The sequence below is a fragment of the Labilibaculum manganireducens genome (genome assembly GCF_002843385.1).
Taxonomy (GTDB): domain Bacteria; phylum Bacteroidota; class Bacteroidia; order Bacteroidales; family Marinifilaceae; genus Labilibaculum; species Labilibaculum manganireducens.
In genome coordinates this window covers 1-57,671 of sequence record NZ_MVDE01000012.1, presented here as the reverse complement: position 1 = coordinate 57,671, position 57,671 = coordinate 1, and the positions used below count along the sequence as shown (strand labels likewise).

General features: G+C 36.3%; 41 protein-coding genes, 1 rRNA gene and 1 riboswitch. Of the genes, 19 read left to right on the top strand and 23 right to left on the bottom strand.

The window, feature by feature from the left end:
* Positions 1-156: 156 nt before the first annotated feature.
* Positions 157-1,545, bottom strand: a complete 1,389-nt coding sequence (gene glmM, locus BZG01_RS09670) for a phosphoglucosamine mutase (protein WP_101309635.1) — start codon at positions 1,543-1,545, stop codon at positions 157-159.
* Positions 1,546-1,763: 218 nt separating this feature from the next.
* Here glmM and BZG01_RS09665 point away from each other — a divergent pair, with 218 nt between their 5' ends.
* Positions 1,764-3,263 carry a pseudouridine synthase gene (locus BZG01_RS09665; RefSeq protein ID WP_101309694.1) on the top strand — a complete coding sequence of 500 codons (1,500 nt, stop codon included), beginning with the start codon at positions 1,764-1,766 and terminating at the stop codon, positions 3,261-3,263.
* Positions 3,264-3,345: 82 nt separating this feature from the next.
* Here the strand turns inward: BZG01_RS09665 and ribH are convergent, their stop codons facing one another.
* From ribH to ribD, 4 genes are all read right to left on the bottom strand, one after another.
* Positions 3,346-3,807, bottom strand: a complete 462-nt coding sequence (gene ribH, locus BZG01_RS09660; protein ID WP_101309634.1) for a 6,7-dimethyl-8-ribityllumazine synthase — start codon at positions 3,805-3,807, stop codon at positions 3,346-3,348.
* Positions 3,808-3,907: 100 nt separating this feature from the next.
* The gene (locus BZG01_RS09655) at positions 3,908-5,146 is read right to left on the bottom strand and encodes a bifunctional 3,4-dihydroxy-2-butanone-4-phosphate synthase/GTP cyclohydrolase II (RefSeq protein WP_101309633.1); all 1,239 of its coding nucleotides are present in this window, start codon (positions 5,144-5,146) and stop codon (positions 3,908-3,910) included.
* Positions 5,147-5,242: 96 nt separating this feature from the next.
* Positions 5,243-5,902: a riboflavin synthase gene (locus BZG01_RS09650; RefSeq protein WP_101309632.1), complete on the bottom strand. Its 660-nt coding sequence runs from the start codon at positions 5,900-5,902 to the stop codon at positions 5,243-5,245.
* 58 nt (positions 5,903-5,960) lie between these two features.
* The gene (gene ribD, locus BZG01_RS09645) at positions 5,961-7,133 is read right to left on the bottom strand and encodes a bifunctional diaminohydroxyphosphoribosylaminopyrimidine deaminase/5-amino-6-(5-phosphoribosylamino)uracil reductase RibD (RefSeq protein WP_218973069.1); all 1,173 of its coding nucleotides are present in this window, start codon (positions 7,131-7,133) and stop codon (positions 5,961-5,963) included.
* Between the two features lie 46 nt (positions 7,134-7,179).
* Positions 7,180-7,298: riboswitch (FMN riboswitch) on the bottom strand.
* A gap of 280 nt (positions 7,299-7,578) precedes the next feature.
* Between ribD and era the strand changes: the two genes are divergently transcribed.
* The 5 genes from era (at position 7,579) to BZG01_RS09620 (ending at position 12,929) form a co-directional block, all read left to right on the top strand.
* The gene (era, locus tag BZG01_RS09640) at positions 7,579-8,460 is read left to right on the top strand and encodes a GTPase Era (RefSeq protein ID WP_101309631.1); all 882 of its coding nucleotides are present in this window, start codon (positions 7,579-7,581) and stop codon (positions 8,458-8,460) included.
* 94 nt (positions 8,461-8,554) lie between these two features.
* A complete protein-coding gene (gene der, locus BZG01_RS09635) occupies positions 8,555-9,862 on the top strand; it encodes a ribosome biogenesis GTPase Der (protein WP_101309630.1) in 1,308 nt (435 codons plus the stop codon).
* A gap of 129 nt (positions 9,863-9,991) precedes the next feature.
* Positions 9,992-11,251 carry a tetratricopeptide repeat protein gene (locus tag BZG01_RS09630; RefSeq protein WP_101309629.1) on the top strand — a complete coding sequence of 420 codons (1,260 nt, stop codon included), beginning with the start codon at positions 9,992-9,994 and terminating at the stop codon, positions 11,249-11,251.
* Positions 11,252-11,597: 346 nt separating this feature from the next.
* On the top strand, positions 11,598-12,326 hold the full coding sequence (locus BZG01_RS09625) for a hemerythrin domain-containing protein (protein WP_101309628.1): 729 nt from the start codon (positions 11,598-11,600) through the stop codon (positions 12,324-12,326).
* 9 nt (positions 12,327-12,335) lie between these two features.
* On the top strand, positions 12,336-12,929 hold the full coding sequence (locus tag BZG01_RS09620; protein WP_101309627.1) for a response regulator transcription factor: 594 nt from the start codon (positions 12,336-12,338) through the stop codon (positions 12,927-12,929).
* On the opposite strand, the gene BZG01_RS09615 is transcribed toward BZG01_RS09620, so the two are convergent.
* The 3 genes from BZG01_RS09615 to rlmH all read right to left on the bottom strand — a co-directional run bounded on the left by BZG01_RS09615 (position 12,930) and on the right by rlmH (position 17,935).
* Entirely contained in the window at positions 12,930-13,706 is a 777-nt protein-coding gene (locus BZG01_RS09615; RefSeq protein ID WP_101309626.1) for an MBL fold metallo-hydrolase, read from the bottom strand.
* A gap of 1 nt (position 13,707) precedes the next feature.
* Positions 13,708-17,379, bottom strand: a complete 3,672-nt coding sequence (locus tag BZG01_RS09610; RefSeq protein WP_101309625.1) for an ATP-binding protein — start codon at positions 17,377-17,379, stop codon at positions 13,708-13,710.
* 82 nt (positions 17,380-17,461) lie between these two features.
* A complete protein-coding gene (gene rlmH, locus BZG01_RS09605) occupies positions 17,462-17,935 on the bottom strand; it encodes a 23S rRNA (pseudouridine(1915)-N(3))-methyltransferase RlmH (protein ID WP_101309624.1) in 474 nt (157 codons plus the stop codon).
* 273 nt (positions 17,936-18,208) lie between these two features.
* On the opposite strand from rlmH, the gene BZG01_RS09600 reads away from it, so the two are divergent.
* Positions 18,209-18,610, top strand: a complete 402-nt coding sequence (locus BZG01_RS09600) for a DUF4783 domain-containing protein (RefSeq protein WP_101309623.1) — start codon at positions 18,209-18,211, stop codon at positions 18,608-18,610.
* A gap of 288 nt (positions 18,611-18,898) precedes the next feature.
* Complete coding sequence (locus BZG01_RS09595) at positions 18,899-20,224, top strand: ammonium transporter (RefSeq protein ID WP_101309622.1); 1,326 nt, start codon at positions 18,899-18,901, stop codon at positions 20,222-20,224.
* 83 nt (positions 20,225-20,307) lie between these two features.
* On the opposite strand, the gene BZG01_RS09590 is transcribed toward BZG01_RS09595, so the two are convergent.
* The 5 genes from BZG01_RS09590 to BZG01_RS09570 all read right to left on the bottom strand — a co-directional run bounded on the left by BZG01_RS09590 (position 20,308) and on the right by BZG01_RS09570 (position 28,275).
* Positions 20,308-21,813 carry a glutamine synthetase family protein gene (locus BZG01_RS09590; RefSeq protein ID WP_101309621.1) on the bottom strand — a complete coding sequence of 502 codons (1,506 nt, stop codon included), beginning with the start codon at positions 21,811-21,813 and terminating at the stop codon, positions 20,308-20,310.
* Positions 21,814-22,339: 526 nt separating this feature from the next.
* The gene (locus BZG01_RS09585; protein WP_101309620.1) at positions 22,340-23,101 is read right to left on the bottom strand and encodes a DUF6515 family protein; all 762 of its coding nucleotides are present in this window, start codon (positions 23,099-23,101) and stop codon (positions 22,340-22,342) included.
* 255 nt (positions 23,102-23,356) lie between these two features.
* Positions 23,357-24,694 carry an NAD(P)/FAD-dependent oxidoreductase gene (locus BZG01_RS09580; protein ID WP_101309619.1) on the bottom strand — a complete coding sequence of 446 codons (1,338 nt, stop codon included), beginning with the start codon at positions 24,692-24,694 and terminating at the stop codon, positions 23,357-23,359.
* A gap of 243 nt (positions 24,695-24,937) precedes the next feature.
* Positions 24,938-25,330: an HU family DNA-binding protein gene (locus tag BZG01_RS09575; RefSeq protein ID WP_101309618.1), complete on the bottom strand. Its 393-nt coding sequence runs from the start codon at positions 25,328-25,330 to the stop codon at positions 24,938-24,940.
* Between the two features lie 323 nt (positions 25,331-25,653).
* Positions 25,654-28,275 carry a valine--tRNA ligase gene (locus tag BZG01_RS09570; RefSeq protein ID WP_101309617.1) on the bottom strand — a complete coding sequence of 874 codons (2,622 nt, stop codon included), beginning with the start codon at positions 28,273-28,275 and terminating at the stop codon, positions 25,654-25,656.
* A 304-nt stretch (positions 28,276-28,579) separates the two neighbouring features.
* Here BZG01_RS09570 and BZG01_RS09565 point away from each other — a divergent pair, with 304 nt between their 5' ends.
* Positions 28,580-29,779, top strand: coding sequence for a pyridoxal phosphate-dependent aminotransferase (locus tag BZG01_RS09565; protein ID WP_101309616.1), 1,200 nt, complete (start codon positions 28,580-28,582; stop codon positions 29,777-29,779).
* Between the two features lie 356 nt (positions 29,780-30,135).
* Here BZG01_RS09565 and BZG01_RS09560 read toward each other — a convergent pair whose 3' ends face one another.
* The 6 genes from BZG01_RS09560 to BZG01_RS09535 form a co-directional block, all read right to left on the bottom strand.
* Positions 30,136-31,692 carry a RagB/SusD family nutrient uptake outer membrane protein gene (locus tag BZG01_RS09560; protein WP_101309615.1) on the bottom strand — a complete coding sequence of 519 codons (1,557 nt, stop codon included), beginning with the start codon at positions 31,690-31,692 and terminating at the stop codon, positions 30,136-30,138.
* Between the two features lie 18 nt (positions 31,693-31,710).
* Positions 31,711-35,007, bottom strand: coding sequence for a TonB-dependent receptor (locus BZG01_RS09555; protein ID WP_101309614.1), 3,297 nt, complete (start codon positions 35,005-35,007; stop codon positions 31,711-31,713).
* Positions 35,008-35,112: 105 nt separating this feature from the next.
* Positions 35,113-36,312 carry a FecR family protein gene (locus BZG01_RS09550; protein WP_101309613.1) on the bottom strand — a complete coding sequence of 400 codons (1,200 nt, stop codon included), beginning with the start codon at positions 36,310-36,312 and terminating at the stop codon, positions 35,113-35,115.
* Between the two features lie 114 nt (positions 36,313-36,426).
* Positions 36,427-36,975: an RNA polymerase sigma factor gene (locus BZG01_RS09545; protein WP_101309612.1), complete on the bottom strand. Its 549-nt coding sequence runs from the start codon at positions 36,973-36,975 to the stop codon at positions 36,427-36,429.
* Between the two features lie 150 nt (positions 36,976-37,125).
* On the bottom strand, positions 37,126-37,707 hold the full coding sequence (locus tag BZG01_RS09540) for a thioredoxin family protein (protein ID WP_101309611.1): 582 nt from the start codon (positions 37,705-37,707) through the stop codon (positions 37,126-37,128).
* A 303-nt stretch (positions 37,708-38,010) separates the two neighbouring features.
* The gene (locus tag BZG01_RS09535) at positions 38,011-39,222 is read right to left on the bottom strand and encodes an exo-beta-N-acetylmuramidase NamZ family protein (RefSeq protein ID WP_101309610.1); all 1,212 of its coding nucleotides are present in this window, start codon (positions 39,220-39,222) and stop codon (positions 38,011-38,013) included.
* Between the two features lie 205 nt (positions 39,223-39,427).
* On the opposite strand from BZG01_RS09535, the gene BZG01_RS09530 reads away from it, so the two are divergent.
* The 3 genes from BZG01_RS09530 (at position 39,428) to BZG01_RS09520 (ending at position 42,215) form a co-directional block, all read left to right on the top strand.
* Positions 39,428-40,672: an ABC transporter permease gene (locus BZG01_RS09530; protein WP_101309609.1), complete on the top strand. Its 1,245-nt coding sequence runs from the start codon at positions 39,428-39,430 to the stop codon at positions 40,670-40,672.
* Between the two features lie 134 nt (positions 40,673-40,806).
* A complete protein-coding gene (locus BZG01_RS09525; RefSeq protein WP_101309608.1) occupies positions 40,807-41,616 on the top strand; it encodes a metallophosphoesterase family protein in 810 nt (269 codons plus the stop codon).
* Positions 41,616-42,215 carry a hypothetical protein gene (locus BZG01_RS09520; protein ID WP_101309607.1) on the top strand — a complete coding sequence of 200 codons (600 nt, stop codon included), beginning with the start codon at positions 41,616-41,618 and terminating at the stop codon, positions 42,213-42,215. The genes BZG01_RS09525 and BZG01_RS09520 overlap by 1 nt, the downstream gene beginning before the upstream one ends.
* Before the next feature lie 3 nt (positions 42,216-42,218).
* On the opposite strand, the gene BZG01_RS09515 is transcribed toward BZG01_RS09520, so the two are convergent.
* Positions 42,219-45,674, bottom strand: a complete 3,456-nt coding sequence (locus BZG01_RS09515; RefSeq protein ID WP_101309606.1) for a DUF5752 family protein — start codon at positions 45,672-45,674, stop codon at positions 42,219-42,221.
* Positions 45,675-45,993: 319 nt separating this feature from the next.
* Here BZG01_RS09515 and gdhA point away from each other — a divergent pair, with 319 nt between their 5' ends.
* The 7 genes from gdhA (at position 45,994) to BZG01_RS09480 (ending at position 53,924) form a co-directional block, all read left to right on the top strand.
* Positions 45,994-47,349 carry an NADP-specific glutamate dehydrogenase gene (gene gdhA, locus BZG01_RS09510; protein ID WP_218973068.1) on the top strand — a complete coding sequence of 452 codons (1,356 nt, stop codon included), beginning with the start codon at positions 45,994-45,996 and terminating at the stop codon, positions 47,347-47,349.
* Between the two features lie 142 nt (positions 47,350-47,491).
* A complete protein-coding gene (locus BZG01_RS09505; RefSeq protein ID WP_101309604.1) occupies positions 47,492-48,382 on the top strand; it encodes a CPBP family intramembrane glutamic endopeptidase in 891 nt (296 codons plus the stop codon).
* A gap of 6 nt (positions 48,383-48,388) precedes the next feature.
* Positions 48,389-49,189: a class D beta-lactamase gene (blaOXA, locus tag BZG01_RS09500; protein ID WP_101309603.1), complete on the top strand. Its 801-nt coding sequence runs from the start codon at positions 48,389-48,391 to the stop codon at positions 49,187-49,189.
* A 26-nt stretch (positions 49,190-49,215) separates the two neighbouring features.
* Positions 49,216-49,689 (top strand): DUF2059 domain-containing protein, encoded by a 474-nt coding sequence (locus BZG01_RS09495; protein WP_101309602.1) that lies wholly within the window; start codon positions 49,216-49,218, stop codon positions 49,687-49,689.
* A 102-nt stretch (positions 49,690-49,791) separates the two neighbouring features.
* Positions 49,792-51,765 (top strand): Glu-tRNA(Gln) amidotransferase subunit GatE, encoded by a 1,974-nt coding sequence (gene gatE / locus BZG01_RS09490; protein WP_101309601.1) that lies wholly within the window; start codon positions 49,792-49,794, stop codon positions 51,763-51,765.
* The gene (gatD, locus tag BZG01_RS09485) at positions 51,765-53,147 is read left to right on the top strand and encodes a Glu-tRNA(Gln) amidotransferase subunit GatD (protein ID WP_101309600.1); all 1,383 of its coding nucleotides are present in this window, start codon (positions 51,765-51,767) and stop codon (positions 53,145-53,147) included. Before gatE ends, gatD begins: the two co-directional genes overlap by 1 nt.
* A 117-nt stretch (positions 53,148-53,264) precedes the next feature.
* Positions 53,265-53,924, top strand: a complete 660-nt coding sequence (locus tag BZG01_RS09480; protein WP_101309599.1) for an NUDIX hydrolase — start codon at positions 53,265-53,267, stop codon at positions 53,922-53,924.
* On the opposite strand, the gene BZG01_RS09475 is transcribed toward BZG01_RS09480, so the two are convergent.
* The 3 genes from BZG01_RS09475 to rrf form a co-directional block, all read right to left on the bottom strand.
* Complete coding sequence (locus tag BZG01_RS09475) at positions 53,913-55,328, bottom strand: MltF family protein (RefSeq protein WP_101309598.1); 1,416 nt, start codon at positions 55,326-55,328, stop codon at positions 53,913-53,915. The two genes, BZG01_RS09480 and BZG01_RS09475, sit on opposite strands and share 12 nt — an antisense overlap.
* Positions 55,329-55,419: 91 nt before the next feature.
* Complete coding sequence (locus BZG01_RS09470; RefSeq protein WP_101309597.1) at positions 55,420-57,402, bottom strand: putative porin; 1,983 nt, start codon at positions 57,400-57,402, stop codon at positions 55,420-55,422.
* A gap of 183 nt (positions 57,403-57,585) precedes the next feature.
* Positions 57,586-57,671, bottom strand: a 5S ribosomal RNA gene (gene rrf / locus BZG01_RS09465); the annotation flags it as partial.

Here is a 57,671-nt window from a genome sequence, read left to right as displayed (position 1 = left end):
GAGGTAAAATTAAATCGGAATAAATCTGATTAAATCGTTCCAAAAAAGCTTTAATTTTTTAAGATCGAGCAAATGCAAACGATTACGGAAAATTTTCTTTTATCAACAAAAAAAGCGCAGGAAAAATTAATTCCTGCGCTTCTCAAAAATAAATTATTATTTAATTATTTCCTTAATCTCTGAAATGATTTTTTCTGCCAATTGATTTGCTGTATCCTCATTTTCGCTCTCCGAATAAATTCGGATAATCGGTTCCGTATTTGATTTTCGAAGATGAACCCATTCCGATGCAAAATCAATTTTAACACCATCAATGTCATTCACTTTCTCATCTCTGTATTTCTCCTTCATTGCAACTAAAACCGCATCAACATCGATTTCCGGTGTCAGCTGAATTTTATTCTTGGAAATGAAATAATTCGGATAACCTGCTCGGAGCTCCGAAGCTTTTTTCTTTGTTTTTGCCATGTGCGTTAAGATCAATGCAACCCCAACCAAAGCATCTCTTCCATAATGACTTTCAGGGTAAATAATACCTCCGTTACCCTCACCACCAATTATCGCATTGTTCTCTTTCATTTTGGTAACGACATTCACCTCACCAACAGCCGAAGCTTCGTATGTTCCTCCATGTTTTTCTGTAACATCGCGCAAAGCACGGGTTGATGAAAGATTTGAAACAGTATTTCCAGGTGTATTTGCCAATACGTAATCAGCGCATGCCACCAATGTATATTCTTCACCAAACATGCTTCCATCTTCATTCACAATAGCCAAACGATCAACGTCCGGATCAACTACAAATCCTAAATCGGCCTTACCTTCCTTCATTATCGAAGCAATTTCAGTTAAATGCTCTGGCAACGGCTCCGGATTGTGAGGAAATTGTCCGTTTGGTTCGCAATATAATTCTACAACATTTTCAACACCCAAGGCTTTCAATAATTGTGGAATTACAATACCTCCAACCGAATTTACTGCATCAACAGCAACCGTAAAATTTGCTTTTTTTATTGCATCAACATCAACCAACTTAAGTGCTAAAACATGATCAATATGCTTTTGGGTGTAATTATCTACATGAGAAAGCTGACCTAAATCATCTACATCTGCAAATAGAAAATCTTCATTATCAGCAATGGAAAGAACAATTTTTCCATCCTTATCGTTCAAAAACTCACCTTTTTCATCGAGTAGTTTTAATGCATTCCATTGTTTTGGATTGTGACTGGCAGTTAAAATAATACCTCCCTGAGCTTGTTCTTCGGTAACTGCAATTTCAGTGGTTGGTGTAGTTGCCAAGCCAATTTCCACAACATCAATTCCTAAGCCCAAAAGAGTGCCAACTACAAGCATATCGACCATTTCGCCGGAAATCCGGGCATCCCGTCCAACAACTACTTTTACCTTTTGCCCGTTGTTTCTTCGTAATACCCAAGTACCATATGCTGCTGAAAATTTCACAACATCAAGAGGACTTAATCCATCTCCAACCTTACCGCCAATCGTTCCTCTGATTCCGGAAATTGATTTAATTAATGCCATATTATTTATCAAGTTTTAATGTTTACTGATTCTTAAAAAAAGATTCTGAACAAACATTCAGCACCTAATTTGTATGACAAATTTATAATTTCGATCAAGAGTAAAAAAGCAAAACTGAAATTGATTTTCTTTATTTCACTTTTTTAACTGGTGTAATTAATATATTCTTTGATTATTAGTACCTTTGCAGGTTCAGAACAATGATCATTTACTCAAAAATGGAAGAAAAAAAATACGGGAAAGATAGAAGAGAGAAATCTTCTTTTAGATCAAAAACAGAAAACGACAAGAAATCTGGTGGTACAAATCCGCGATTCAAAAAGGATTCAGAATCACGCAACAATGAGGGGAGATCAGAATATCCCCGACAACGAAGAGACAATTCAGAAAAACCTTTTCAAAGAGAGAACACAAGATCACAATCATCAAGAAAATCTGATGGTGACAGTTCGGAAAGAGGTTCCGACAGAAGAAGATCCGGATCGGAAGAGCCAAATCGCAAATTTGGCAGGGATTCGGATTCAAGAAATCGAAATACTGGCAGCAGATCAGAAAGTTCTGACAGACGCAACAGTGATTCCTACAGAACTTCACGAGGTTCTGATTCAAGATCAGGATCATCAAGAAGATCTGACGACAACAGATCTGAAAAAGACTCTTACAGAGGAAAACCCCGATTTGGAGACTCAACCAGTAAATTTGGCCGGGATTCAGAATCACGAGATCACAACTATGGCGGCAGATCAGAAAATTCTGACAGAAGAAGACACAGATCTGAAGACTCAAACTTCAGACCGGGAAGAGATTCTGACCGCTCAAAAAGAGGAGGAGAAAGATCAGAATTCACAGAAAACAAAAAAAGATTTGCAGACGATTTTGATGAAGATCAAGATTCTACTGCAAAACCTTATGATCGTTTTAAAAACAAACCCGATAAAGAAACGCTTCAAAAAAAGCATTACAGCAAGAAAAAACAACTGGCTTTTGCTAAACTATCAGGTCCGGAAGATGGTATCCTTAGGCTTAACAAATACATTTCGAACACAGGAGCATGTTCAAGAAGAGCTGCAGACCTGCGAATTGAAGAAGGCAGAATAACCGTTAACGGCGAAATCGTTAAAGAGGTTGGCACCAAAGTAAACATTGATGATGTAGTTTGTATGGATGGTAAACAACTGGAGGCCGAAGCAAAAGTCTATTTGGTTTTAAACAAACCCAAAGATTTTGTGACTACTCTTGATGATCCTCTGGGAAGAAAAACGGTTATGGATTTAATTCGTCATGCATGTCCTGAAAGAGTTTATCCTGTAGGGAGACTGGATCGTATGACTACCGGGGTTTTAATTTTCACCAACGATGGCGATTTAACAAAACGTCTTACTCATCCGAGCTACAACAAAAAAAAGATTTACCATGTATTCCTTGACAGACCAATTTCTCAGGAAGAACTAGATCAGGTAATTGCCGGACTTGAATTAGAAGACGGAGAAATTAAGGCTGATGCCATTAGTTTTACCAGTGAAACTGATAAAACTCAGGTTGGAATAGAAATCCATTCGGGCCGAAACAGAATTGTTCGACGCATTTTTGAGCATCTGGGTTACGAAATCGAAAAATTGGACCGCGTACTTTTTGCAGGCATCACAAAGAAAAACATCCCAAGAGGGAAATGGAGATTCCTAAGCGAAAAAGAGGTAAACATGCTTAAAATATATTAATCGCAGGAAGTATCTACTCAGTAGACATTGTATAAAAAAATCCCGGCATCACTGCCGGGATTTTTTTTGATATATTGTATTCTTAAAATTGCTTCAGCAAATTAGCCATCTCAATGGCAGATACCGCGGCTTCGAATCCCTTGTTTCCAGCTTTAGTTCCGGCACGTTCAATAGCCTGCTCAATAGAATCGGTAGTTAAAACACCAAAAATAACAGGCACTTCCGAATCTAAGGAAACACTTGCAACTCCTTTAGTTACTTCGCTCGACACATACTCAAAATGAGGAGTTGAACCTTTAATTACCGCACCCAAACAAATAACCGCATCGTATTTGCCGCTTTTTGCCATCTTCTTGGCAATCAATGGAATTTCAAATGCTCCGGGAACCCAGGCGACATCTACATCATCGGTTGAAGCTCCATGACGGTTGATAGCATCCAAAGCACCTGCTAACAATTTACCTCCAATAAATTCGTTAAAACGACCGGCAACAATACCGAATTTTAAATCTTTCGCAATAAGCTTACCTTCAATAATATTCATTTTATTTGATTTTAGATGTGAGAAATGAGATTTCAGCTGTGAGATTACTCTTCTTCAAAAAGCAATTCTTGTTACCTCATTCACTCATTAACACATATACTTATTTTATCTTTTTATCATCGTTTTGCAAATTCCACTTTACATCCTGATGCAATAGATGACCCATTTTATTCATTTTGGTCTGCAGATAGAATTCATTCTTTTCATTGCAAGTCATTTCAATCTCTTCACGTGCAACAATCTTCAATCCATATCCTTTTAAACCAGCAACTTTCAGCGGATTATTGGTCATTAAAGTCAAATTCTTAACACCCAATTCAGCTAAAATAGCGGCACCAATACCATAATCACGTAAATCGGCCTTAAATCCTAATGCCAAATTTGCTTCAACAGTATCCATCCCCATATCCTGAAGCTGGTAAGCCTTTAATTTATTAATTAAACCAATTCCCCGGCCTTCCTGACGCATATATAACAACACACCTCTACCAGCCTCTTCGATTCTTCGCAAAGCTTCCTGCAGCTGATCGCCGCAGTCGCAACGCATAGAACCAAACGCATCACCGGTTAAACATTCAGAATGAACCCGAACCAACACAGGTTCAGAAGTATCAATATCTCCTTTTACCAAAGCGACATGATGCTCACCGGTAATTTTATTGACAAAACCATGAGCTCTAAATTCGCCATGTTTTGTTGGCATTGCTGTTTCAGTTACTTTTTCGATTACGCTCTCTGTTTGTCTGCGATACTCGATCAAATCAGCAATCGTAACCATTTTTAAATCATGCTTTTTGATGTATTCTCTGAGCTGAGGAACACGAGCCATAGTCCCATCCTCATTCATAATTTCACAAATCACACCTGCCGGATACAGTCCAGCCATTCTTGCCAGATCAACAGCTGCTTCGGTGTGTCCTGCACGAACCAAAACTCCATTTTTACGTGCTACCAAAGGGAAAATATGTCCCGGACGGGTAAAATCTTCCGCTTTGGCATTCTTATCAAACACTTTTTGTATTGTATGCGCACGTTCGTGAGCAGAAATGCCGGTTGAACAATCTGCAGCATCAATACTTACGGTAAAGGCCGTTTGCTTCGCATCAGTATTATGGTACACCATCATATCGATATTCAACTCATCCAAACGTTCCTTTATAATTGGCATACAAATCAATCCTCCAGCCTGTCGGGCCATAAAATTGATTGCCTCAGGAGTAACCATTTCCGCCGCCATCAACAAATCCCCCTCATTTTCACGATCTTCATCGTCAACCACCACAATCATCTTCCCTAATTTGATGTCTTCAATCGCTTCTTCAATTGTATGAAATTTCATAGTTTATTTATTTAGATATGAGATGTTAGATTCTAGATATGAGTTTAAAAACCTCTCGAAAATATTCACCTCTTATTTTTCTATTATTTTTTAATCTTATGCAAATCCATTCTCTTTGAGGAAATTCATCGAAATATCCGATTTCTCCACCTGAGCACTTTCCTCATCTCTATGAAACAAGAATTTCTCAATATACTTTGCAGTTATATCGCATTCCAGATTTACTTTTTCTCCCTTTTTCTTAGAAGTTAAAGTTGTATCTTCCTGTGTAAGCGGAATAATTGAAACTTTAAAAATTTTCTCATCCACATAAGCCACAGTCAAACTGATACCATCAATGGCAACAGAACCTTTCTCCACAATATATTTCAATATATTACCAGGTGCCGCAATGCTAACCCAAATGGCATTATCATCATGCTCCCTGCCTGCAACTTCGCCCAAACCATCAATATGTCCACTTACCATATGACCACCCATTCGGTCGCCAACGCGAAGAGCCCGCTCTAAATTCACGCGGCTTCCCGCTCCCAACAATCCGAAATTTGTTCGGCTCATTGTCTCCGGCATAACATCTGCCGAAAAACCAGTAGAATTAAAGCTAACCACTGTCAAACAAATTCCATTGGCTGCAATACTATCACCCAGCTTCACATCATCCATAATTTTACGGGCCGAAACGGTCAATCGAATTGACTTGCCTCCACTTTGAATGGACTTAATGCTTCCTATTTCTTCAATTAAACCTGTAAACATTTTTTCAATTATCAGTTATCGGTAAACAGCTATCAGATTACAAAGCATCCACTATCTGCTACACTTTTTTTATTTTTCCGGTCAGCATCAGATCATTTCCAAGCTGACCTATTTTAATATTCTCCAATTCGATGGCATCTTTCATAAATTTGATTCCTTCGCCGCCGACCGGTGATTTGGAATTTGCTCCGCCAATAATTTTTGGAGCAATAAAAGACACTACCTCATCAACAATTCCGGCCTCTAAAGCCGAAAAATTGAGTGTTGCTCCACCTTCCAAAAGAATCCCATCCATTCCTGTCTCTCCAAGTTTCATCATCAAATCAGTAAGGTCAACTCTTCCATTTCTGGATTTTGAAATAATAACGGAATTTCCTAAGTCTTCAATTTGTGCAATCTTTACGGAATCAGCTTTATCTGTTACAGCAACAATTGTTTTGGCCTGAACACCCGTATTCAATATTTTTGATTCCAAAGGAATCCGCGCAGTACTGTCCACCACTATCCTTACCGGATTTCGTCCTTCTCCTTTTTCCAATCTGGTCGTCAGCATCGGATCATCGGCAATCACCGTATCAACACCAATCATGATTCCTGCCAGTTCATTTCTTAACTGATGAACACGCGCCCGTGATTTTTCGTTGGAAACCCAACGGGAATCACCCGTTTCACTGGCAATTTTCCCATCCAGAGTCATGGCTGTTTTCATCACCACATAGGGAATTCTATTTTGAATAAATTTCAGAAAAACACGATTCATCTGACTTAATTCTTCGCACAAATAACCGTATTCAACCTCAATTCCATTATCCTCTAATAACTTCACTCCTTTTCCCGCCACCAATGGATTTGGATCCAACATCCCAATCACCACTTTAGCAATTTTATTTTTCACGATTGCTTCGGCGCAAGGCGGTGTTTTTCCATAATGAGAGCATGGTTCCAAAGTAACATACATTATTGCTCCTTCTACAGATTCTGTTGCAGACAGAAATGCATTTACCTCAGCATGCGGCCCGCCAAAATATTCATGATATCCTTCCCCGATAATTTTATCATCACGAACAATTACAGCACCAACCAAAGGATTAGGATTTACTCTTCCTATTCCCTTTTTAGCCAACTCGAAGGCTCTTTGCATGTATTGATACTCTTTACTCATTTGCATAAAAACAAAAAGCCCTGAACAGTTCATTAAACTATTCAGGGCATCCATTATAGGTATAGCCAAACGGAAATAATTTCCATTGACATGAAATCAATCAAATTGATCAATTGTTTTTCTTCTCCCATCCAGACTGTACTGTCGGTACTGGAATCACACCAGTTCAATCTCGTTAAAGATTCGCGGACTATCACCGCCGGTCGGGAATTTCACCCTGCCCTGAAGAAACAATAAAATATGTTAGAACAAGATTTCATCTCTTATTCTGCTACAAATATATAGTTTTAGAAAATAAAAACAAATCACACAAACAGTCTTTGCAACACACTGCAAAATCAAAACATTAAAACTTAAGCCACACCTGCACTTCGAATTAGGACTTTTAAACCATTATATATTGATATTTCTATAAAAATCTTTATTCCATCTTAATGAGTGGCAGACATTTTCGTAAATGGTATTAATTGTACTATCTTTGCAAAAATTTTTAAATCACTAAATTGGAGTACATATGCCTCATAAATCAGGTTTTGTAAATATTATTGGAAATCCCAACGTTGGGAAATCAACCTTAATGAATAATTTGGTTGGGGAACGCATCTCAATTATTACGTCGAAATCACAAACTACGCGTCACCGAATTAAAGGAATTGTTAATGGTGATGATTTTCAAATTGTATACTCTGATACACCAGGGGTTTTGCAACCAAACTACAAGCTTCAGGAGTCGATGATGAAATTTTCAACTTCGGCATTGGTTGATGCTGACGTTATTTTATATGTTACCGACGTTATTGAAACCATCGATAAAAACGAAGAATTCCTTAAAAAGGTACAAAATTCTGACATCCCGGTTCTTTTGCTGATCAACAAGATTGATTTATCTGATCAGGAAAAATTAAATAAACTGGTAGACAGATGGAAAGTAACACTTCCTAAAGCTGAAATATTCCCAATGTCGGCAACTGAGAATTTTAACGTTCCGAATTTGTTTAACCGCATTTTGGAATTATTGCCGGAAGGTCCTCCTTTTTTCGCGAAAGACGAACTAACAGATAAACCATCCCGTTTTTTTGTTAACGAGATTATTAGAGAAAAGATACTGACCAACTACGACAAAGAAATTCCATATTCGGTAGAAGTAGTTGTTGAAGAATTTAAAGATGAGCCTAAAATCATCAACATTATGGCAGTAATTAATGTTGAACGAACTTCTCAAAAAGGAATCATCATTGGACACCAGGGGAAAGCTCTGAAGAAAGTTGGAACTGAAGCCCGACTGGACATGGAAAAATTCTTTGGGAAAAAGGTGTTTTTAAAACTATACGTTAAAGTTGCAAAAGACTGGAGAAGCAAAGACTCTCATTTAAAAGATTTCGGATACAATCAATAAGTTCAAAACTGTATTGACAAATCGGAGAAATCTTTAGGATTTTAATCAAATGAATAAGAATTACACGCAGAGATTGCGTTAGAAAAATAAAATAATGAGCAATATAGTTGCAATCGTAGGAAGACCAAATGTTGGAAAATCTACACTTTTTAATCGATTATCAGGTACCAGAAAAGCAATCGTAAACGAAACTGCTGGTGTTACCCGTGATCGTAATTACGGTAAATCTGAATGGAATGGCATAGAATTCTCTATTATTGATACCGGAGGCTACGCTACGAATTCAGACGATATTTTTGAAGAGGAAATCCGCAAACAGGTAATGATTGCCATTGAGGAAGCCGATTCTATTCTATTTGTTTTAGATGTGCAGCACGGAATCACAGATTTAGATTCGGCTGTTGCAGGAATACTTCGACGAACCAAAAAGAAAGTTTATTTAGTTGCAAATAAAGCCGATAATTCGGATTTAATTTTTGCTGCTAATGAATTCTATTCTATTGGAATGGAAGGAGAAGTTTTCCCAATTTCAGCCGTTAATGGATCGGGAACCGGAGATTTACTGGATGCAGTCGTAAATGATTTTGAGATCAAACAAAACGATGATGATGAAGGTCTTCCAAGAATAGCATTTGTTGGTCGTCCTAACGTAGGAAAATCATCAACTGTGAACGCTTTGGTTGGAATCGACCGAAATATTGTGACTGATGTCGCAGGAACAACAAGAGATTCAATTCATACCCGGTTTCAAAAATTCGGTCATGATTTTATCATGGTAGATACTGCCGGGGTTCGTAAGAAACCAAAAGTGCACGAAGATCTTGAATTCTATTCGGTAATGCGATCAATCAGAACAATTGAAAGCGCTGATGTTTGTGTATTAATTTTAGATGCAACACGCGGTGTAGAAGCTCAGGATTTAAGTATTCTTGACATTATTCTCAACAATCGCAAAGGAGTTGTAATCATGATTAACAAATGGGATTTGGTGGATAAAGAAACCAATACCATGAAGGAATTCGAAGAAGAAATTAGAAACCGAATTGCACCTTTTAAAGATGTTCCAATTATTTTCACCTCTGCCATTACAAAACAACGATTAATTCAAGTTTTGGAATCGGCACTTGAGGTTTATGAGAATCGTATTCGTAAAATACCAACATCGGAACTAAACAATGTGATGCAAAAAGTAATTGCGGCTCTTAATCCTCCTGCTCTGAAAGGAAAGTTCATAAAAATAAAATATGTAACACAATTACCAACTCACGCACCAACATTTGCATTCTATTGCAATCTGCCTCAATACATTAAGGATCCTTACAAAAGATATCTTGAGAATCAGATCCGTAAAAACTGGTCGTTTACCGGGGTGCCGATTCAAATTTTTGTGAGAAAGAAATAAGTGTTGTACACAGCACAATCATTAGCCGATTCAGTTTTTCTGAGTCGGTTTTTTTTGTCATTAAAGGGAAAAATATTTTTGATAACTAAAATTTTAGTTATATTTAAATCCTAATCATAAACCCAAGACATGAAACAAATCATCCTCCTACTTCTGTTAAGTATAGCAATTAACATTCCTGCAAGTTTTTCTCAAAAAGCAACTAAGGCAGATCAACTCCTGTATTCGGAACAATACTCCAAAGCAATTCCAATGCTTGAGCAAATGATAAAAAAAGACAGCTTAAACAGTCTCTTGTATTTTCAACTTGGCAAAGCCTTTCAAAACCTTAACAAAGACAAGTTAGCTATCATCAATTATCAAAAAGCCAACTCATTAAACAATAATTCCAAAACAATACTCTTGAATTTAAGTTCCTGTCTGTACTCATTAGGAAATTATCCCGGAGCAGAGAAATATCTTTCCAATTTGCATTCCATCGATTCCTCTGATTATCAAGTCAACTTACTTCTGGCAAAAACCCTTTCCGGTCAAAATAAACTCAAAGAAAGCTTAAAAATCTATAAACAAATCATCCAAACAGATTCATTAAATCCTTTCATTTACAAACAAATAGGGAATTTAAAAGACCGAATGCAGAATTTCACAGGATCTTTGTCTTCTTATATGATTTCGTACGAACTCAACCCTGATGACTTATCTGTATTGGTTCATATTATCCAACAACTTTATGAAATGGCCGCTTACCAGCAAGCATTGGAATACTGTTCAAAGGGATTGGCAACCTATCCGGACAACACCATACTGCTAAAGAAAAAGGCTCAGGTTTTAATTGGATTGGAATGGTACGACAATGCCTTAACTATTTTAAAAGATCTTAAAGCATCCAACAACCTAACTGATGCCGAACACAGACAACTGGGAATTTGCTACATGCAGACCCGGCAATATGAAGATGCATTAACTGCTTTTGCAAGTTGTGGCCCAACCTTTGAAAAAGACCCAATGATTAATTTCCATACAGGAATTTGTTATGCCAGATTGAATCAACACGAGAAAGGGATTAAATTTTTGGAAGATGCTCTTTTTTATATCACTTCACCTATTGAAGCCTCAATGCATTTGTATTTGGCAAAATCGTACGGAGCAACCAGACAATTTGAAAAAGCGACAGCATCCTATCTGAATCTTATTGAAATAGATAACACGAACCCAGATATTCTTTACGAAATTGCAACAACCTACGAAGAGTATGGGGAAAATAAAGATAAAGCACTGGATTATTACACCAAATTCCTCCAGCAAACCTCCGACATAGACGATCCTAAATATGAATATGCAAAATCGCGAATACTTCATATCAAGGAAATCCTTCACTTCGGGAGATAATTCAATTAGTATTTGAATTGAAAATCGACGAAATCAAATAATCACTATCTGCGCAGGGACATTGATTGTTAAATATCTATCGGCATTATACCAACTCATCTTGATTTTAAAATGGTATAATATACCTATAAGTAGGTATTGTCCGCAAGTTCGGAGAAACTAATTTTGTACAGATAAAACATGCCGGCGACAACTGAAACCAAATGGTATTCAAAAAATCTTTTGCCATAAGATAATTTTTAGTGTTATTCCTCCATTTGGTTTCGTTTTTCGGCTGCATTCTTCATGCGTTTTTGCGGATATTCCACACTTTTTATTAATTTAGATTAATTAAAAAAAACAAGCTATGCGTATTAAAAAGGATATGAAGCTGGCTGATGTAATTCAATTGAATTATATGCTCATTCCAGTCATTCACCGTTTTGGAATCAATTTGGGATTTGGAGACAAAACCGTTGCTGATGTTTGCAGGGAAAACGAGGTCGACATAAACTTCTTTTTACAGCTTGTAAACGCGTATCACGATAAAGATTACTTCCCAAAAGAAGAGCTTCAAACTATTCCGGTTAAGAATATTGTCAACTATCTTAAAATGACTCATTCAAGTTATTTAAATGATAAATTATCCGAAATTGAACAGAAAATTATCTCTCTTCAATCAGAAGACACTGAAGATCAGAAATACATTCTGCTGATCAGAAACTTCTTTGAGGGATATAAATCTGAGCTGACAGAACACATCATGCATGAGGAAAATGTGGTTTTCCCATATGTTTTAGCTGTTGAAGAAATCATTAAGAATCAAAATTTTACTGAAAGAAACCGTGAAATTTTCGAATCATTTTCCATTGAAAAATACGAGGAAGGACATAATGATGTAGAAGAAAAACTGATGGATTTAAAAACCATCATGATCAAATATCTTACGCCTCCGGCAAACAGCACACTTTACCATACAATTATACAGGATCTGTTCAAATTAGAGGAAGACTTGAACTATCATTCCAGAATTGAGGATAAGGTACTGACTCCTAAAGTTATCTTAATGGAAAAATCGATCTGCAATCTTATTTAAATTCTAGCTATGGCAAGATCTACGATTCTTATTGCTGATAATTCGTGCATGATCCGAAAAGGACTCCGGTCAATTCTTCAAAATCTGGAGAACTCTGAGGTGATTCAGCTCATCGATAATAAGGAGGATGTATGTGGAATTGTACACAAAAGAAAACCAGATATTCTCATTATTAATCCAGACATGCTGCCAGGTGATTGTCTGGATGTAAAGAGGGAACTTTTCAATGAAAATAAACTCTCTCTGATCTTGTTATCGAACAGGAAAAACCTTAAAAATGACTTAAAGGCAGATGGTTATATCAATTATATGGATGGCCAAAATACCATTCTTGATATGATGCAGGAAATTCTAAATAAAAATAACAAAAGTTCATTTCCTAATAAAAATTCAGAAACAATTAGTTCCCGTGAGAAAAATATCTTAAAACATATTGCTCTTGGATTAACCAATAAAGAAATTGCCGATCAATTATTCATCAGCATTCATACCGTGGTTACTCACCGTAAAAACATCACACAAAAATTGGGTATTAAATCGGTATCAGGATTAACCGTATATGCCATTTTGCACAATCTTATTTCTATGGACGAGGTAAAATAGTTACAATTCTACCTCAACTCCGGCTTCTAAATTTATCGTTTTAAAATATTTTTTAAACTCATCCTGAACAAGAAAGCTTGTGCAATGTGTTGCTCCCAATATTTCCAATTTTTCTTCCTGAAAAAAGCCTGCAGTTTTCTGAAAAACTTCATCCAGTTTCTTTAAATGAAAACCTCCCAACACCGCATAAACCTTATCCTCTCCACAAACATCTTTTGCGTAAGTCACTGTATTGCAAATGCCGGCGTGCGCACATCCACTGATCACGATCAATCCTTTTTCACTCTTAATGGCAAGCGCAGAATCATCAGCAACAAAATCCGGCGATCCATCTTCCAGGAGGAAAGTTGTTGATTGAGATTCAAAATCATTTAATCTTGGAATTTCACCCAGATAAACCATTTTCTCACTGATCCAAACCGGTAATTTTGACTCCTTCAATTCAAATTGTGCAGCAATCTCATTTCTTGTCATTTTTAGGCCAACAGTAGTCTTGCTTTCCTTTCGGAATCGAAGAGAAAATGAGTCGGGATGCGTAATCAAACGTTTCCCCGACACAAACTGCAAACCATCACCATGATCCCAATGACCATGACTCAAAACCAGAGTATTGATTTCATCCAAATCAACACCCATTTTTCCCGCATTCTCTATAAAAAGAGAATTTGGGCCAACATCAAATAAAATTTTTTCATCGGCCTCAATCACAGCCGAAAAACCATGAACTGCCTCAAAACCATCTTTCGCAGTATTGTCTACCAGTATTTTTATAATCATCTTATATCTCTTTTCTTTTGGGAATCCGAACAATAAAACAAGATCCAATATGCCTCTCCGATTCAACCCAAATGCTTCCGTTGGCATTTTCAACAATATTTTTAACAATGGATAAACCCAATCCCATTCCACTCGATTTTGTGGTGAAATTAGGCGAAAATAACTTCTCTTTAATCTCCGGGTTAATTCCGGAACCATTATCAATTACACTTACCTGATAATCAGAATTTATATTCTCTAACTCTATTACAACCTGAGCCAAATTCCCTTCCGGGATAGATTGAATCGCATTGTTAATTAAATTCACAAAAACGCGGACAAACTGTTCTTTATCAACAAAAACACTTGCATTCTCAATGGAATTCAAATCGAGTTTCAAATCAAAATCATCGTTCTTAAACAAATCAACTGTATGTTCGAGAATTTCAACCAAATTTAAATTCTCATTTTTGGCTGCCGGCATCTTTGCAAAATTCGAAAATGCCGCAGCAATAGATGACAAAGCATTGATTTGCTCTATTAATGTTTTACTCACACGATTAAAATGCTCTTCCCAATTTGGTGTTTTGTCCTCGAAACGTTTCTGCAGAAACTGAATACTTAATTTCATAGGGGTTAATGGATTCTTAATTTCATGAGCAATTTGCTTTGCCATTTCCCGCCACGCAGATTCCCGCTCCGATTTTGCCAAACGGGAAGCACTCTCTTCAAGCTCAACAAGCATTTGATTATATTCCTTCACCAAACTACCTATTTCATCATTTTTAGTGTACTCAATTTGCTCACCATACGAACCAAAACGTGTTGCCTTCAGTCTGCTCTGAATTAAACGAAGTGGATAAGTTATTTTATTCGATATAATTACCGAAAGAAAAATGGCCAGCAGAATCATCAATACATGAAGATTTACCCCGGCAAGAATTAAATTAAACATTTCCTTTTCCAGCTCTTTGCTTTTTAGGAAATAAGGGAGATTAACAAATGCAATGGTTTCATTATTTTCATCAACCAGAGATTCGTAAGCCGACAAGTAAGACATTTTCCCAATTTGTTCTTTATGAATAAAATGAGTTCGCTCATTAAAAAAAAGTTGATCGTAAGCGGCAAAATTCATCCTCTTCCCCTGCAGTTTTTTCTCAAATATCTCGGGTCTGGATGTTGCAATCAATTTCCCTGATAAATTATACAAATGAATATCTGCAAAAATCAAATTTGACAATTGTCTCAATTGATCTGTTAACACCTCTGATTTTTGTGAACGATCACCCGATAAATCACGAATTACCTCACGTTTAACCAACAACAACTTCTCTTGCAGACTTCTGTTATTTGCTTCGTTGGCCTGATTAATGTTATAATATACAGTACCCCCACCCAACAAAAGGAAGAATAGCATCAGCAGACCAATAATTGAATATTGAATCCGGTATTTGAAACTTAGATTTATTCTGAATTTAGAAGAAACCTTCTCAAGCATCCAAATACTAAACCCAAAAACATAAAAAAGAACAAAAACATACGGAATGGTTATCCCTCTGTTATACCATGACACTGAAGGACAACTAACTACAACAGAATTATTACCAAACTTATATACCAAGTGGTCGTACCCATCAATCTGTTTCCAGAAAAAATCAGCAGAACTTTCACCAAACCCGGCATTACTCATGAAATAATTGAATTTGCCGGAAGATGCAATCAGCTTCCCGTTTTGATATTTCCCATACGAATATTCATGACTTACCGGGCGCAAATCAACTTTTTCATCCAACAACAAATCCGGATATCCTAAACCCTCATTGCCAAATTTAGAATCGAGACGCAGGTAAATTTTAACCTCATCAGAAGCAAACGATGGATTGGAAATTACACCTAAATATGAAACCATCCCATCAAACTCATTCAAATAGTAAAAATTACTATTTGGAATTGGTTCACCCGTTGTCACAATCATTTCTTCAAAAAACTCAAAACAATTTCTGATCTGATTATCAGGCTCAATATTTAAATCATCCATGTTGCTGCAAATAGTAACCTGAAGATGATATTGCTCCCAAAATCCGGTAAAGTATTTATTTTGAATATAGTCTTCTATTTCAGATTCATTTCTAAAAGGTCGTTTGCACAAATCTTTCAATATTGAATCCTGATCGAGTTTCTCTTGAATTTCCATCAAAAAAAATTCAGAAGCTGGATCATATTCTGTAGAAAGATTCATTGCCACCACTTGCCGATCCTGTTTTTCCTTTTGGCTGGAGAAAGAATTGATCCTATTGGTAACAAAGATTGAAACACCCAAAAGCAAAGCCACATATAAAGAATATCGGCCTCCCTTTTCTTTCTGATAATTTATGAGACCCAAGACCAAAACCATCAAAATTGGAAAGCCCATAGTTACAGCATCGGTTTTTACAGGATTGAAATAATAAAATACCAAACTTAAAACTATGGATACAGGAATAACTGCGAGTAAATAAGATTTTAAATTCCAATGATCGCGGGCAATTTGTCCCAATAGATTTGCAATTTGTCCCAGAGCATAAAATAAAAAAATCAAAATGGCAAAACCTATAAAAATACAAATTCCGTTGTCCTGAAATACAAACATCTGCAAGCTAAAGCTAGAGTCAAAAATTAAGCTTTCGAACAAATCCTCGATTGTAAAATACAGCAGATAAAACAGAATTAGATGCACAAAAATCCATCCGGCAACCTGATAAGAACTTTTAGGCTTGAAGAATTGATTGATTGCCAAAAACCGTGAATAGGTATAAACGAAAATAAATAAGAAAAACGAGTTGATTACAAAATCGCCTAAGGATGGAAAGAAGAATGAACTCGCAAACAAAACAGGCGAAAAGATCTCAAATTTTGAAAAAACAGCAGGAAATCCCCAAAGCAGCATAAAATATCGTAAAAGCACCAAACCTGCTCCCCAAACAAGAAAAGCTGAGAGACCTAATTTCAAATCGTTTAATTGCCGCAGTAAGATACTGAAGAATACTAAACCAGACAGAATCGCCAATAAATACAGTAAACCTACTCCTTTTTGTCCCCTTCTGGTTCCCATTCCGGCATTATCATCCAATAAAGAAAACAAGAATTTGCCATCAGGATTGCTAACTGAAGCTCCCACATTCGGATGTAAGGAAATATCAAAAGAATCGGGGATGAGAAAATCCGGCCCAAAATGATTTTTCAAAAATTTATTCTGATATGGATAAATCTTTTTTAAAAGTAAGAATCCATACAGATCAATTGAATCCACCTTCTGTTTTTGCATAAAATAGAATCCATCATCCAGCCGAACAACCAATGAATTCTCTTCTTCAAGAAAGTTTTTCTCAGGGATCAGAAATGAATTATCGCTCCAAAACAACAAACTATCTTGTTTATAGGCAACTATAACAAATCCATCTTTTTTTAGGTCCTTCTCAAACTCAGAAAAGTTATCGTATTTTTGAAGTACTCCATCCTTTTTTGTAATTGCAGTCTGCAGCTCGCCAAGATCATTTTTCAGCAGCTGTTCTTTTTTCTCCAGAACCTGCCTGGTATGATTGGCCACATTTGCAAGGCGGTCATTTTGCCTAAAATAATACTCTGTAGAAACTGCCAACAGAAAAAATACCAACGTGAAAACCGCAGGAATATATTTGAGAAGTCTATTTTTCAATTCGGATAGTTTTGAAATGTTTTATTGCAGATACAAAATTCATGCTAAACTCCTCACAAATTAGCATAATTAGTTCAAAGCATCAAACGTGATGATAAGGCTCTCCTTTAATAATTGTCATTGCCCGATACAATTGCTCGGTAAAAATCATCCGAATCATTTGGTGGGAAAAAGTCATTCTCGATAACGAAACCTTTCCTTGTGCGTTCCGATACACATCTTCAGAAAACCCATAAGGACCGCCTATTACAAAAACCAAATTTTTAATTCCACCGATCATCTTCTGTTCTATAAAATTAGAAAAAGCTACAGAAGAAAACTCTTTCCCTCCCTCATCGAGCAATATTAATGTATCTCCGGCTTTAATCTTCTCTAAAATTAATTCCCCCTCTTTTTGTTTCTGCTGATTTTCAGAAAGATTCTTCGTGTTTTTTATATCCGGAATTATTTTCATCTCGAAAGGAAGATAGTGCACCAATCTCTTTTGATATTCTTCCATCCCCGTTTTCACAAAATCCTTATCTGTCTTTCCAATAACTAAAAGAACAATTTTCATTTATTTATAATTTTCAATTATGACTCCCCTTATTTGTTGTTTTGGCAAAAATTTGTGCAAAAATAAAATCTTAATTTTCTTTCGTCGAAAATAGTACTTAAACTTTAAATAATTCCTGCAAAATGAAAGCATCTATATGACTGATTGAACACATCATAATAATCAATTCTTTTCTTATTTAGAAAAAGAAATTCAGATTTTTTTTAACTTGCAGTGTATTTTTCGCACAGTATTTGTGTAAAGGTATATGATATTAAGTTGAAAATTATTCATATGAGATCTATAAAATACATATTTACAGGAATATTCTTCCTTTTAGTTTGTTGTTCATCAGCAATTTCACAAAATCAGGATGATTTACCTCGAGAACTGATCAATGCTTTTAAACAAGGCAATAGTATAAGCTTATCGAATTTCTTTGGAGATCGAATTCAATTAACGATACAAGATAAGGAAGCTATTTACAGCAAATCACAAGCAAAACAAATCATGGCTAAATTCTTTAAGGAATTTCCTCCAACAGGATTCAATAAAAAACATGAAGGCGGGAAACCTGAAGCCCGATATGTGATTGGCAGTTTAACAACCAGCCAGGGAGACTTCCGGGTCAATTTTCTGCTAAAAAATGATACAGGAAAATTTGTTGTACATCAACTACGAATCGAAAAAAACTAATTAAGGCTCCAAATACATTGGAGCCTTTCTTTTTACAGGATGTCTCTTCCTAATTCCATCATAAATCCAAACCCTCCCAAATAAAAAACCATACACAAAAAGAACTTTCACCCTAAAAACAATAGGGCTGTCTCAAAAATATAATCATTTTAAATAACCACACCCCTAATTTCAATTAGGTTGTTTCTGAATTTTATTCTATTTTTACCACCCAAGCGTAATATTTGACGGACTACAATCCATAATCACACCAACCGGATTTTGTACATTTTATAAATCATTATTGTGATGAAAAACAGTAAAAAATGGCTTTATGCCTTATTGCTGCTTATTGTAGTGGCTATTGTCGGAGTATTTGTCCCTAGTGTTGAATTGGGAGTTGATGATCCAAATATTGTTTCGGGCGATGTAGCATGGATGCTGACCTCAACTGCCCTGGTTCTTCTTATGACTCCCGGACTTGCATTCTTTTACGGTGGTATGGTGGATCCCAGAAACATTATATCAACAATTCTTCAAAGTTTTGTTGCAATGGGAATTGTAAGTATGATATGGGTTGTTGTTGGATTCAGCCTGGCTTTTGGAGACAGCATTGGACCTGACGGCTTTGGATTGGTTGGAAACCCGCTGACTTTCCTAATGTTTAAAAATGTTGGAGGCTACACAAATCCTGAAATGTCGCCAACCATTCCATTTGCTCTTTTTGCACTTTTCCAGTTAAAATTTGCAATTATCACACCCGCTTTAATCACAGGATCTTTTGCAGGAAGGGTAAGATTTAGAGCATATATGATTTTCATAAGCCTTTTCACGATATTTATATATGCACCGCTTGCACACTGGACCTGGCATCCAAACGGGTTCCTTCGCAACATGGGAGTATTAGATTTTGCAGGAGGTACTGTTGTTCATATGTCTGCAGGATTCGCCGCACTTGCCGGAGCCATGTTTCTCGGAAAAAGAACAAAATCGAGATACAACGAGAAACGCTCCAACATTCCATTCGTGCTTCTTGGTGCAGGAATGCTTTGGTTCGGATGGTTTGGATTCAATGCCGGATCAGCTCTGGAAGCCTCATCGACAGCAGTATTAGCCTTACTAAATACAAATACAGCATCGGCGGCAGCCATGCTAACCTGGATTTTTCTTGATGGTGCCCGAGGACACAAACCATCAGGCTTAGGAGCCGCGATTGGTTTGGTGGTTGGACTTGTAGCCATTACTCCTGCCGCAGGATTTGTAACCGTCGGAGCATCCATTACTATTGGCGTAATAGCATCTATTGTAAGCAATTACGCAATCACCTTACAAGGCAAAACATCTCTGGATGATACCCTTGATGTATTTCCGGCACACGGAATGGGAGGAATTACAGGAATGATTTTAACCGCCGTATTTGCTCATGATGTTGGACTGATACATGGAGAAATCAGAACTTTTTTAATGCACATCATTGCATTGGTAATTGTTGGAATTTTTACTTTCGGAGGTTCCTACATCCTATATTGGATAACAAACAAATTTGTTTCACTTAGAGTTTCAGAATACTCCGAAGCCAAAGGTTTAGACATATCACAACACGATGAATCCTACTCATTTGCATACAAAGAATAAATGAAATCATACAAAAAAGTCCCGCAACTTTCGTTGCGGGACTACCCCCTATAAAAACCTATTAGTAAGTATTTTTCCCAAATTTACATACAGTGAATGTAATCATTTACAATCTCCATAATTCGAACTTCATTACCCAGAATCCGGTCATTCAACCCATAATCTTCATATAGTTTTAATTTTTTCACAACCGCATCAATTCTTCCTTTTGTAAAAATACCATTTCGCTCAAAAACCTCTCTTTGCTCCAGCAAGCAATCTGCACTCTCCCAACAACAAGTCGGCAATTGTTTCAAACCATCTAATTTTTCTTTATACTGCGGAGCAAAAATATCTACATCTGCATACAATTCATCAGCCTCCTGCAAGCCATCTTCCATTTCCAATCCATACTGGCCTGCAACAATCAAACCAGCCACCAACGAATAAATATCTGCAGAACCATCCGGCACTCTGAACTCAAAAGTTTGTTTACCTGAAAAATCTCTTGCATCAGCCGGCTCGAACGGATTCACACTCTTAATCATATCCGCAGCACCTACCCAACCAAGAGGAACCCTCACTAAAACAGAGCGGTTGCGATCTCCCCAACAAACGTAAGTCGGAGCCTCCTGATGCGGAACCAAACGCAAATAAGAAGTCGGAATCGTATTTCCAAAAGCTGTTAAAGCTCCTGAAAGTTTCAAAATACCAGCAATCATTTTCTTAGCCGTATCACTCAACTTTCCATTTTCAATACAAATATTTTTGCCGTCTTTTTCTACCAACATATGAATATGCAAACCACTGCCGGCTTTGCCAACAGTAATTTTTGGAGCCCAGCTCACCAATACATTCTCACGGGCAGCCAACATTCTTACAATCCATTTTGCAATCACCAACTGATCAACTGCATCTTCTGCCTCAACCGGTAAAAACTCAATTTCATGCTGCTCGTAACCATCATCACCCGCCGAGAAATTCCCAACCTCTGAGTGTCCGTATTTTATTTTCCCTCCGCATTGAGCAATTAAAACCATTGCTTCGCGTCTCAAACCTTCCCATTTAGTAAAAGGCCGGGAACTGTGATATCCTTTCTGATCAACATCAGCATATAATGTATGATTTGAACTTTTGATATAATATTCGAGCTCACCCATTGCCTTAAAAGTAAGGCCTGTTGTTTTTTTAAAGTTCTCATGTGCCTTTTTTAGAATGTACTCAGGAGCACTTTCCATTGGTTTTCCTTCAGCAGTATAAAACGAACAAAGAATATCCAGACACGGCACTTCAGAAAACGGATTCACAAATGCCGTTTTAAATCTTGGAATCACGTATAAATCACTTGAACCTGCTCCTATATAAGAGAACAAACTTGATCCATCAACGCGCTCGCCCGAAGATAGAATACTATCCAAATGGCTTTTCCCGGTAATAATAAAGTTCAATGTTTTCAATTTTCCATCCTCAGCAACGTAACGGAAATTAATCATCTTAATTCCATTCTCTCCTATATATCTTATCAGGTCCTCTTTTGTGAACTCGTTGCTTGGCTTTTGCAGGAATTGAACCAATTTATTTGGATCCATTAAATATTCATCCCTTGTCATAATACGCTTGTTTTAAATTGTGTTGTTGTTATCATTTGTTACTGAGGGATAAAATAGCCTAGTTTCCACTGAATATCCAAGCGGAATTCAGTTTTTAGAACACACAACATAAAAAGTAATAAATCCCAATAAAATCGAAACACACAGAAGATAAAACCCATTGATTGACCCAAGCGAAAACCTGTTTTACAACAGCTCCCCGAAATCGTTTTCGAGTACAAAAAATAAGATTTTTCACATACACCCCTAAAAAGTATATACACAAGCAGATTATCTTATATTTCTACCCTTCTTACTCCCTTTATTGATCAGGTATCAACTCAAAAGAAAAACAAGTCACAGCAAAACACCCCATTTTTAAGTGTGCGAGCCACAAAACGTCATTTTTTACAAGATAAGGGTGTAGTTTTGTAAATTTTAAGACCATTTTTATCTTTTTTACAAACTACACCCCCGTATTTTTAATTTTTAAAAAATAAGTCTATTTTAGTACTGTTCAGTAGTGCTCATGTAATTAGTCTTTCACTTAAAATCTCAAAGATAAATGTATTCCGGCAGGAGCACTCACCAATCTAAACCCATTTCTATACTTCACAAAACACATATCTCCATTTGTGTAATATTCATTTCCATGATGCAAAATCCTATGGCAGTTATCAGGAACATAAGAGAAATACAAAGAATTTGGCGCATCAACTACAACATATCCCACTTCAGGATAGAATCTGTAATAATCTCCATCCGAAAAGTAGTAATCTCCGTAACTATGTCGGATTACAACCGGTGCAACAGCAAATCTTAAAACTACATTTCCATAACGATCATGACGATAACAATTGTTTCCATGATTGTTGTAAAAGTTTCTGTAACGTTGATTGGGATGAACCATTTTTGGATAATTATAACTCCTGTAACGATCACCTGAGGAATGATAAGATTTAACATGCGATCCGCCATTGTGATTCCGATCCCAACGCTTATTGCTGTTTACATGCCCGTTTTTATATTGACCTGAATACCCATTTGCATGCCGCTCTTTGTGATATTTCGTACTCTTCTTATTCGGCGTATTATTCTTTTTCCGATCTGAGTAATCTGAATAACGACTCTTGTTGTATTTCTCATTTCGATCAGCATCTTTCAAACGAGTTGATTTATTTCGTTCTTCGTAACGAGTCTTCTCATTTTGCTGCGATCTGCGCTGAGCAGATACACTTGTAGTAGAAATTGCGATTGCTGAAACCAATACTATACTGGCAGTCAACTTATATAATACAGACTTTCTCATGGCATTTAGTTTTTAATGTGTAAGCCAAACAGCCCTTTCGTGCAGGATGAAATTTAAATACTCAATTTACACTCTTGTATGGCTTTCAATACTGTCATCCTATGGTAGGGACGAATCTTCTAAAAGTCAAGTACCGGTATACTTTGACTGAATAGAAGCAAAGCCTGTGCCAAAAATAAAAAAAGCACCAATCTTCAGTAAAATTGGTGCATTCAAGCTTCCCTAAATTATAGAAATAAAGAATCTCAATCAATACTAATTTAAATTTATTGGATCTTTAACCTGATGCCTTTTTGAAGCCCGATCAGTAAAACTTCGTTTATCCGGTCGAATTAAAACCCGCAGCGATTGATCCGAAGTCCAATAATTCCAAACCCAGTTAATTAAAATGAAAAATCGGTTCTTTACACCCACAATTGCCATTAAATGCACAAACAACCAAAGGATCCACGCCAAAAAACCCTGTGTTTTAATTCCAGGCAAATCAGCAACAGCCAAATTCTTTCCGATTGTTGCCAATGATCCCCTATCCTTATAATGAAAGGGCTTCATCCTTTTTCCCTGTTGAATATTTATGAGGTTTTTACCCAAAACACCAGCCTGCTGCAAACCAACCTGTGCAACCTGCGGGTGACCATTCTGATATTCCCCCTCTTTTTGCAAAGCCAAATCGCCCAAAGCATACACATTGTTTAAACCACTTACCTTATTATACATGTCAACACGAAGCCTTCCTCCACGACTTGCGGCAATCTCCGAAATTCCTTTAATAGGATTTGCAACAACTCCTGCAGCCCAAACCAAAGCGTATGAGAAAAACTCCTCTCCATCCGCCAAACTAATTTTAAGTCCGTCGTAATCGGCAACCCGAGCCTCAGTTTTCACAATTACCCCTAATTTCTCCAAGTAAGTTTTCGCTTTCGCTGATGCTTTCTCCGACATGCCGCTCAACAATCGATCTGACGCTTCGAACAAATACACATTCATTAAAGAAAAATCAAGCTCCAGGTAATCCTTTGGCAGGATTTCATTTTTCATTTCGGCCAAAGCACCCGCCAATTCAACACCGGTTGGGCCACCACCCACTAATACTATATTCATGTAATTGGCTGCCTTCTTCGGATCCGATTCGTTCAACGCCTTTTCGTAGTTACGAAGAATTGAATTGCGCAGAAAAATTGCCTCGGACACCGATTTCATGGGAATACCAAACTCCTCGATGTTCTTGTTTCCGAAATAATTGGTATCCACACCGGTCGCCAATACCAAATGATCGTATTTCAACGACCCCAGACTTGTATATATCTCCTGCACATTTGGATTCACCTCCAACAATTCAGCCATTCGAAAATGCACATTTTTCCGCTTCTGAAAAATCTTCCGCAAAGGAAAAGCAATGGAACTTGGCTCCAAACCAGAGGTTGCCACCTGATAAAACAATGGCTGAAACTGATGAAAATTGTTTTTATCAATTAAAACCACCTGATACTTTGTTTTTACCAGTTGCCGGGCAAGCTTTAAGCCTGCAAATCCCCCACCAATAATTACGACTCTTGTTTTCCCGTTTTCGGGGATGTGTTTTATGGTATCCATTTTTGCCTTTTATATCCGTAAGTTATTCAACAACTGCCTTACATCCTTCTTTTCAGATTTAAGACTCTTTTATCTCTTACAAATTAAAGAATTATTTCTCCAATATTCTAATCAGTCCCAATCTTCAACCGTTTGCAACGGAAAATTTATTTTACGAACAAAATAAGACCCATTTTCATGGATCAAAAAACCAGCAAAAAGTTCTTAGCTTCTTACTTCAGGCAAAAAAGAAAATGATCTCTTTCACTTCTTCGGAATTTTTCGGTAATCGACTCTTGCAATATCTTGCTTCACTCGTTTACCAGGACGAAAAGCAATTGTACTTTTCTTAATACGATGTCGTGTTACCAGTTCTTCCGAATCTACCCCTTCGGCCGAAATATGAAGAGAAAATGTACCCAAATCTCCCAATTCAACACTACTGTTATCTTTCAGTAACTGAGGAATAATTTGAGTGAATGCCTCTAAAATTCCAACCACATCCGACCTGTTAAAAGAGGACATGTCCGAAATACGTTCTGCTATATCCCTTAAGTTTTCCTTCCGTCGGTTAGCTACCCGGGGATAATACATTTCAGCTTTACCATTTTTACTCAATGGTGTTTTTATTTTCACTGCTTTATAGAAGACTGCCATATGCCGATGATTTGAATTGTTCCTTACTATAAGTTGACTCCTTTCTAAGGATAAGTTCTAACTTATACCTACAAGGTAATCATTTTTGATGTACATGAAAAATAATTTTGATGTACATGAAAATATAGTTTGATGTACATTAAACTTATATTTTATCAGCAATAGAAAATCAATTAAACAGGTACAAGATGTCGAATGTTCCCTATGAAATGATCAAGCTAATAGGCACACAACAAAAAATGCCGTTCCAAATGAATGAAACAGCACTTTTACTATTTAATCTGCGACAATCCTAGAAAATCATGATTATCTGCGTCTATTTATTATTTCATACTGGCAATGCGGTCTTCTAAAACTTTGATTTTAGCTTCGGCATCAGCCATTTTCTTTTTCTCGATTTCGATGACTTTTGCAGGTGCATTGTTTACAAAACGCTCGTTGCTCATTTTCTTTTGAACCGAAATCAGGAAGCCTTTGGTATATTTCAACTCTTCTTCCATTTTCTTCAATTCTTCCTCAACATCAACCAAGTCGCCAAGTGGAATAAAATATTCAACAGCATTTACAATGAACGACATTGCGCCAGTCATTTCTCCGTTTGCAACAGTAATATCGCTAAGGTTACACATTTTAGACACCACACAATCGAAAGAAGTATCGTAATTATCCTCTTTTGCTTTGTAGTTCATCTCTAAAACTTCCTTAAAAGCGATATTTTTTTGCTTACGGATGTTACGAACAGCAACAATCACTTCTTTTACCTGCTCAAACTTAGCTAACAAATTAGCGTCATATGAATCCGGCTTATGCATCACTGAAACCATAATGCTGTCCTCATCGGTACGATCGGCAAGTAACTGCCATATTTCCTCTGTTAAGAAAGGCATGAATGGGTGCAGTAACTGCATCAACTTCTCGAAAAGAGCTACGGTTGAATCGAAAGTTTTACGATCGATTGGCTGCTGATAGGCAGGCTTCACCATTTCCAAATACCATGATGAAAATTCATCGCGGAATAAGGTGTAAACAGTCATTAAGGCTTCGCTGATACGATATTGCCTGAACTGCTCATCCAAAGCTTCCATGGTGTTGTTTAAACGCGCATGGAAAACCTCAGTTGCCAATCGGGCATATTCAGGTTGCTCGATATCGGCAATTTCCCAACCTTTTACCAAACGGAATGCATTCCAGATCTTGGTAGTAAAATTACGTCCTTGTTCGGGTAGGTTCTCGTTGAACAGCAAATCGCCTCCGGCAGGAGAACACAACAGCATTCCAACCCGAACCCCGTCGGCACCGTACTTGGCAATCAGATCCAAAGGATCAGGGGAGTTCCCCAATGATTTAGACATTTTACGGCCCAATTCGTCGCGAACAATACCTGTTAAATATACATTAGAGAATGGCTTTTCGCCTCGGTACTCATAACCTGAAATTACCATTCGGGCAATCCAGAAGAACAGAATATCCGGTCCGGAAACCAAATCGTTGGTTGGATAATAGTATTTGATCTCCTCATTTTCGGGATTACGAATACCATCGAATACAGAAATAGGCCACAACCATGAAGAGAACCATGTATCCAACACATCCTCATCCTGACGTAAGTCTTCTGCTTTGTATGTTTTTCCTGTTTTGGCATTTGCTTCAACAAGAGCTTCTTCTATTGATTTGGCTACTACAAATCCACCTTCGGGCAAGTAGTAAACCGGAATTCGTTGTCCCCACCACAACTGACGTGAAATACACCAATCCTTCACATTTTCCATCCAATGACGGTAGGTATTCTTGAATTTTGGAGGATGCAGCTGAATATCGTCGTTCATTACATGCTCCAAAGCCGGTTTCGCCAATTCTTTCATGTTCAGGAACCACTGCATACTCAATTTAGGTTCGATTACGGCATCGGTGCGTTCCGAAAAACCTACTTTATTCACGTAATCTTCTACCTTCACCAAGTTGCCTGCTTTCTCCAAATCGGGCATAATTAAATCACGAACTTCGAAACGATCTTTACCAACATAAAGCTGAGCTGCCTCACTCATGGTTCCGTTATCGTTAAAAATATCGATGGTTTCCAGATTATGACGGTCGCCAATTTCGTAATCATGAATATCGTGAGCCGGCGTAATTTTTAAAGCACCGGTACCAAATTCCATATCAACATACTCATCTTCGATAATTGGAATGGAACGGTTCACCAAAGGAACGATACAACGCCTGCCTCTTAAATGGGCAAAGCGTTCGTCGTTTGGATTGATACATACTGCCGTATCACCCAAAATTGTTTCAGGACGGGTGGTTGCAATGGTAATGTACTCATCGCTGCCTTCCACCTGATATCTTAAATAGTACAGTTTCGATTGTAATTCTTTATAGATTACCTCCTCGTCGGAAACCGCTGTTTGTGCCGAAGGATCCCAATTCACCATACGAACACCACGATAAACCTTTTCTTTCTTATACAAATCGATAAAAACATCGATCACCGATTCGTAAAGAGATTCGTCCATGGTGAAAGCTGTACGCTCCCAATCACATGACGCACCTAATTTTTTCAGCTGCTCCAAAATGATGCCGCCATGTTTTTCTTTCCATTCCCAGGCATGTGTCATAAACTCATCACGGGTAATGTCCCCTTTAGAAATGCCTTCCTGCTTTAGTTTGTTAACAACTTTAGCTTCGGTAGCAATAGATGCGTGATCGGTACCCGGCACCCAACAGACATTCTTTCCCTGCAATCTGGCTCTACGCACCAATACATCTTGAATTGTATTGTTTAGCATATGCCCCATGTGCAACACTCCGGTGACGTTTGGCGGAGGTATCACAATTGTATACGGCTCTCTCTCATCAGGTACAGAGTGGAAGAATCCTTTATCCATCCAATACTTATACCATTTGTCCTCCGATTCTGCAGGATTGTACTTTGTTGGGATTTCCATGTGTTTAACTAAAATTTAAAAATCTATACTACTAAAAAAATTTGGCTCAAAATTAAGAAAATCTGAGAGATATATCTTCAACAAAAAGCAACAATCTGTAGGAAAGCGATCTGTAAGTATTTTGCAATAAAAATAAGGGGGAGAATGAAACCATGCATTTGTTTTAAAATCACTGGTTTGGAGAGTAAATTTCAGATTTTTAACGGGATGCTGAAAAGCAATAAAAATCATTTTTTTTACATGGAAATTTATCTACTTTTGAGCAACAAAAAACTTCATTCATAAATATATAAACACGTAACAAATGCCACAAATATCAGACAAAGGAAGATTAATGCCTGAGTCACCAATTCGTAAATTGGTTCCTTACGCTGAAGCTGCAAGAGCTGCAGGAAGAACTGTGTATCCATTAAACATTGGTCAGCCGGACATTAAAACACCTGAGGTTGCCATGGAAGCCATTAGAAATTGTACCGAAAAGGTGATTGAGTATTCTCATTCGGCGGGCAATATCTCTTATCGCAGAAAATTGGCGAAATACTATCAGAACATCGGAATTAACGTGGACGAAAATGAAATGTTGATTACTACCGGTGGATCGGAAGCAATTACTTTTGCTTTGATGACTTGTATGAATCCGGGGGATGAGATTTTAATTCCAGAACCTTTTTATGCAAACTACAATGGTTTTGCTGTAGCTGCCGGTGTGGTTGTGAAACCAATTACATCGAGTATCGAAAATGATTTTGCATTGCCTGCAATTGAAGAATTCGAAAAATTAATGACCCCAAAAACCAAAGGAATTGTTATTTGTAACCCAAATAACCCAACTGGTTACTTGTACTCAAAAGAGGAATTGAACCAATTGCGTGAATTGATTATCAAGCACGACCTGTTCCTTTTCTCAGACGAAGTTTACCGTGAGTTTTGTTACGATGGCGAAGAACATTTCTCAGCTATGAAGTTGGAAGGCTTGGAGCAAAATGTAATTCTAATTGATTCTGTTTCGAAACGCTACAGCGAATGTGGTGTTCGTATTGGTGCGATGATAACAAAAAATAAAGATGTAATTACCACCGCTTTAAAATTTGCTCAGGCTCGTTTGTGTCCTCCTGCTTTTGGACAGATTGCTGCCGAAGCATCTTTGGAGACACCTGCAGATTACTTCACCGAAGTTTACAACGAATACATCGATCGCCGTAACTTTATGGTGGCTGCTTTAAATGATATGGATGGCGTTTACTGTCCAACTCCTAAAGGAGCTTTCTACACCGTAGTAAAACTTCCAATTGACGATGCTGACAAGTTTGCACGGTGGATTTTAGAGGATTTTGAATACAAAAACCAAACTGTAATGGTTGCTCCTGCCACTGGATTTTATGCGACTAAAGGTTTAGGCAAAAATGAGGTGCGTATTGCTTACGTTCTTAAAAAAGAAGAGTTGGCGAAAGCGATGGAAACTCTTGCTGAAGCATTGAAGGTTTATCCGGGAAGGACTATTTAACAGGTAAAAGGATAAAGCTAAAAGGAATTAGCTTAAAAACATGAAAGAACGGCTCCAAATTTTGGAGCCGTTTTTATTGCAATAATCTTTAATTGAATCTTATTTTCATCCATATAAAGAGGCGCCATCTTAGAATGACGCCTCCATTTCTAATTTATGAAACTATCCCTGCAGAAGGCTAAAACCACAAGAATCTCTTTACCTGTGCAATTTTAAAAAAGCACAAAAGTATCTTATTCAATCCAGCCACTAGATTGTTAATCAATTGTTTTACCGTAAATATTTGTGGATTATAGCCATTGGTAATCAGATAATCCAATCACCAACAGCTATTTTAAATTAGAATTTCTGATAAATTAATATCCTTCGTTTTGCACCAAGTTTGGATTTGAATTTATATCGGATGAAGGTATTGGAAATACATTAAATTTGGCATTTGTTGAACTGCCTTCTTTTGTATTTCCTTTCCATGGCCATAGATAATCTCCTCCGGTTAATTTACCATAACGTACAAGATCGGTTCTTCGATGACCTTCCCAATGTAACTCCCGCGCTCTTTCATCGAGAAGCCACTCCAGCGTTAATTCCGATAAATTAATATTCCCAGATGCGTCACCATAGGCTCTTTCCCGAATTTGATTCACATAAATCAATGCAGTAGCTGCATCACCACCTGAACCACCTCTTAAAACACATTCGGCATACATCAATAACACGTCAGCATATCTGAATAAAGGAAAGTCTGTATCAACAAATTCTAAATCAGATCCAGAATCACCTGCCGAAGTTATGTTAAAATATTTGACCACAGGATAACCTTGTGAGAAGGCAAAAACATCGTCAATTTCCAACGTTTGTCCATCAGTATAAAAACTGGCTCTATTATCAGTTAAACCGGATGGATCAGAAAACTTATTAACCAGAGCCTTGGTCGTTCTGTTTCCTCCCCAGCCACCACTTACTCCGTAGTCGCTTCCTTTCATTGTTCCTCCTATTCCAGCATGAATTAGGAAACTCATTCCACCCGCTCCTTGGGTACGCTTTCCATCTGAGCAAATGGGAAATATTATTTCATTCCGTCGCAAATGATTATCAGCTAAGAACAAATTTTTATAAACAGGCTCCAATGAATAAAAACTATTACCTGTAAATTTGTTACAGTAAGAAATACATTCTGAATATTTCTCTTGCCCTATATAAACTTCGGCATTTAAATACAATTTGGCCAATAACATCCAAGCCAAACCCCTGTCTGCCCGTCCATACTGATTAGTGCCAGGCTCAGGCAATTCATTTTCAATCGCTTGAAGTTCTGATTCTATGTATGTAAACAATTCTTCGCTTGAAGCTTGTTCAGGGAAAAAGAAAGAACCTACGGGATCAGCTTCAGTCACAAACGGAGCTGTTCCAAACAGATCTAACATATGCCAGTATGCAAGAGCTCTTAAAACCCTAGCCTCAAGCAAATAATCTGAATACTTTGACTGTTCGCTAATTTGTTGAATGAGTTTATTACAATACGAAACACCCAAATTTATTCGACTGTAAATTGCGGTAATAAATTCATTTTGTGCATTCCAATCCATGTCATGCAAATCTGGCAGGTTTCCATCATTCCATGCACAAATAGCCTCATCTGTTGTTAATTCCTGCATATTAAAGAGTAACCTTAAATAAGATGAGAAATTCACATCTAATCTACTGATGTCTCTATCACTTCCCGTTTGCCCTCCAAGTATTAAATTGGCATAACACTTCGCCATTAATTGCTTGAAATCCTCATCGCTGCTTATTTCAATTTGAATGTCTTTATCCAATGGCACTGTATCCAAATCATCGGTACAAGATGTCACAAAAAAAGTGAATAGATATAGTCCGATTATATATATTGATTTTAAATATTTCTTATTCATTTTTTCCAAAATTTAAGATTAAAACTTCATGTTAACACCAAACAAAAATGTTCTTGGTCTTGGATAAACATTGTTATCAATCCCATCTGTAATTTCAGGATCAAGTCCATCGTAACCAGTAATCGTAAATACATTTTGAATACTGGAATACAATCTTAAATCAACATCTCCTTTAAACATTTTTAATTTCTTAAAGCTGTACCCAAGTGATATATTATCCATTTTAAAGAAGCTTCCATCCTCCACAAAAAAATCTGAAAATTGCTGCGCATTTTCGAATTGTGTATGCTTAATCGACGAAGGCAAATTAGTTAAATAATCATTAACTACCATTTCCTGATAACGTGCACCCAAAGCATTATTGTTATAAACATCGTTACCAAAACTTGCCCGACCATTAAAGCTGAAATCCCAGTTTTTATAATTTATACTTGATGAAATTCCCATGAAAACTTCAGGATCCGGACTTCCACCAAAGTATCGGTCACTTGTATTAATTTCTCCATCATTATTCAAATCAACATAATCACCCTCAATTGGTTTACCCGCTTGATCGTAATTTTGTTTGTAGACAGAAAATGTATTAAGGGCGTGACCAACTGAGTGGATCTGAATATTATTCCCAACACCAACACCACTAATTCCACCAGTCTCAACTCCTCTATAATTTGGATCATCGTAGTTGGTAAGCTTGGTTATTTCATTCTCGTTGTATGTGATATTAAAGCCTAAATCCCAACTAAAATTTTCTTTAGCCACAAGCAATGTGTTTATGGAAAACTCAACACCTCTATTTTCTAATGCTCCAACATTTGTTGTCAATAAATCTGTGAAATTGGTTCCTGTTGGAACGGGAATGGTATTAATTAAATCTTCGGTTTCCTTAAAATAAACATCAAGACTACCATAAACACGATTATTAAAGAACCCATAATCCAATCCAAAATTGTAAGTTGTGGTTTCCTCCCACTTTAACGCCTCATCATATCCATTTGGTCGCAGTGTATAAACGAATTCTGACCCAAACTGATATTGTCTGAACTCATCACTTTTAGTATAAGTTCCCATATATGGATAATCATTACTTGATATAGATTGCTGTCCTGTAACTCCATATCCAAGTCGCATATTTAAACTACTTACCAGATTAGAGTTCTTAAGGAAATTTTCATTTTTGATCTTCCATGCAAAAGCCAGTGATGGAAAAGTTCCCCATCTTTCATCTTTATGAAAGCGGCTTGAACCATCTCGACGAACAGTTAAAGTGAGTAAGTACTTTTCTTTGAAAGTATAGTTTAAACGACCAAAAAACGATACTAAATAATTTTCTGTTTCATCTGCACTAAAGGAGGGATCTGTAACATTTCTTCGCATTACAGTTTGATCTGATTCACTCTTGAAATGTTGCCACTCATACCCTGCCATAGCATCAATTCTACTGTCAATATTTTTAAATTCCTTATTGTAATTCAAATAAAAATCAAAAAGTTCATTTTTAAGATCATGATTATATGTCCTAATCAATTCCGAATTATCGTTGGATGCGAAAGCAGCCTTATCATCAACAATATCTTTCCCTTCACTTTTAGTATAATCAATACCTGTCACCATGTTAATACTTAACTCCGGTAAACCATGAACTTTATAATCCAATTTAAAATCACCGATAATTCGATTAACATCCGATTTATCACGCGCTTGCTCAAGCATAGAAACAGGATTATTCGTTCCATTAATATTCTTTGTTCCATTAAGCATCCATGTATAGTATCCTCCGAACTGATCGAATTCGGGAGCAGAACTTCTAACTGGCTGAGTTGGATCAAAACGAATTGCGGCCCCAATTGCACCTGGATCTGCAAATCGATTATCAATATCCATTCCCTTTAAGCCGATATTCAACTTTAAATGATTATCAAATAAACTTGGATTCATGTTAAAAGTATAGGTCGTTCTTTTCATCTCGGAAGTTTTAAGAACACCTTCCTGATCGGTGTATCCTATAGAAGCTCTTACAGGAATATCTTTTACAGATGCCGCAATGCTAAGATTGTGGTCTTGACTAAAACTATTTTGATAGATTTCATCCTGCCAATTGGTATCCTCACTTCCCAAACGATTGCGGATTGCTTTATCAACATCCGAGTCGGAAGCGTGCCTGCTATTAATAATATCTCTAAATTCGTCTCCATTTAACAGATCAAACGTTTTCACAACTTTACCGATAGAAAACCTCGAGCCATAATCTACACTTAACTTTTGCCCTTTTTTAGCTTTTTTAGTATTGATAATAATTACACCATTTGATGCTCTTGAACCGTAAATTGCAGTCGATGAAGCATCTTTAAGAACAGAAAATGATGCAATATCACTTGGATTTATAGAGCTAAGAATGTTACTCATCCCTGAAATACTTCTATTGTCAATAGGTACTCCATCTATCACAATAAGTGGATCATTACTCGCAGACATTGAAGAACCACCTCTAATTCGGATTCTAACATCTGATCCTGGCTGTCCTCCTGCGCTAACAAGATTAACTCCAGCAACTTTTCCCATTATTAAATCTTGTGGTGAACTTGTAGTTCCCTGATTAAAATCCTTCTCTCCCAATGCCACAACAGAGCCTGTTGCATCCTCCTTTTTTATCTGACCATAACCAATGACAACAACTTCCTCCATTCCCAAATTATCCTGCTCCAAAACAATTTCAAGAGAAGAAAGTTCTCCAACCGAAACTTCTTGTGTTTTCATTCCTACAAATGAAAAAAGCAGAATAATATTATCGCCTTTAACATCAAGATTAAAATTACCATCTACATCGGTAATAACTCCTCTTGTCGTTCCCTTTACAACTACCGAAACTCCAGGCAAAGGAAATCCATCCTTATCGGTTACAGATCCATTTAGAATTTTCTTTTCCTGAACATCGCTTTCCCGAAGTATTTGCTCTGGTGCCGTTGACAATACAATAGTACTGTCCTGAATATTATACTTTAAACCTCTTCCTTTAATGCATTCTTCAAGCACCTCTTCAAGAGTAGCATTTTTCATCTCAATGCTCAGGTGCTCCTTACTATTGATTTCCTCAGCATTGTACAGAAAATTAAATCCGCTTAATTTTCTCACCTCTCGAAAGACCTCGGACAAAGACACATCTTCAAAATCCACATCCATGCGAACATTCTGAGCACTTACACTTGCCGTAAGTTGAAACACACTTAATAGCATGAATAAACAGGTCAACTTCATAATTAGTAGAATTTTTCTCCACCTTCCGGAAAGAAAGGTTTTCATTCTCCATGATTTTTTCATAGTTTTGATTTGTTAAATGATACATTTAATACATTCCTGCATGAGTCCTAATCATGACAGGAAAATTGATTTAGGATCGGAAAATGTTAGCGCATTTTCCGATTTTTATTTTAGTCCTTTTCTTACGTAGATTACATTCCCTTCAACAGCAAAATCAATATCTTCAGTCAGCTTTAACATTTTCAATACTGAAGAAAAATTTTCATACTTTTTTATTTCACCAGTAAAGCTAATGTTCATTAATTCTTCATTCTCATAAACAATACCACAACCATACCAACGTTCCAGCTTTCTCATAAAAACGCCAAGTTTTTCATTTTCGAAAATAAACAAACCATCTTTCCATGATGCATAGATGGATGCATCCACAAATTTAACTTCTGATTTTTTCGATTCTTTATTAAAAGAGAATTGCTGATTAGGAATTAAAATATTTTTCTGTTCGCATCCGTTGACATTTTTGGACGTCACCTGCACTTTCCCTTCCAAAAGGGTGGTTTCAACCAAATCTTCATCTCCATATGACATAATATTGAATTTGGTTCCCAATACTCTAACTTCCATTCCATTTTCCAAAACAACGTAAAAAGGCTTTGTCTCATTTTTCGCCACCTCAAAATATGCCTCTCCCAACAAGTACACTTTACGTTTATTTTTTGAAAACTGAACTGGATATCGAAGGGAAGAAGAAGAATTCAGCCAAACTTTTGTCCCATCACTCAAAGTAGTCGAATATTCACCTTTTAACGGAGTGAGTAATGTATTGAATTTTTCAATTAAATTTTGTTCTTGATTATTCTCATTCAATTGACTGTAAATAAGATTACTATTGACATTCCTGGCAACAACCTCATTCTCAAACTGAATAGATTTATTTTTTTGAGCACCCAAATCAACACTGGATCCGTCTGCAAGCATTAAAACAGCTTTCGGGCTACCTGGTTCAATTAGGATTTCTTGTACAAGTAAACTTTGGTTATAAGTAGAATTTGCAAACCAAACAGCAGCAATTGGCAGGAAAATTACAGCTGCATATTTTAAGAAATTTATAACTAAGCGACGGGTTTTCGCAGAATCAATCTTTTCATTTACCTTTTGTAAAGCTGAATTAGTTCTTACGCTCTTTCTTTTTGAAATTTGTTCTGCTAAATCTTCATCCGATAATAAACTATTCGCGAACAATTCATTTTTATTATCGCTTTCTAACCAAGTACTCAACTCAATTTCCTCCACAGGTGATAAACTTTCAATTCTTTGCTTGAAAAGTAATTCACCAACCCTAAACTCCTTACTAAATTTTTCCATTTTTTTCCTATTACTAAATATATAACACGAAAAACGAAAAGAAGGGGGAGTAGAAAATGATTTTAAAAAAAAGAATTTTTCTAAGTTTGTCTGAATTAGCCAAACAATGAAGAATTAATTCAACATCATCGCAAAAACGAAAACTTCAAAACCTTTTCTTAATATTTTGTAAGCAAGCTTCTTGTGGCTTTTAACAGTACTTATTTCGATATCTAATTCTTCCGATATCTCCGATTGATTTAAACCTCTCATACTCAAATTTAAAACTTCTTGAGTTCGCGGAGGTAAAGTTTTTATAAGTTGGTATAACTGAGAATAATACTCCTCTTCTATAATTTTCTCCAGAAAAAAATCTTCAGATAAAAGTTGTTTGTATTCTTCATCTGCCAGTAAAAATATTTTTTTTGAATCACGAATATGATTGAGACACTTGTTTCGAATAACAACATGCAAAAAGCCTTTCATGGCACTAATAGATTCAACGGATTTTCTTTTTTCCCAAAGTTTTATAAAGGATTCTTGCACAAAATCCTCTATTAAATCTTGATTTGAAATATAATTAGAAGCAAACGAACAAAGTCCTGAATAATACTTTTTAAATAGCTGATTGAAAACAATTCTGTTTCCATCATTCAGATTATGTATTAATTCAATCTCCTTCATATCGGGGTTGAATATCTAAAAAATCAGTTTAAAAACCAATTTTAATATTTTCAAATGCGGTTAAAAATTCGTCTTTACTCACCTAGGTATACTGTTTTCAATAAGAAAAAGCCATTTAAAAAAATACAAAACGGCTCATTCACAACAAAACTACAACAAATCGCAGGCATCAGCAGGCATCCAGTGTTTGTCTTTCCCATCCCATTTTACGTTGCAGCCAATCGGGTTGGTTACCGGAACAGAGATTTCTTTTCCAGCCAAATATTCATCTACAGCTCTCTCCAAATCTCTGACTGAAACCTTAGAAGTATCCTTTGGATTATCAACAGCTCTTCCTGTATAAATTAATTTGCGTGCTTCATTAAACAAATAAAAATGTGGAGTCCTCAGTGCACCGTAAGTCATTGCCACTTCTTGTGTTTCGTCATACAAATAAACCCATGGAAAATCATTTTCTTCCATTCGTATTACCATATGATGGTAATCATCTTCCTCGTAAGTGTTTGCTGAATTAGAATTAATTCCCACAAATTCGACTCCATTTGGAATGTATTTATCAGCAATCATTCTGGTATCTTCATCAGAGCCGATAACATACGGACAATGATTACAAGTAAAAAAAACAACTAAAAGTTTAGATGATTTAAAATCGTTTAATTTATATCGAATTCCATCGGTAGCTATCAGATCAAAATCCGGAGCCTTATCATTAATTTGCAAGGTAAATGCCATTTTAAATATTTTATTTATTGAACACTCCTTTAAATTTACTTATTATTTTGAGAAAATCTAAATTAATTTCACGCTATTCAATTGTTAATTTCTGCTCCTAAATCTGAAAAAACAAATCGTAATTAACACATAATTAATAGTCAGTTTATACTTCCTAAATTTCTCTTTTGTAAACTTGCTCTTGTTAAAGACGAATACAAATTCAACCACAAATAAAAGAATCCCTCAGAAACAGAACATCGGATTTGCAACTTAGTCGATACAACTTTCCTTTCACTCCGGTGCTTCTGTTTCTCTTTCTACCTACCTTTCAGTAAAGTCAGGATAAATAAGATACTTCGCTCGAATTGCCATAAATTTTTTGCGATCCTTTTTCCAGCTCTCTCTAATTTGTTCTTCCGATATGGAGTTTTCAATTTGAGTTCTCAGATTTGCTGTTCCTGCAAGATTTTCAAAAAAAGAATTGAAAAAATCAGACTTGGCTTTTAATTCACTATAAGCATTTAGTAAAAAAGACAGATCCAATTTTTTCTTCTTTCGAAAGTCATCCGCATTTATCTTACGTAAATCGTAACCAACACATTTTTCACCTTTAAACTTTGGGTATTTACTTGCTCCGGGAATACTTCTTGGCGTGAACTCAAAATCACCCTTGGTAAAAAATGGATGTCCGTATACTTGAAACGGATAATTTGTACCACGACCGGCACTAACCACTGTTCCTTCGAAAAAACACAGAGACGGATACAAAGCAACAGACAATTGATTTGGCAGATTGGGCGACGGCTTTACCGGCAGTAAATAGGATTTCTCCCGGTTCCAGTTTTTGCATGGAATCACTTTTAATTCACATTGTACTTTATTCTTCAACCATTTTTCCCCGTTAATCATTTGGGCATATTCACCTATCGACATGCCATAAACCACAGGCACCGGATGCATTCCAACAAAGGAACTGTATTTCATCTTCAGGACTGGTCCATCCACGTAATGTCCGTTTGGATTTGGCCGATCGAGAACAATTACCTGTTTTCCCTGTTCGGCGCAAGCCTCCATCACATAATGCAGTGTGGATATGTATGTGTAAAAGCGAACACCAACATCCTGAATATCAAACACCACAATATCAACATCTTTTAAATCAGCAGCCGAAGGTTTATAATGCTTTCCATATAGGGACACAATCGGCAATCCTGTTTTCGCATCTATGCCATTGGTAATTTTCTCACCCGCGTCAGCATCTCCCCTAAAGCCGTGTTCGGGACTAAATATTCTTGTAATGTGAATGTCTTTTGCCAATAATACATCGACCAAATGTTCGCCTTTAATCAATGAGGACTGATTGGCGGCAACTGCAATTTTTTTCTCTTTAAACAGAGGTATATATTCCGTGAAATTTTCGGCTCCGGTTGTTAATGAATCTGATTGTTTTTGTGCACAAGATGTTACACATACTACAAACAAAAAGTATGAACACAGCACACAATATTGAATCGATTGTTTTATTTTTCTCATTTAACTAATTTTTCACATCTGTAAACCCGAAATTACTACTTTTGTATTAATCTTTAAAAACAATAGCTTATTAGACTATAGCTTGGGGGCATTAATTTAAACCTCAAAACGGTCGCAACTTATATAACCTGACAATCAACAAAATATTTTATTGAAGAAATACGCAAACTATAATAACAAACTTTTATAATAAAAAAATCTCAATTTGAATCTGGAACTTTTTATAGCTAAGAAAATTACCATCAGCAAAAAAGGCGGTGGAAATATATCTCATCCTATTATTAGTATTGCCAAAATAAGTATTTCTCTTGGCATCGCAGTAATGATATTGGCTGTAGCTATTGTTACCGGGTTCAAATCTGAAATTACCAACAAGGTTATCGGTTTTGGTTCTCATATACAAATCACAAATTACGACAACAACTCGTCGTTTGAAACTAATCCCATCGAAAAAAATGCAATCTCCGTAAGCAGCATTGAAAAAATACCTGGAGTTTCACATGTACAATCCTTTGCAACAAAACCGGGTATTCTTAAAACAAAATCGGATATTCAAGGAATTGTTTTAAATGGAATAGGTAAAGATTACGATTGGAGTTTTTTTAAGAATCATTTGGTGGAGGGAAAAACCATTCAGCTCACCGACAGTACCAAAAGTAACGATATTTTGATTTCGGAAAAACTCTCAAATCTTCTACAATTAAAAGTAGGTGACAAATTATCGGTTTATTTTATTCAGCAACCACCCAGAGTAAGAAGTTTTACCGTTGCCGGGATATACAATACCGGAATGGAAGAATTCGACAAACTATTCCTTATCTGCGACATACAACACATTCAGAAATTAAATGACTGGAGTGACAATCAGGTTAGCGGCTACGAAATTTTCATTGATAATTTTGACGATTTAGATCTTATCGATCAGCAGATAAAAGGAATTACAGCTGCATCATTTACCGATGATGGCGCCGGTTTTAAAGTAAGAAGCATTGTTCGTAAATATCCGCAAATATTTAGCTGGCTTGACATGCTCGATATGAATGTATGGATTATTTTAAGCCTGATGATACTGGTTGCCGGTTTTAATATGGTTTCGGGGCTTTTAATTATTATTCTGGAAAAGACCAATATGATTGGAATTTTAAAAGCACTTGGCACAGAAAACTGGTCGATTCGAAAGATATTTCTTTACCAATCTGCTATGCTTATTGGACAAGGATTATTATGGGGAAATATTATTGGAATCTCCGTGTGTCTGCTTCAGTACTTTTTTAAAATTATTCCTTTAGATCCAACCAACTACTATGTAGATACCGTACCAATCAATCTTAAAATCACTCACATTATTCTTCTGAATATTGGCAGTTTAATTGCTACGGTTTCGATGTTGCTTGTTCCCTCCTATTTAATTACAAAAATAACTCCTGCAAAGGCGATTAAATTTGATTAAAATAGTTGCAGAGCAATCTGAATTGTTAAAAATGTTAAGAAATGTTATCATTTTTATCTCTCTCCTATTTATCTGATATCTTTACTGCATCCTACCTTTTTTTGAATTCCCTTTAAAGAATAAAACGTATAAATATGATCCGGCGTGATTTTATAAAAACCAACGGACTGGTATGCCTGTCTGCAATTTTGGGAGTATTCCCAGGATGCAGTCTGCCTTATGAATACAGTCCATATGATAATGAAGTAAAAAATAAATTCAGAGATTTAACCGCTAAAAATCTGGATAAAATAAAGATTGTCAATAATAATAAAACGTTTAAATTCGCCTTTATAACAGATACTCACACATTTTATGATGAATTCAATAATGCTGTTACGGCTTTAAATAAAAGAGACGATATTGATTTTGTAATACATGGCGGCGATTTAACCTTAAGTGCCCTTCACAAAGAATTTACATGGTGCAACGAAATTCTGGAAAATCTAAATGTTCCTTTTTTTACGGTAATCGGAAATCACGACTTCTTATCGAATGGCGAAAGATTGTACCAAACCTCCTTTGGTGAAAACAACTATACATTTACTTACAAAGGCTGCAAATTTGTAATGTTTGATAATATTGTATGGGAAAGAAAAAACACAAATCCTGATTTTGATTGGTTCAATGATAATTTAAAAAATGATGGCAGTGCTGATCTTGTGATTCCGGTCTCACACATCCCTCCTTATGCAGATCAATATGACGGAGAAGATTCAATTCTAAATCAAATACTTGAGAATAACAATATTAAACTCTCCATACATGGCCATACACACAGCTTTTATCACGGCAAAAAATATGGCAAAACAGATTTTTTGGTAGGAGGTGATATTGCTGATAATCACTATCAGGTAATTACTATTGATAATGGTAATTATTCGATTGAAAACATCGCTTTTTAATGAAAAAATATATAATACACATTTTAGTATGTTGCTGCTGTTTTAACCTATCAGCCTTGGGTAGTAATCTTAACGAAGTCCAAACTGATTCGATAAAAAGAAAATGGTATTTACCTCGTGATGCAAAAATTCAATACGCAGGTAATATAGGTTTCCTTTCTGCCGGAATCACCTACCATCTGGCAAAAGACTGGTATCGTCTTTCTATAATGTATGGCAGTACATCAATACATTCACATGTTCATACTCTAAATACAGTTGCATTTAAGAACACATTTCTTATCAAACAATTTCACATTGGTGATTTTGTAGTTGCTCCAACGGCAGGCTTAAGTATCAATTTTGGTTCAACTCACAATACCTACCGAAATTTACCCAACTACTTCCCCAATGATTATTATTTTCAGAATAAAATACATTTTGCTCCTTTTGTCGGCGCTATGGTTTACCACCCTCTTCCTTATAAAATAATTAAAGGAATCGATTTTTACACCGAAATTGGAACAATTGACAATTATCTTTTAGAAGGCATAAGAACAGAATATGTTAAGTTTTATGATATCTGGAATCTGGCTTTAGGCATTTCCATTCATTTTTAAATATCATTCCCAACTCACAACAGCCAGTCGTTTTTTACCATCCAATTTAATACTTAATGGTTTTTTAAACTGAACGTGACGAACGGCGCCATACTCCCCAATTAATTTCTGCTTTTTTAGTAACTGATATTCGATAAAGGATGTTTCTGAATGGTGGTGAATGGAGCTGTAGCCAATATTCATTGATGTTACATTGTGAAAAAAGTGAGATCCGGATGATGCTTCCAAAGGATAATCCTCAAAGCTTGTCTCCACAATTAATTTCGAGAAGGAGATGTCGTTCCATTTTACAGGAATTCCAATCCATCGGTCGCGGGTGCCCCAACGCCCCGGACCAATCAATACAAAACGTTTATTTTTTTCTCTCATTTCAAGATTAATTTTTGAGATGGTATCCGCAATCTCAAGAGTCAAATCTTTTTTGAATAATTCGGGCACAACATAAACAACATCAACAATATCATCTACCAATCCGTTTCCCATACTCATTTCAGAAATCATCAAAAGCTTGCTTCTGTCAATTTCATTCAAATCAATATGGTAATCATCTATATTACCAACCAAAGGTTTTATCTGCAGAAGATAAAACGAAGCCTTCCCTTCTTTATCTTTCGTTAAATCGACGGCAAACTCTATCTCAATCGGTGAACCCATCGCTTCTTTTATGATATCCAAAACAAGTTCAATTGTTTTTGCCAGTGGAATATAATTGTATTTTAAAATATTGGCGAAATTGATGATTCTTGGTCCCATAACATCCAAACCAGGACTAATTGTATCACTCATGGAATTATAAACAGAAGCACAATGCACTAAATTACCATGTTCTTCTGCTTCATCAATATCCAAACGAATTAATCCTGCCGTATCACCCTCCATAAGATCCAAATCTTTTTTGTTGAGGTCAACAGCATAAAATTCTACCTGCGAATTTTTAAATTGATCTTTCGCACTGTTATTCTCAATAGTTGGGAAAACAGGAGAAAAGCGAAATGCCTTTTCGCCATCTACAACATATTTACCCAAACCAACACCTATCACGGCGTATCCTTCTTCGGGTTTCATGTGCCCAAAAGGATAATAATTGTACGATTGAGCTACGCCCGAAATGTGAGGATAAAAAGCTGATCCGTACTGGTTTCCTACTACTTCCTGAATAACCACAGCCATTTTTTCTTCCTCTATTTTATAATTCATGGCAGAAACATTCAATCTTGCATCGTTGGAAAAAATGGATGCATAAACTAATTTTACAGCGTCGGTTACCTGCTTAACCCGAATATCTAAATCGGGATGATTATTGGGCACAAGGTAGGTTTGAAAAACCCCTGCTACCGGCTGAAGTAATGAGTCTTCAAACAATCCGGAAGATCGGATCGCCAGTGGCTTCTCAAAATTCATTAGCATGATTCTTATTTTTTGAACGAGACGATGCGTTAATTCTGCATCCCTAAACAGCCACTGAATTTGCTCAAAATCATCCAAATCCTTAATTCGGTCTAAAAGGTTATTTCGATCTAAGAATGATTCGTATTCATCAACACCAATTACTGCAGTCATAGGCGCCTTTATATTTATTCCTGGAACAAAACGGCTCAAATTCAGATTAAAAAGCATGGAGTTGATGAAAGCCAATCCCCGCCCTTTTCCACCTAACGAACCAGTAGACAAAGTGACTATATTATTGGCATTAAGAGCAAAATCGGCATTGAACTCTACAACCTTTCCCTTATTTTTTTCGTTCCGGTAATTCTGAATTACATTAATTAAATAATCCCGGACATCTTCAGCCGATTTAAAATCTGTAATATGATAGGGTGCAATCATTTTAGCAACCCGAATCTCTCCACGAGCCATCAGCCATAAAGAAAAATGATTCTTTTTGGCATGATAAACCAAAGATTCGCCCGGAATATGGTACAAATAATCCTCAAACTCTTTTAATGATTTTGCCGTAGCAATTTCATTGCCCATGGCATCTTTATACACAAAATCGCCAAAGCCCAGAAACTGACGAATAAACAAACGAATATCCCCTCTAAGTGTTTCAGAGTTTTTATCGATAAAACTAGCCTTCAGCTTAAAAGCATGGCTGGCATTGGAAACATCAGACGATTGCAATATAACCGGTAGATTTGGGTATTCTTCTTTAATTTCTTTTACCAAACGAATTCCGGCATCATCTAAGAATATTCCATCTTTTTTAAACTTCACATCCGAAATTAAGCACAACAAATACTCCCTAAACCGATAATAAATATCCATTGCCTCTTCGTAATTCGAGGCCAGTAATATTTTAGGTCGCGCCCGTAAACGAAGAATCTTATACTGAGCATCGGTACTTACGTCATTGATTATTCGCTGGGTTTGCGCCAAAACACTCTGATAAAGCATTGGCATGTATCTGGAATAATATTTCGCCGAATCTTCAACCAGTAAAATTACCCGGGCCAATCCAATCTTGGTATCATTTTCAACATTCACCTTATCTTCCAAACTCTTAATCATTGCAAAGAAAACCTGCGATTCGCCATTCCACACAAATATTTTATCTACACTTTTCAGCTCTGTCCGTTGTTCTTCGAACAAAGCGATATCGGCATCATTATTCAGCAATAAAAAAATAGATATATAGGGAAATTCCTTTTTAATTCGTTCACTTAAAACGATTGGCGTTTTTTTATCTACTCCAACCATTAATATAATCATATCAAAATGTCTGGAGTGCAATTGCTCCATGGCTTCTTCCAAATTTGAAACTCCTGTAACCCGGGGCATTGATGTTAGATTCAGCTGATGATATTCACTGGAGATTTGCTCTGAAAAACGTCCTTCGCGTTCAATACAATAAGCATCGTATAAATTCGCAACCAACAATATTTCCTTTACCTTAAAGGGCATTAAATCATGATAAATATCCCGGTCGGCGTTGTTTTTATTTAAGAAATCCTGTAATAATTTACGATTCGTAACCGGAACATAGGGGCCTATTATTTCCTTCTTTTTAGGGTCAACTTTCCTTTTTTGGCTGAGCAGTTCTTTTCCCGTTTCACTATTGATATAACCAACAATAATATTCCCAATATTTTCAATCAAATGCCTTTCTTCTTTCAAAAAAGGCCCTTCATCTTGTTGCGGAAATTTTTTCACATAACAAACCTCAATTCGTCCGCTTCGATTATTGATTGTTAAAAATTCCTGTGTTAGTGTCCATTGCGAGAGACGAAATCCGGGGCTGAGGTATTCTTGTCCGTCAAATACAATACGGGCAACCGTGAACTCCGGATATTGCCATGCTTTAGGAAGAATAAAGCAGATTTGCTGTAAAGTATCCTCAATGGATTTTCCTTCCTTAATAATACCTGTTGTTTGATTAATTGCGGAAAGTTCTTTTAAACGCTCAATATTTTCAGCTATAATCTTATTGATTCCCTGCTCTTTACCTGGATTTGATTCCATACATTTTCGGTTTACTTACGTAGATGCATTAAAAATTGTAAAAAGATCGTGGTGATTTGACTACTGTTTGTAGGCTCTTTTAAATTTAAACAATTTAAGTGAAACCTAAGCCCTTGACCTTGAGGGATTTCTTTTTTACCTTTAAATATGATCGCTGGTATTCCGTTTTGAAATCAAAAACAAACCGGAATAATGCCGATTAGTATTTGACCATCAATATCACTCAGATAAGGATAATTTGAAATACTAACCGGTAGTATTTACGATCACGTTCATTCACACCCAGTATAATTCATGTCTAACTTAAACATTAATTACCATGACAACTATGTTAAAGGCTCCTTCCAGCAAGGAATTTATGGACAAATTAAAAAGTAGAACACCAGGAGAAATTGAATTTCATCAGGCTGTTCACGAAGTGGTGGAGTCATTACTTCCTTTTTTAGAGGAAAACCCAAAGTACAAAACAGCTAAAATCCTGGAGAGGATTTCAGAGCCTGAAAGAATCTTAATTTTCCGGGTTCCCTGGGTTGATGACAAGGGGGAAATTCAAGTGAACCGCGGATACCGTATTGAAATGAACAGTGCAATTGGCCCGTACAAAGGTGGATTGCGTTTTCACCCAACGGTAAACCTTGGTATTCTAAAATTTCTTGCATTCGAACAAGTTTTCAAAAACAGCTTAACCACACTCCCAATGGGAGGCGGAAAAGGGGGCTCAGACTTTGATCCAAAACAAAAATCGGATAATGAAGTAATGCGGTTCTGCCAAAGCTTTATGACTGAACTATGTAAGCACATTGGGCCAAACACAGATGTTCCTGCCGGAGATATAGGAGTTGGAGGCCGGGAAATTGGTTATCTATTTGGTCAATATAAACGAATACGTAACGAATTTACAGGCGTTTTAACCGGTAAAGGTGCAGAATGGGGAGGAAGTGTAATCCGTCCCGAAGCAACCGGCTATGGCAATGTATATTTTGCCGAAGAAATGCTGAAAACTAAAAATGACAGTCTGAAAGGCAAGATCGTAACAGTTTCCGGTTCGGGAAATGTTGCTCAGTTTACTGTCGAAAAAGTGAATGAATTAGGAGGTAAAGTGGTTACCTTATCCGATTCTTCAGGTTTTATTCATGATCCGGATGGAATTGATGGAGAAAAACTCACTTACGTGATGAGACTTAAAAACATTAAACGAGGCAGAATTGAAGAATATGCCAAGAAATACAATGTTGCCTACTATCCAGACGCAAGACCTTGGGGAGTGAAGTGTGATGTTGCTTTGCCAAGTGCCACACAAAATGAAATAAATGCTGAAGAAGCGAAAATCTTAATTGATAATGGCTGCATTTGCATTTCGGAAGGTGCTAATATGCCTTCTACTCCCGAAGCTGTGGATATTTATATTAAAAATGAAATTCTGTATGGTCCCGGCAAAGCGGCCAATGCCGGTGGTGTTGCTGTTTCTGGCTTGGAAATGTCTCAAAACGCGATGCGTTTAAGCTGGACCCGCGAGGAAGTTGACAATCAGCTTAAAAGGATTATGAAGGATATTCATACCACATGTGTTAAGTTTGGAAAATCTTCAAATGGATTTGTAAACTACGTGAATGGTGCAAATATTGGCGGTTTTGTAAAAGTTGCCAATGCCATGATTGCACAGGGTATCGTATAAATGAGTAATCAATAAATAAAGGGTTGTTCTTATTCGGACAACCCTTTTTTATGTCACAATAAACTAAGCGTAACTTATTTTTCCCTTTTATAACATCAGGATTTTGTTAATTTTATCCTTCCTAACCAAAACACATTTTTTAATGAATTCTATCACAAAAGAACCGGCAATTAAAAAAGGATGGCTTCGAGCAGTACTAATCATTATACCTTTCTTTATAGTCAGCGTAATTTTTCAAGCTTTGGGAGCCTTTATCTGGGCTACTATTTCAAATGATAATATTTTAGAGGTCTTCAAAAATATATCTCAAATTCCAACCCTTGGATTTTTAATTATACAAGCATTTTCAACTTTTGGCACTTTATTGATCATTTGGATTTTTACGAGATTTATTGATCGAAAGAAAATGATTGATTTGGGTTTTTCCTTTCAAAAACGAACAAAAGATATTCTTTACGGATTGTTGGCAGGTTTTATCATGATGGGAGCAGGCAGTTTAATTTTATATTTTTCCGGAAACTTAACGTTTGATTCCATTACTTTTAATTTGATCGGATTAGCTCAGTCTGTAGTACTGTTTACTTTAGTTTCAATAAACGAGGAAGTATTTGTAAGAGGATATCTGCTTCGAAATTTTATGGTTTCTATGAGCAGATATGCTGCTTTAATTTTATCATCTCTAGTATTTATGGCTCTTCATTTAATGAATCCAAATCTGTCTCTTGTAGGACTGACCAACATTTTCCTTGCCGGATTACTTCTGGGAATTGGCTATATCTTCACTAAAAATCTGTGGTTTCCATTGGCTCTTCATTTTAGCTGGAATTTTTTCCAGGGACCAATTTTCGGTTTCGAAGTTAGCGGAACAAAATCGGAAACATTAATCTCCCAAACCATTAATGGCAATGAGATGCTTACCGGAGGACAATTTGGTTTTGAAGGATCAATTCTTGCAACCGTTCTTTGTTCTCTTGGAATTGTATTATTTTGGATGGTATACAAAAAACAGGATGTTTTATCAACTACAAACTAGTTTATCATGAAAACCTTACTTTCATTTTTTTTATTGTTTATCCTTTTTGCTTGTTCACCACAATCAAATTCAATTTTAAACAATTACTCTTCTTCCGATTTAGAAGGTATTTTCAAATCAGAAAAAATCAATGGCTGTTTTACCATTTATGATTTAAAAAATGATGCCGGATTAAGTTTTAATGAGAAACGATTAGATTCAGCATTTTTGCCGGCTTCCACATTCAAAATAATTAATTCGATGATTGCTTTGGAAACCGGAGTGATTCAGGATGAAAAAGAAATCATTAAGTGGGATAGTATCGATCGTGGATATAACGAATGGAATAGGGATCAAAATCTGGAAAGCGGATTAAAATATTCTGCTGTTTGGGCTTATCAGGAGCTGGCAAGAAGAATTGGCCAAGAAAGAATGAAACATTGGGTAGAGGCATCAGATTACGGCAACAAAAATATAAACGGAGGAATCGATGTTTTCTGGTTGAGCGGAGACATTAGAATCAGCCCAAACCAACAAATTGATTTTTTGCAAAAATTATATTTTAACCAACTTCCATTTTCGCAAAAAAATCAAGAAATTGTGAAAAAAATAATGATTATTGAACAGACTCCTGATTATACAATCAGAGCAAAAACAGGATGGGTTGCTCGAATAAACAAGCAAATTGGATGGTATGTTGGCTATCTTGAGAAAGGAGAGAATGTATATTTTTTCGCAATTAATATCGATATTAAAAATTCTGATGATGCTACTAAAAGGCAAATCATAGTTTCCAAAATACTTGATCATCTTCAATTAACTAAATAAAAAAACTCTCAGCAAATTAAAAAACCATGAAAAATATAGTATTGTTTTTATTTCTTACCCTTTCGACATCTACATTCGCTTCTTCAGGGCAAGAAACCAACACGTACGAAAAAGATTTAAAATATCTGTTTCAGATAAACGGATCACAAGCCAGCTATCAGGAATCAATTAAAGCGATGATTATTCAACTACGAAGTCAGGAATCAAATATTCCAACTGAATATTGGGACAAAGCTGAAGTTGAATTCGTGAATACTTCAGTTAATGATTTAATCAAAATGCTTCTTCCAATCTACAGGCAGAATCTTTCTCACGAGGATGTATTAGCCATGATTGATTTTTACGAATCGGTTGCCGGAAAAAGAATCGCCCAAAAATTACCTAAAATCACCACTGAAAGTATGCAGGCCGGAATGTCGTGGGGACAAGCAATTGGAGCAAAAATAAAAGCAGATATTGAGAGTAAAGGCTATAAAATCAGATTGCCGTTTACACCCTAATTTCAAAATCAAAATTCATTAAAACAGGGGGCAAACCTGAATTAAATCATTTCTTAACCAACAGATTATTAGTATTTTTTGGGGTTACTAAAAACTAACCCAATGAATACTATATTCACACCCAACAAAAACTATCTCCAAACCAAAGAACAAATTGGCTATGTCCCCCGCCAACAAGCCACCGAGGACGATTATCGTCGAATTGGTTTCATGTCCGGACTGGAAGTTCATCAGCAACTTGACACAAAAGAAAAATTGTTTTGTCACTGTCCCTGTGGTGTCTTTCACAAAAACGGAGCTTACGATGCTGAAATAATACGACATATGCGCCCTGCAATGAGCGAACTTGGCGGATATGACGGCACGGCGCTAATGGAGTTTAAAACCCGAAAAAACATTATATATCGTATCAACAACGAAACAGCCTGTACTTACGAAATTGATGATACTCCTCCCTTTAGAATTAATCAGGAAGCTCTTGGAATTGCACTTCGAATCTCACTTTTGTGCAAATTAAATATTGTTGGTGAAGTACATATTACCCGAAAACAATATTTGGATGGAAGTATACCAACAGGCTTTCAGCGAACCGCAATTTTAGGTGTAAACGGACAAATTCAAATAAGCAATAAAAAGGTGAATTTGATACAATTAAGCATCGAAGAAGACTCTTGCCGTGAGATCTCAGACATAGGACATGAGCGGTATTATAAAACAGACCGTCTTGGAACACCACTCATCGAAACAGTAACTGCCCCCGAACTAAACACTCCCAATGAATTGCGCGAAGCTGCAGAATACATCCGTTTTTTAAACAGAAGCACCGGATTGGTTCGCACAGGAATGGGAGCAGGCCGCGAAGACGTAAATGTTAGCTGCAAAGGCGGATCGAGAGTTGAAATTAAAGGAGTTGCTCACAACAAATGGATTCCGGAACTTTCACACAATGAGGCTTTCAGGCAATGGGCTTTGCTAAATATCAAAAAACTATTAATCGAACGAATTCAAAAAGAAGATTGGTGCATTTTCACACAAGAACTAGATTATCACGACTATAATTTCACATATGCCCCCTTAATTGAATGCAAAGAAAAAGAACATCAGATTATTGCTGTTAACCTTCCGGAATTTAAGGGATTACTATCGCATTTCACCCAGCCAGGTCAAAACTTTGCCAATGAAATTGCCCAGCGTTTAAAAGTAATTGCCTGTATCGAACATCCCAATTTAGTACATTCAGAGCAAGAGGAAGAATTGCTGTCAAAAGAAGATTTTGGTAAAATACTTGCCAAATTAGGATCAAATTCAAATGATGCACAATTAGTTATTTGGGGAGCGAAAGAAGATATCCCTACAGCAATCGAAACAATAAAAGAACGTTGTAAAATGGTTTTTGATGGTGTCCCAAACGAAACACGCAAATCGTTGCCCGATGGAACAACAATTTTTGAGAGAGTTCTGCCTGGTGCCGATCGAATGTATCCGGATACAGACTCTGCTCCAATTCCTTTATCTGATGAATACATCAATAATCTTGGTAAAGATTTACCAAATGATATTTGTGAGCGAATTAATCAAATGAATGAATGGGGAGTACCTAAGGATTCTCATCATTTTATTCTCAGTAAAGATCTGTATCCAATTATTAAAGAAATAGCTGACAGATTTCAATTCGATCCTAAAAGTACCGCAATATTTTTTGGGCACACTTATAAAAACATCATTGGAAAATACAGCATCCATCCCGAATTCAATTACCGAAAATTAGTCGGACTATTCAAGTTCATTCACGATCAGGAATTACATCCAAACATTGCACGATACCTGTTCCCTATTCTCTACCAAAACCCAAGTATGGATTTTGCCTCCATGTTAATCAGCTTAAAATTTAAAAAAAGAAGTCTGGCCGAGTTGATCGCTCCAATTGATTTTCTGGAAGAAAAGTTTAAGGACTTACATCCATCAGAGAACAGTGAAAATGCCAGTCACTGGATCATGGGGCAATTGCACCGTCAGGCAATTGGGAATATAGAATTAAGGGAATTAAGAATAAACATCGACAAACGACTTAACTAATGGAAGATATTTTTCAAGGATACAAAGGAATGGCTCTTGAGACCCTAAAAAAATACAGTGTTCGGGTATGGGGCAAAACACATATTGTTACCACCCGAGGCGAATTCGACGGAACGATTTTACCCAGAGCAGAAAACGATGATGACCAACACATTGTGCTTAAAATAATAACAGGTTACAACATTGGAATAAATGTTACAACCATAAAAGAAATGAAGGAAACCGGTTACAAAAAAGCCAATTATAAAGTTCCCGAAAAAGAATTTCCTTATACAAACGGACAACCAGCTGTAAAGCTGTTTGGAACCGGAGGAACAATAGCATCCCGCTTAGATTATAGAACAGGAGCTGTAATTCCGGCCTTCTCGCCTGGAGAACTTTATGGATCTGTTCCTGAACTCGCCGATATATGCAACCTATCTACCGAAAAAGTTTTTGCTGTGTTCAGTGAAAATATGGGGCCAAAACAATACATTTCCCTAGCCATTGCAATTGGAAAAGAAATTGAAAACGGGATTGATGGAATTATTATCGCTCATGGAACAGATACATTGCATCATACCGCTGCCGCCTTAACCTATATGGTTCAGGATTCACCCGTTCCAATTGTTTTAGTAGGCTCTCAGCGATCATCAGACCGACCGTCATCAGATGCAGCTTTAAATTTAATGCACTCAGCAGTGGCTGCCGGTCATGGTGATATTGCAGAAGTAATGGTCTGTATGTTTGGCCCAACTTCAGATGAATATGGATTTCTGCACCGGGGAACCAGAGTGAGAAAAATGCATTCGAGTTATCGATCTACTTTCCGAACTCTTGGCGATACACCTTTAGCTACGGTTACCAGAAAAGGAGTTAAAGCAATTAAAAAACAATACAATCACCGACGAAAAGATCGAAACGTAAAAATCCTTCCTTACTTCGAAGAAAAAGTTACAATACTGTACTACTATCCTAATATGCAACCCGATATTATCGATGCATTAGTTGACTGTGGCTATAAGGGAATAATTATCGCTGGTACTGGCCTTGGTCATGTCAACAAACCGGTTTACCCTGCCTTAAAAAGAGCAGTTGAAAAAGGGGTTCATATATTCATGACCGTTCAAACTCTTTGGGGTTACACTCACATGTTTGTTTACGATACAGGACGAGACTTACTCTCAATGGGAATTGTTCCGCTTGATAATATGTTACCCGAAGCTGCCTATATTAAATTGGGATGGACACTAGGCCAAACCACCAAACGACAAGAGGTAATTGACATTATGCAAAACCCTATAAACGATGAAACAACAAAAAGAGAACCTTATAATGGATATCTTCTCTATCAGGGAGGAGTTCCTGAAGTAGAACAATTTGTTAAAAACTTTAGAAAATAACTTAAACCCCGATTTTTTTCGGGGTTACTTTTTGCAGATCTAAAAAAGATTAATAATTTTTTCTTATTAGAGGGAAACATTATTGTTATCTTTAAGTACTATTAGAAAAAAGCCTTTATGAGTACTTTAGAAACGATATTTGATCTTGAACAATTTACCAGTTTAGTAAATAATGAACTAAATAATGGATTACCTGGTTTCGAGGCTCAAAATCTAATGTCCCCGTCGATTCGGGATCACGCCCTTAAAACAAGTGATCCTAGTATTGCCAGGGATAGCAGTGTTTTATTATTATTTTATCCTCACAATGGTCAATTGTATATTCCTTTCATGAAAAGAACAACAGGAAACAACAGCCATAGCGGCCAAATTAGTTTGCCCGGAGGAAAATATGAAGAAAGTGATGCAAACAGAACAATAACTGCAATTCGCGAAACAAATGAAGAGCTTGGTGTCGACTGCAAAAAAATAAAAATATTAGGCTTCTTAACAGAACTTTACATTCCGGTCAGTAATTTTATGGTTTTACCCGTATTAGGATATTGCGAAAAAAAACCCGAATTTAAATTGAATGAATTCGAAGTTGAGGAAATAATCGAAATGCCCGTTTCTCTATTATTAGGAAAAAACAACATCAGCAATTTCACAATTAACAAAAACGGATTCGAAATTCACGCTCCTTATTTTCAAGCAAAAGAGCACAAAATTTGGGGAGCCACTGCAATGATTCTATCCGAATTAAGAGAAATGTTTCTTCGAGCCGGCCTAATTCAGTAATACAATGTTTTGGTAATTACTATAGCGTTCCAAAATTTTATTCACATACTGATAAGGCTCCGAACCACGGCAATAACCATATTTTACTACAGGATCATTAAAAAACTCCGGTTTCGATTTATTCAATAAATAATAGTCGACGCTTTCTTTCCATTGATCAGGATTCTTACCATTCTTTTCAGCCAAACGTCTGGCATCCAGCACATGTCCTAATCCAACATTATAAGATGCAAGTAAAAATTTCAACTCATCCGTCTTGTCAGACAGAGTCTCATCCAATTTCCCTTTTAGATATTTCAAATGCCTGACTCCGGCATCAACATTCTCAATAGGAGAAGAAAGTGAATCAACATCATATCGATAAGCAGTTTCGGGCATTAATTGCATTAAACCAAAAGCTCCAACCCATGATTGCGCCTTAGGATTAAAATTAGATTCCTGAGATATCAACGCTGACAGCAATCTCCAATCCCAATCTATTATTTTCGCTTTTTCCTTAAGAAGATCATCAAAATCCGAAATCTTACCACTTTTTACAGTAAAATACTCACTTTGCATCATCTCTTCAATTCGGCTGCTCTTAAAATATCGCTGGTATATTCGTTTGTATTCTTTCGTTTTTTGAAAATCCATTAACCACATATTAACATCATGAGTTAAATGATTCGCGCCTTTGCGCAAGGCCCATGCCAGATTCTGAGGTAAACTCACACTTGTCTTAAACTCAATACCCGGATAATACGAAGAATTAACCATCGCTACATTTTCATCTGCAATAGTATAATCGATCTCACCACTGGCAACCATCGATATCAGCCCCTCCTCCTCCAACATATCAACAACTACTATATCAATAGGCATTTCCATTTCATTAGAGAGTCTTACCAAATGCTCTTGAAATGATGATCCTGCCTGTACATGAATTCGCTTACCTCCTAAATCAGCCTTGTTCCTAATGAAACCAGTAGAATCATTAACAGGACTCCGCTGAATTAATACCTGTGGCGACTGACTGTGGGGAATCGTAAAATTGAATTTCTCCATGCGATCAGTTGTCACTGCCAAGTTCATCCCTAATAAATCCACATCACCTCGTTCCAAAGAAGCAAAAGCAGATACCAAATCATTGTTTACAGTCAGCTCCAGTTTAACACCTAAGTGTTTAGCCAAAGCTTCCAGCATTTCATATTGAAACCCCATTGTATGCCCCTTGTATACAAAGTAATTAGTGGAGTTGTAATCCGTAACCACACGCAACTTCCCACGAAGCTTTACATGTTTTAACTCCACAACTGGTTTCTCTTCAATCTGCAACCCAACCATCTTACGGTTTTGATTACAAGTCTGAAGAAAGACCATGAAAATCACGGGGATAAATAATTTTAAATATTTGATTCCAGACATAACTTTTTCCTTTCCTAATTAAAAATTAGAAAAAATCAGATTTCCAACCTAGAAATATTTGATTCCAGTTCTTGGTTTTTATAATAAATCCTTAATTGTAAAAAGTCCAGATTAGTCCATATTTTAACATGGCTGGATTGAGAGGGTAGTGTGGAGCAACAAAATAATTTTTACTGCCAATCGACGCGTTCATGTGCTCATACATAACAAATATTCGAGTACGTCTAATTCTAAAATTAAAGTATACATCAACCTTAGGATAATCACCAATTTCTTTCTGATTCTGCAAAAAGAACTGTCCTGTTGATGGCATATAGTTAGGGGCATAAAATGCAGTATTGTAATGCACTGCAAATCCAACTTGAAGCCCAAGTGCGCCTTTAAAAAATGTATTTTTATAATAATTATTACTATAGATTGAAAAAGTTGGTAATGGTAAAATTTTATCCTCAGATCCTTTTTGACCAACTAACTTTTGGTTTAGATAAAAGTTTCCCAACTTGAATCTTTTTTCTAAATATCCGGTCAATACCGTAATTCCTTTGCTTGTTTGTTCTGGAATAGTATCCAGTCCAAAATAAGTATAATTATCAATTTGGTTAATTTGCCCACCTATTTTTAAATTCCTTTTCTCATTAAAATATTCAATTCCAAGCTCTAATTCTGTAATCTTATCCAAATTCAAATTCCACTGCTGGTTATTTCCATAGTACTTAGAAAGAAGAAAATCAGGTGTTTTAGAATTTAATTTAGCAAGAACAGATACCCCGTGATGAATTGAATCTTTTTTTCCAATCCATTTTGTTAATTCATATTTTAGCTCAAAATCATTTTGCTTATATCCTTCGAATACATACCTTCCGGTTGCATTCCAGTTTAAAGATGAACCTGCTGAACTAAACAAACTGGCAAGAAGTTGATTGTTATGAATTTTCGTGTCCGCTTGATGAAAGGAAATTTCCTTTACCGCTAATCTGGTGTTGTATTTTCCAAGATCGCTTATAATTCCAAACCTAGCTCCCAAACGAATCCACTTGTTTTTATTTTCATTAAATACAAGCTGAAACGTATTTCTAATGTTTGAATATTCAACTTTATCAAATGTCGCCTTAGTATCATAATAATAATGTGAATAAAAAGAATTGTCGATTATTGTTTCCTTATATCTCCAACTATCTGATTCATACTTAAAATTATAAATAAAATTTATAGGATAAGAATAAGTTGTATCCTTCTCCTGAATAACTTCTCTTTCTTCACCAATGCCGTAGGAATGATTCATGAAAAAATTAAAATTGGTCAATTTACTTTTAGCATCATAAAGCCGTACTTTCAAATTTTCTGGATCCTCACTTTTATCAGTTAAGTCAGTATCTTCAGACAATCCACCGTTCTCCTCGTTATTCAGACTATTTTGATTCAAAACAAAATCCAACCCGTACCTTTCTTTTTTATAAGAAGAGAAAAAGCTAAAATCATACAACTTTGTTTTCTGATTTTGATACTGCCCATCACTCGAAATTAAGTTATAACTAACACCCACATTCAAGTTAGGATTAATATTCTGTGTTTGCAACACTCTCAATAAATTCTCCGCTCGTCCCTTAGGGCCACCTGTTTCGTAATAAACACTTGTAAAAGGTGTGGTTGTATTAAAGAATACGATATCTTCCGGTTTAAGCATATAGTTTCTATAAGGCAAAAACGGTAGGAACTGTTCATTGACATTACGATCTCTATAAATATTTGATAAATATGGAGAACCTAAATTGCCTAAATAAGTATTGGAAATACTCTTTTTAAATATTGGGTTGTAATTATGTTGAAAGCCCAAAATTGTATCCAATTCAACTGACTCATTTCTCGAAGCAAAATCAGTAAGTTTCCAACTCTTTATAACAGATTTTACATTATTGTAGCCTAAACTGTCAAGTTCATTACCTTCCTTTCCCAATTTATCTCTATTTCCCAATTTACCTCTTTGAAGATTATCAGGACCACCAGCATATACCTGAGCATAAGAATTCAGACAAAGACAAACTAAAATTGTTACTAATAGGAAGAATTGTTTCATAGCCAACAAAGATAAACAAACTGTTATTAAGTTGAATGGATTGATTCAAAATATAGGTTAAAAAACCTTAGAGAGAGTTAAAGAGGAGAATATATTTAGGATCTGTATTGAAATTCTGCTTCTAAAAATTTACACATATAACAAAAAAGAGTCTCATTCCTCATTGGAACAAGACTCTTTAAAAGTTGGCGTCGACCTACTCTCCCACCAAAAAGGCAGTACCATCGGCGCTATCGGGCTTAACTTCTCTGTTCGGAATGGGAAGAGGT

What these genes read in the sequence shown, in the direction of transcription:
- BZG01_RS09595 (WP_101309622.1), top strand. Translation starts at nt 18,899, where the DNA reads ATGAAAAACAGTAAAAAATGGCTTTATGCCTTATTGCTGCTTATTGTA.
- BZG01_RS09625 (WP_101309628.1), top strand. Translation starts at nt 11,598, where the DNA reads ATGCGTATTAAAAAGGATATGAAGCTGGCTGATGTAATTCAATTGAAT.
- der (WP_101309630.1), top strand. Translation starts at nt 8,555, where the DNA reads ATGAGCAATATAGTTGCAATCGTAGGAAGACCAAATGTTGGAAAATCT.
- BZG01_RS09575 (WP_101309618.1), bottom strand. Translation starts at nt 25,330, where the DNA reads ATGGCAGTCTTCTATAAAGCAGTGAAAATAAAAACACCATTGAGTAAA.
- BZG01_RS09550 (WP_101309613.1), bottom strand. Translation starts at nt 36,312, where the DNA reads ATGGAAAAATTTAGTAAGGAGTTTAGGGTTGGTGAATTACTTTTCAAG.
- BZG01_RS09495 (WP_101309602.1), top strand. Translation starts at nt 49,216, where the DNA reads ATGAAAAATATAGTATTGTTTTTATTTCTTACCCTTTCGACATCTACA.
- BZG01_RS09600 (WP_101309623.1), top strand. Translation starts at nt 18,209, where the DNA reads ATGAGATCTATAAAATACATATTTACAGGAATATTCTTCCTTTTAGTT.
- BZG01_RS09555 (WP_101309614.1), bottom strand. Translation starts at nt 35,007, where the DNA reads ATGAAAAAATCATGGAGAATGAAAACCTTTCTTTCCGGAAGGTGGAGA.
- BZG01_RS09615 (WP_101309626.1), bottom strand. Translation starts at nt 13,706, where the DNA reads ATGATTATAAAAATACTGGTAGACAATACTGCGAAAGATGGTTTTGAG.
- BZG01_RS09470 (WP_101309597.1), bottom strand. Translation starts at nt 57,402, where the DNA reads ATGAAACAATTCTTCCTATTAGTAACAATTTTAGTTTGTCTTTGTCTG.
- BZG01_RS09505 (WP_101309604.1), top strand. Translation starts at nt 47,492, where the DNA reads ATGAATTCTATCACAAAAGAACCGGCAATTAAAAAAGGATGGCTTCGA.
- BZG01_RS09590 (WP_101309621.1), bottom strand. Translation starts at nt 21,813, where the DNA reads ATGACAAGGGATGAATATTTAATGGATCCAAATAAATTGGTTCAATTC.
- BZG01_RS09515 (WP_101309606.1), bottom strand. Translation starts at nt 45,674, where the DNA reads ATGGAATCAAATCCAGGTAAAGAGCAGGGAATCAATAAGATTATAGCT.
- BZG01_RS09585 (WP_101309620.1), bottom strand. Translation starts at nt 23,101, where the DNA reads ATGAGAAAGTCTGTATTATATAAGTTGACTGCCAGTATAGTATTGGTT.
- BZG01_RS09480 (WP_101309599.1), top strand. Translation starts at nt 53,265, where the DNA reads ATGAGTACTTTAGAAACGATATTTGATCTTGAACAATTTACCAGTTTA.
- blaOXA (WP_101309603.1), top strand. Translation starts at nt 48,389, where the DNA reads ATGAAAACCTTACTTTCATTTTTTTTATTGTTTATCCTTTTTGCTTGT.
- BZG01_RS09655 (WP_101309633.1), bottom strand. Translation starts at nt 5,146, where the DNA reads ATGAAATTTCATACAATTGAAGAAGCGATTGAAGACATCAAATTAGGG.
- BZG01_RS09525 (WP_101309608.1), top strand. Translation starts at nt 40,807, where the DNA reads ATGATCCGGCGTGATTTTATAAAAACCAACGGACTGGTATGCCTGTCT.
- BZG01_RS09565 (WP_101309616.1), top strand. Translation starts at nt 28,580, where the DNA reads ATGCCACAAATATCAGACAAAGGAAGATTAATGCCTGAGTCACCAATT.
- BZG01_RS09665 (WP_101309694.1), top strand. Translation starts at nt 1,764, where the DNA reads ATGGAAGAAAAAAAATACGGGAAAGATAGAAGAGAGAAATCTTCTTTT.
- BZG01_RS09580 (WP_101309619.1), bottom strand. Translation starts at nt 24,694, where the DNA reads ATGGATACCATAAAACACATCCCCGAAAACGGGAAAACAAGAGTCGTA.
- rlmH (WP_101309624.1), bottom strand. Translation starts at nt 17,935, where the DNA reads ATGAAAATTGTTCTTTTAGTTATTGGAAAGACAGATAAGGATTTTGTG.
- ribH (WP_101309634.1), bottom strand. Translation starts at nt 3,807, where the DNA reads ATGAATATTATTGAAGGTAAGCTTATTGCGAAAGATTTAAAATTCGGT.
- era (WP_101309631.1), top strand. Translation starts at nt 7,579, where the DNA reads ATGCCTCATAAATCAGGTTTTGTAAATATTATTGGAAATCCCAACGTT.
- gatD (WP_101309600.1), top strand. Translation starts at nt 51,765, where the DNA reads ATGGAAGATATTTTTCAAGGATACAAAGGAATGGCTCTTGAGACCCTA.
- BZG01_RS09650 (WP_101309632.1), bottom strand. Translation starts at nt 5,902, where the DNA reads ATGTTTACAGGTTTAATTGAAGAAATAGGAAGCATTAAGTCCATTCAA.
- BZG01_RS09570 (WP_101309617.1), bottom strand. Translation starts at nt 28,275, where the DNA reads ATGGAAATCCCAACAAAGTACAATCCTGCAGAATCGGAGGACAAATGG.
- BZG01_RS09560 (WP_101309615.1), bottom strand. Translation starts at nt 31,692, where the DNA reads ATGAATAAGAAATATTTAAAATCAATATATATAATCGGACTATATCTA.
- BZG01_RS09520 (WP_101309607.1), top strand. Translation starts at nt 41,616, where the DNA reads ATGAAAAAATATATAATACACATTTTAGTATGTTGCTGCTGTTTTAAC.
- BZG01_RS09540 (WP_101309611.1), bottom strand. Translation starts at nt 37,707, where the DNA reads ATGGCATTTACCTTGCAAATTAATGATAAGGCTCCGGATTTTGATCTG.
- BZG01_RS09620 (WP_101309627.1), top strand. Translation starts at nt 12,336, where the DNA reads ATGGCAAGATCTACGATTCTTATTGCTGATAATTCGTGCATGATCCGA.
- gdhA (WP_218973068.1), top strand. Translation starts at nt 45,994, where the DNA reads ATGACAACTATGTTAAAGGCTCCTTCCAGCAAGGAATTTATGGACAAA.
- BZG01_RS09545 (WP_101309612.1), bottom strand. Translation starts at nt 36,975, where the DNA reads ATGAAGGAGATTGAATTAATACATAATCTGAATGATGGAAACAGAATT.
- gatE (WP_101309601.1), top strand. Translation starts at nt 49,792, where the DNA reads ATGAATACTATATTCACACCCAACAAAAACTATCTCCAAACCAAAGAA.
- BZG01_RS09630 (WP_101309629.1), top strand. Translation starts at nt 9,992, where the DNA reads ATGAAACAAATCATCCTCCTACTTCTGTTAAGTATAGCAATTAACATT.
- BZG01_RS09535 (WP_101309610.1), bottom strand. Translation starts at nt 39,222, where the DNA reads ATGAGAAAAATAAAACAATCGATTCAATATTGTGTGCTGTGTTCATAC.
- BZG01_RS09475 (WP_101309598.1), bottom strand. Translation starts at nt 55,328, where the DNA reads ATGTCTGGAATCAAATATTTAAAATTATTTATCCCCGTGATTTTCATG.
- glmM (WP_101309635.1), bottom strand. Translation starts at nt 1,545, where the DNA reads ATGGCATTAATTAAATCAATTTCCGGAATCAGAGGAACGATTGGCGGT.